At 53.9% G+C, this 57224-nt stretch carries 55 protein-coding genes and 2 pseudogenes (2 of these 57 cut by a window edge); 24 read left to right on the top strand and 33 right to left on the bottom strand.

The genetic code is table 11. The annotated features are described in order from the left end of the window. Positions 1-665 carry the 5' portion of a LysR substrate-binding domain-containing protein gene (locus I2123_RS22455; protein ID WP_213052821.1) on the bottom strand. It extends 253 nt beyond the left edge of the window, so 665 of the gene's 918 nt are visible here — the first part of the coding sequence; the start codon lies at positions 663-665; its stop codon lies beyond the left edge, outside the window. A gap of 133 nt (positions 666-798) precedes the next feature. Between I2123_RS22455 and I2123_RS22450 the strand changes: the two genes are divergently transcribed. Then, positions 799-1383 (top strand): hypothetical protein, encoded by a 585-nt coding sequence (locus I2123_RS22450; protein WP_213052820.1) that lies wholly within the window; start codon positions 799-801, stop codon positions 1381-1383. 193 nt (positions 1384-1576) lie between these two features. Continuing rightward, positions 1577-2818, top strand: a complete 1242-nt coding sequence (locus I2123_RS22445; protein WP_112167894.1) for a diguanylate phosphodiesterase — start codon at positions 1577-1579, stop codon at positions 2816-2818. A gap of 87 nt (positions 2819-2905) precedes the next feature. On the opposite strand, the gene I2123_RS22440 is transcribed toward I2123_RS22445, so the two are convergent. The 4 genes from I2123_RS22440 to ycgZ all read right to left on the bottom strand — a co-directional run bounded on the left by I2123_RS22440 (position 2906) and on the right by ycgZ (position 4304). Next, positions 2906-3160, bottom strand: coding sequence for a biofilm development regulator YmgB/AriR family protein (locus I2123_RS22440; RefSeq protein WP_112167893.1), 255 nt, complete (start codon positions 3158-3160; stop codon positions 2906-2908). A gap of 110 nt (positions 3161-3270) precedes the next feature. Further along, entirely contained in the window at positions 3271-3606 is a 336-nt protein-coding gene (locus tag I2123_RS22435; RefSeq protein WP_414060403.1) for a biofilm/acid-resistance regulator YmgB/AriR, read from the bottom strand. Then, positions 3587-3880 (bottom strand): hypothetical protein, encoded by a 294-nt coding sequence (locus I2123_RS22430; RefSeq protein ID WP_112167891.1) that lies wholly within the window; start codon positions 3878-3880, stop codon positions 3587-3589. The genes I2123_RS22435 and I2123_RS22430 overlap by 20 nt, the downstream gene beginning before the upstream one ends. 184 nt (positions 3881-4064) lie before the next feature. Then, the gene (ycgZ, locus tag I2123_RS22425; RefSeq protein WP_213052819.1) at positions 4065-4304 is read right to left on the bottom strand and encodes a regulatory protein YcgZ; all 240 of its coding nucleotides are present in this window, start codon (positions 4302-4304) and stop codon (positions 4065-4067) included. Between the two features lie 363 nt (positions 4305-4667). Here ycgZ and frmR point away from each other — a divergent pair, with 363 nt between their 5' ends. Both frmR and I2123_RS22415 read left to right on the top strand, forming a co-directional pair. Further along, complete coding sequence (frmR, locus tag I2123_RS22420; protein ID WP_213052818.1) at positions 4668-4943, top strand: formaldehyde-responsive transcriptional repressor FrmR; 276 nt, start codon at positions 4668-4670, stop codon at positions 4941-4943. A 63-nt stretch (positions 4944-5006) separates the two neighbouring features. Continuing rightward, complete coding sequence (locus I2123_RS22415) at positions 5007-6116, top strand: S-(hydroxymethyl)glutathione dehydrogenase/class III alcohol dehydrogenase (RefSeq protein ID WP_213052817.1); 1110 nt, start codon at positions 5007-5009, stop codon at positions 6114-6116. A 267-nt stretch (positions 6117-6383) separates the two neighbouring features. On the opposite strand, the gene I2123_RS22410 is transcribed toward I2123_RS22415, so the two are convergent. After that, positions 6384-6761, bottom strand: coding sequence for a hypothetical protein (locus tag I2123_RS22410; protein WP_213052816.1), 378 nt, complete (start codon positions 6759-6761; stop codon positions 6384-6386). A 116-nt stretch (positions 6762-6877) separates the two neighbouring features. Between I2123_RS22410 and I2123_RS22405 the strand changes: the two genes are divergently transcribed. Next, positions 6878-7123, top strand: coding sequence for a DUF1272 domain-containing protein (locus I2123_RS22405; protein ID WP_112167886.1), 246 nt, complete (start codon positions 6878-6880; stop codon positions 7121-7123). A 2-nt stretch (positions 7124-7125) separates the two neighbouring features. Here I2123_RS22405 and I2123_RS22400 read toward each other — a convergent pair whose 3' ends face one another. Continuing rightward, positions 7126-7779 carry a DUF1028 domain-containing protein gene (locus I2123_RS22400; protein WP_213052815.1) on the bottom strand — a complete coding sequence of 218 codons (654 nt, stop codon included), beginning with the start codon at positions 7777-7779 and terminating at the stop codon, positions 7126-7128. Between the two features lie 144 nt (positions 7780-7923). Here I2123_RS22400 and I2123_RS22395 point away from each other — a divergent pair, with 144 nt between their 5' ends. From I2123_RS22395 to I2123_RS22375, 5 genes are read left to right on the top strand one after another with little or no spacing between them, the layout of a single operon-like run. After that, a complete protein-coding gene (locus I2123_RS22395) occupies positions 7924-9498 on the top strand; it encodes an ABC transporter substrate-binding protein (RefSeq protein ID WP_213052814.1) in 1575 nt (524 codons plus the stop codon). Between the two features lie 12 nt (positions 9499-9510). Then, the gene (locus I2123_RS22390) at positions 9511-10458 is read left to right on the top strand and encodes an ABC transporter permease (protein ID WP_112167883.1); all 948 of its coding nucleotides are present in this window, start codon (positions 9511-9513) and stop codon (positions 10456-10458) included. Further along, positions 10455-12251: a dipeptide/oligopeptide/nickel ABC transporter permease/ATP-binding protein gene (locus I2123_RS22385; RefSeq protein WP_213052813.1), complete on the top strand. Its 1797-nt coding sequence runs from the start codon at positions 10455-10457 to the stop codon at positions 12249-12251. Before I2123_RS22390 ends, I2123_RS22385 begins: the two co-directional genes overlap by 4 nt. Continuing rightward, positions 12248-13033 carry an ATP-binding cassette domain-containing protein gene (locus I2123_RS22380; protein WP_112167881.1) on the top strand — a complete coding sequence of 262 codons (786 nt, stop codon included), beginning with the start codon at positions 12248-12250 and terminating at the stop codon, positions 13031-13033. The genes I2123_RS22385 and I2123_RS22380 overlap by 4 nt, the downstream gene beginning before the upstream one ends. Before the next feature lie 16 nt (positions 13034-13049). Further along, entirely contained in the window at positions 13050-13817 is a 768-nt protein-coding gene (locus I2123_RS22375; protein WP_213052812.1) for a FadR/GntR family transcriptional regulator, read from the top strand. 116 nt (positions 13818-13933) lie between these two features. Here I2123_RS22375 and I2123_RS22370 read toward each other — a convergent pair whose 3' ends face one another. From I2123_RS22370 to I2123_RS22360, 3 genes are all read right to left on the bottom strand, one after another. Continuing rightward, positions 13934-15406, bottom strand: a complete 1473-nt coding sequence (locus I2123_RS22370) for a pyridoxal phosphate-dependent decarboxylase family protein (RefSeq protein WP_213052923.1) — start codon at positions 15404-15406, stop codon at positions 13934-13936. An 18-nt stretch (positions 15407-15424) separates the two neighbouring features. Further along, the gene (locus I2123_RS22365; protein WP_112167879.1) at positions 15425-16810 is read right to left on the bottom strand and encodes a diaminobutyrate--2-oxoglutarate transaminase; all 1386 of its coding nucleotides are present in this window, start codon (positions 16808-16810) and stop codon (positions 15425-15427) included. A gap of 418 nt (positions 16811-17228) precedes the next feature. Continuing rightward, positions 17229-17483 (bottom strand): hypothetical protein, encoded by a 255-nt coding sequence (locus I2123_RS22360; RefSeq protein WP_213052811.1) that lies wholly within the window; start codon positions 17481-17483, stop codon positions 17229-17231. A 573-nt stretch (positions 17484-18056) separates the two neighbouring features. On the opposite strand from I2123_RS22360, the gene I2123_RS22355 reads away from it, so the two are divergent. Then, entirely contained in the window at positions 18057-18692 is a 636-nt protein-coding gene (locus I2123_RS22355) for a helix-turn-helix domain-containing protein (protein ID WP_213052810.1), read from the top strand. A gap of 162 nt (positions 18693-18854) precedes the next feature. Here the strand turns inward: I2123_RS22355 and I2123_RS22350 are convergent, their stop codons facing one another. Further along, positions 18855-19079 (bottom strand): type 2 periplasmic-binding domain-containing protein, encoded by a 225-nt coding sequence (locus I2123_RS22350; protein WP_244879947.1) that lies wholly within the window; start codon positions 19077-19079, stop codon positions 18855-18857. Between the two features lie 36 nt (positions 19080-19115). On the opposite strand from I2123_RS22350, the pseudogene I2123_RS22345 reads away from it, so the two are divergent. Continuing rightward, positions 19116-19298: pseudogene (locus I2123_RS22345) on the top strand (SDR family oxidoreductase); the annotation flags it as partial. Between the two features lie 119 nt (positions 19299-19417). On the opposite strand, the gene I2123_RS22340 reads toward I2123_RS22345, so the two are convergent. The 7 genes from I2123_RS22340 to I2123_RS22310 form a co-directional block, all read right to left on the bottom strand. Beyond that, positions 19418-20110 (bottom strand): amino acid ABC transporter permease, encoded by a 693-nt coding sequence (locus I2123_RS22340; RefSeq protein ID WP_112167876.1) that lies wholly within the window; start codon positions 20108-20110, stop codon positions 19418-19420. A gap of 20 nt (positions 20111-20130) precedes the next feature. Beyond that, positions 20131-20838, bottom strand: coding sequence for an amino acid ABC transporter permease (locus I2123_RS22335; protein ID WP_112167875.1), 708 nt, complete (start codon positions 20836-20838; stop codon positions 20131-20133). 67 nt (positions 20839-20905) lie between these two features. Further along, positions 20906-21733 (bottom strand): transporter substrate-binding domain-containing protein, encoded by an 828-nt coding sequence (locus tag I2123_RS22330; protein ID WP_213052809.1) that lies wholly within the window; start codon positions 21731-21733, stop codon positions 20906-20908. 18 nt (positions 21734-21751) lie between these two features. Then, complete coding sequence (locus tag I2123_RS22325) at positions 21752-22489, bottom strand: amino acid ABC transporter ATP-binding protein (protein WP_213052808.1); 738 nt, start codon at positions 22487-22489, stop codon at positions 21752-21754. Positions 22490-22520: 31 nt separating this feature from the next. Beyond that, positions 22521-23087, bottom strand: coding sequence for a peroxidase-related enzyme (locus I2123_RS22320; protein WP_112167872.1), 567 nt, complete (start codon positions 23085-23087; stop codon positions 22521-22523). Then, the gene (locus tag I2123_RS22315; protein WP_213052807.1) at positions 23084-23566 is read right to left on the bottom strand and encodes a carboxymuconolactone decarboxylase family protein; all 483 of its coding nucleotides are present in this window, start codon (positions 23564-23566) and stop codon (positions 23084-23086) included. Before I2123_RS22315 ends, I2123_RS22320 begins: the two co-directional genes overlap by 4 nt. After that, positions 23563-25026 carry an NAD(P)-binding domain-containing protein gene (locus I2123_RS22310; RefSeq protein WP_213052806.1) on the bottom strand — a complete coding sequence of 488 codons (1464 nt, stop codon included), beginning with the start codon at positions 25024-25026 and terminating at the stop codon, positions 23563-23565. The genes I2123_RS22315 and I2123_RS22310 overlap by 4 nt, the downstream gene beginning before the upstream one ends. A gap of 174 nt (positions 25027-25200) precedes the next feature. Here I2123_RS22310 and I2123_RS22305 point away from each other — a divergent pair, with 174 nt between their 5' ends. Further along, positions 25201-26163 (top strand): LysR family transcriptional regulator, encoded by a 963-nt coding sequence (locus I2123_RS22305; protein WP_213052805.1) that lies wholly within the window; start codon positions 25201-25203, stop codon positions 26161-26163. A gap of 12 nt (positions 26164-26175) precedes the next feature. Here I2123_RS22305 and I2123_RS22300 read toward each other — a convergent pair whose 3' ends face one another. Beyond that, positions 26176-27045, bottom strand: coding sequence for a LysR family transcriptional regulator (locus tag I2123_RS22300; protein ID WP_213052804.1), 870 nt, complete (start codon positions 27043-27045; stop codon positions 26176-26178). Between the two features lie 112 nt (positions 27046-27157). On the opposite strand from I2123_RS22300, the gene I2123_RS22295 reads away from it, so the two are divergent. Beyond that, positions 27158-28138 (top strand): nitrilase family protein, encoded by a 981-nt coding sequence (locus I2123_RS22295; protein ID WP_213052803.1) that lies wholly within the window; start codon positions 27158-27160, stop codon positions 28136-28138. A 170-nt stretch (positions 28139-28308) separates the two neighbouring features. Here I2123_RS22295 and I2123_RS22290 read toward each other — a convergent pair whose 3' ends face one another. Then, entirely contained in the window at positions 28309-28707 is a 399-nt protein-coding gene (locus tag I2123_RS22290; RefSeq protein ID WP_112167866.1) for a YybH family protein, read from the bottom strand. Positions 28708-28964: 257 nt separating this feature from the next. Between I2123_RS22290 and eitA the strand changes: the two genes are divergently transcribed. From eitA to I2123_RS22270, 4 genes are read left to right on the top strand one after another with little or no spacing between them, the layout of a single operon-like run. Further along, the gene (eitA, locus tag I2123_RS22285) at positions 28965-29963 is read left to right on the top strand and encodes a siderophore ABC transporter substrate-binding protein EitA (protein ID WP_213052802.1); all 999 of its coding nucleotides are present in this window, start codon (positions 28965-28967) and stop codon (positions 29961-29963) included. Continuing rightward, complete coding sequence (locus tag I2123_RS22280; RefSeq protein ID WP_213052801.1) at positions 29963-31000, top strand: FecCD family ABC transporter permease; 1038 nt, start codon at positions 29963-29965, stop codon at positions 30998-31000. Before eitA ends, I2123_RS22280 begins: the two co-directional genes overlap by 1 nt. Then, positions 31000-31761: a siderophore ABC transporter ATP-binding protein EitC gene (gene eitC / locus I2123_RS22275; RefSeq protein WP_213052800.1), complete on the top strand. Its 762-nt coding sequence runs from the start codon at positions 31000-31002 to the stop codon at positions 31759-31761. The genes I2123_RS22280 and eitC overlap by 1 nt, the downstream gene beginning before the upstream one ends. A gap of 52 nt (positions 31762-31813) precedes the next feature. Continuing rightward, positions 31814-32170: an MmcQ/YjbR family DNA-binding protein gene (locus tag I2123_RS22270; protein WP_112167862.1), complete on the top strand. Its 357-nt coding sequence runs from the start codon at positions 31814-31816 to the stop codon at positions 32168-32170. A gap of 256 nt (positions 32171-32426) precedes the next feature. Here I2123_RS22270 and I2123_RS22265 read toward each other — a convergent pair whose 3' ends face one another. The 12 genes and pseudogenes from I2123_RS22265 to I2123_RS22210 all read right to left on the bottom strand — a co-directional run bounded on the left by I2123_RS22265 (position 32427) and on the right by I2123_RS22210 (position 49631). Beyond that, a complete protein-coding gene (locus tag I2123_RS22265) occupies positions 32427-34082 on the bottom strand; it encodes an alpha,alpha-trehalase (RefSeq protein ID WP_112167861.1) in 1656 nt (551 codons plus the stop codon). A gap of 80 nt (positions 34083-34162) precedes the next feature. Next, entirely contained in the window at positions 34163-35569 is a 1407-nt protein-coding gene (gene otsA, locus I2123_RS22260; protein WP_213052799.1) for an alpha,alpha-trehalose-phosphate synthase, read from the bottom strand. Then, on the bottom strand, positions 35566-36399 hold the full coding sequence (gene otsB, locus I2123_RS22255; protein ID WP_414062082.1) for a trehalose-phosphatase: 834 nt from the start codon (positions 36397-36399) through the stop codon (positions 35566-35568). The genes otsA and otsB overlap by 4 nt, the downstream gene beginning before the upstream one ends. Positions 36400-36570: 171 nt before the next feature. Then, positions 36571-36936: a DUF2493 domain-containing protein gene (locus I2123_RS22250; protein ID WP_213052798.1), complete on the bottom strand. Its 366-nt coding sequence runs from the start codon at positions 36934-36936 to the stop codon at positions 36571-36573. Positions 36937-36966: 30 nt separating this feature from the next. Next, positions 36967-38628, bottom strand: a complete 1662-nt coding sequence (locus I2123_RS22245) for a Na/Pi cotransporter family protein (protein ID WP_244879946.1) — start codon at positions 38626-38628, stop codon at positions 36967-36969. Positions 38629-38758: 130 nt separating this feature from the next. Further along, a complete protein-coding gene (mgtA, locus tag I2123_RS22240; RefSeq protein WP_213052797.1) occupies positions 38759-41473 on the bottom strand; it encodes a magnesium-translocating P-type ATPase in 2715 nt (904 codons plus the stop codon). A gap of 309 nt (positions 41474-41782) precedes the next feature. Beyond that, complete coding sequence (locus tag I2123_RS22235; RefSeq protein WP_112167857.1) at positions 41783-42028, bottom strand: hypothetical protein; 246 nt, start codon at positions 42026-42028, stop codon at positions 41783-41785. Positions 42029-42408: 380 nt separating this feature from the next. Beyond that, on the bottom strand, positions 42409-43089 hold the full coding sequence (locus I2123_RS22230) for an oligogalacturonate-specific porin KdgM family protein (RefSeq protein ID WP_112167856.1): 681 nt from the start codon (positions 43087-43089) through the stop codon (positions 42409-42411). A gap of 75 nt (positions 43090-43164) precedes the next feature. Beyond that, positions 43165-45333: a right-handed parallel beta-helix repeat-containing protein gene (locus I2123_RS22225; RefSeq protein ID WP_213052796.1), complete on the bottom strand. Its 2169-nt coding sequence runs from the start codon at positions 45331-45333 to the stop codon at positions 43165-43167. Positions 45334-45422: 89 nt separating this feature from the next. Further along, a pseudogene (locus I2123_RS22220) lies at positions 45423-46989 on the bottom strand (MFS transporter). Positions 46990-47395: 406 nt separating this feature from the next. Continuing rightward, complete coding sequence (locus I2123_RS22215) at positions 47396-48379, bottom strand: VirK/YbjX family protein (protein WP_112167853.1); 984 nt, start codon at positions 48377-48379, stop codon at positions 47396-47398. A 169-nt stretch (positions 48380-48548) separates the two neighbouring features. Beyond that, the gene (locus tag I2123_RS22210) at positions 48549-49631 is read right to left on the bottom strand and encodes an oxidoreductase (protein WP_213052795.1); all 1083 of its coding nucleotides are present in this window, start codon (positions 49629-49631) and stop codon (positions 48549-48551) included. Between the two features lie 220 nt (positions 49632-49851). Here I2123_RS22210 and I2123_RS22205 point away from each other — a divergent pair, with 220 nt between their 5' ends. Both I2123_RS22205 and I2123_RS22200 read left to right on the top strand, forming a co-directional pair. Continuing rightward, positions 49852-50916 carry a sugar ABC transporter substrate-binding protein gene (locus I2123_RS22205; protein ID WP_213052794.1) on the top strand — a complete coding sequence of 355 codons (1065 nt, stop codon included), beginning with the start codon at positions 49852-49854 and terminating at the stop codon, positions 50914-50916. 11 nt (positions 50917-50927) lie between these two features. After that, entirely contained in the window at positions 50928-52175 is a 1248-nt protein-coding gene (locus I2123_RS22200; RefSeq protein ID WP_213052793.1) for an LVIVD repeat-containing protein, read from the top strand. A 20-nt stretch (positions 52176-52195) separates the two neighbouring features. Here the strand turns inward: I2123_RS22200 and I2123_RS22195 are convergent, their stop codons facing one another. Next, positions 52196-53116: a DMT family transporter gene (locus I2123_RS22195; RefSeq protein WP_213052792.1), complete on the bottom strand. Its 921-nt coding sequence runs from the start codon at positions 53114-53116 to the stop codon at positions 52196-52198. Positions 53117-53418: 302 nt separating this feature from the next. On the opposite strand from I2123_RS22195, the gene I2123_RS22190 reads away from it, so the two are divergent. The 4 genes from I2123_RS22190 to I2123_RS22175 all read left to right on the top strand — a co-directional run. Continuing rightward, a complete protein-coding gene (locus tag I2123_RS22190; protein WP_213052791.1) occupies positions 53419-54864 on the top strand; it encodes an MFS transporter in 1446 nt (481 codons plus the stop codon). 267 nt (positions 54865-55131) lie between these two features. Beyond that, positions 55132-55539 (top strand): hypothetical protein, encoded by a 408-nt coding sequence (locus tag I2123_RS22185; RefSeq protein ID WP_112167847.1) that lies wholly within the window; start codon positions 55132-55134, stop codon positions 55537-55539. Positions 55540-55744: 205 nt separating this feature from the next. Beyond that, positions 55745-57106, top strand: a complete 1362-nt coding sequence (locus I2123_RS22180; protein ID WP_213052920.1) for an SrfA family protein — start codon at positions 55745-55747, stop codon at positions 57104-57106. Positions 57107-57109: 3 nt separating this feature from the next. Continuing rightward, positions 57110-57224, top strand: partial view of a virulence factor SrfB gene (locus I2123_RS22175; protein ID WP_213052790.1) — the 5' portion only. It continues 2858 nt past the right edge of the window; only the first 115 of its 2973 coding nucleotides appear in the window; its start codon is at positions 57110-57112; the stop codon falls past the right edge of the window.

Raw genomic sequence — 57224 nt, 5'->3', positions numbered from 1 at the left:
AAATGCAGCCCTTTAGAGAGATCGAGCTTTTGGGGCCCGAAGCAGCGCTGCCAGTGTTTCCAGTCAGGTGAATCTGCCGGAACATGGCGATTCTCGATATGAAACAGCGTGGCGTTATTGAGGTCATTCACGGTTTTCAGTTTCAGTGAAGGGCTGGCGACAGCGATAAACCTGTCTTCATACAGCAACGTGCTGTGCAAATGCGCGTCCGGAATTTCGCGGTAGCGGATCGCCACATCCACGGTGTGCAGGGTGAGATCCACCCTTTCAATGCCGGTGTGCAGGCGTAAATCAATATGAGGAAACTGAAGTTTAAAATCGGCCAGACGCGGGACCAGCCAGTTAGTCAGAAAATTGGACGTTGTGGTGATGGTAAGCGCCGGAGGTCGTCTGAAGGCATCGATTTTTACAACGGCGTCTTCAAGCGCCGCAAAGGCGGTTTGCGTTCCTGAATAGAGCATCTGTCCCATCTCAGTCAGATTAACGCCCTGTGCATTTCGCTCAAAAACACGACACTCCAGCATGGATTCAATCAAACGGATCTGATGACTGATGGCCGTGGCGCTAACGCTGAGGTGTTCCGCCGCTCGCTTGAAACTCAGACACTCTGCGACAGCATGGAACGCACGCAGCGCGCCCAGCGGGGGCAACCGGTTTTTATTCATGATGAGTTATTTTCATCCATACCTGAAATCTATGACTTTGATCGTGGGATTCTATAAAGGATAAGCTCACCTCACTTCCCGATCAAGGATGAAGAAAACGTTATCTCCCGGAATCAATAGAGTGAGGTCTGAAATGAAAGTCTCTGCTATTAATGAGTTTCCCCTGCCGCTGGAGGAGGCACGCATCAACGCGAGCGTGATCCTGTGTAGCGGATTTTTTGCTCAGGTTGTAATGCTGATAAAACTGACTGGCCTGCTAAGCTTTCCGTTCAGCATGATCCCGCAGCCCGTTTTACTTTGCACAGTATCCGCGGGCTTTTTTGCCGGCCAGATGAAAATGGTAATACAAAAAACGCCCCTGAAACGCACCTGTCTGGGGTTTATTATCACCGCCACCGGCCTTTTGCTGCTTCTCACCGTTAACAACAGGCTTGACGGATTAGCGCTGTTGCCGGGACTCGCGCTGTCGGGCATCGGACAGGGGATTGTTTTATCAGCGGTTCTCAGAAAAGGAGAACAAACAAAACCGGTGTGGTATTCACGGGGAGTGATGATCGGCGCACTCATTACAGCCACCGCCCTCACGATGACTTCATGCCTGCTTCTGCAATCGGGGTTTACCAGCCATGAGGGATATCCCTATGCTTTTGCCCTGTTAATGGATTTATCATTGTTCGGCGCAATCTACGTGCGGATGATAGAGCGGGAGAACGCTTAGTACTAAAAGGATAATCGTGACAGATGCGTGTGCGATTGCCTTGCACGCCGGGGAGTTGAGATCATCTGATCTATAAGAAGAGACAGTTATTCATCTTAATATGTAAGTAAAACTGATCAATTAAGACTTTTCCATAAAAAAAATATATCTGATATTGTATGGGTAATTACAAGTTTCCACTCTGGAAGATTCAATGCTTTTAACCCTCGTTTATCGCAGTCATGTCAGCGAACATGTTCAGTCAGCCTCTCTGGAAGGGCTGGTTGCGCAAGCCAGCATTAAGAACGAAATATCCGGCATTACCGGCATCCTGCTGTTTGACGGAACGCATTTCTTCCAGCTGCTGGAAGGTCCTGAAGATGCCGTCGATGCCCTTTACAGCACCATCTGCCGCGATCGTCGTCATCATAACGTGGTGGAACTGATGCGCGATTACGCGCCCTCCCGCCGGTTCGGCAATGTGGGCATGGAACTGTTTGATTTGCGTAAGCATCATGAAGATGTAGTGCTTCAGGCCGTCCTCGATAAAGGGACGTCAAAGTACCGCCTCACCTATGATGACCGGGCATTACAATTCTTATGCACCTTTGTGCAGGCCCGCGAAAAAGAAAACTATCTTGAAATCCTGCCAAGCGGTTCCTGGTCTTTCATTGCCGATGAAGCGCTTAAACCTGAAGTAGAATTTATCTTTCCCGAAATGCAGGATTATAGCTTCGCTTTCCAGCCGATTGTCGATCCGCTGAGTAAGGAAATTGTCTCCTATGAGGCCACACTGCGCGGTCCGGACGGCGGTTCGCCGATGGGCTATTTCTCGCAGCTGTCCCGCACCACCATTTACGAAGCCGATCTCAAGTCTAAAAAACTGGCCTTTGCGCTCGCCAATAAGATGGGCATCAGCAATAAAACGCTGTGCATTAAGCTACTGCCGATGACGCTGGTGATGGTGCCGGATGCCGTCGAGTTTTTGGTGCAAGAAATCACCGCTAATGGCCTGGTGCCGGAGCAGATTGTGGTGGCGATCACCGAGAACGGCGTTATTACTCGTGAAGATAAATTTACCGCGGCCATGAAGCAGTTAAAAGCATCGGGAATGCGGCTGGCGATTGATGATTTCGGGGCAGGATCGGCCGGGCTGTTGCTGCTGACGCAATGTCAGCCGGACAAGATCATGATTGATCGCAACATCATTTGTGATGTGCACACCAGCGGGCCGAAACAGGCCGTGGTGCAGGCGATCATCAGATTCTGTTCTTCACTGGAGGTCTCGGTTATCGCCACGGGCGTGGAAAAACCAGAAGAATGGATGTGGCTCGATGCGGCGGGGATTTGTAACTTCCAGGGCGAACTGTTTGCCACGCCAAGGCTTAATGGCGCGCCGGTTGTCGCCTGGCCGGAAGTTAAGCAGGAATATCAGTTAAGAGATCAAACCCTCTGACAGCCTGAGTATGGCTTCTTAAGAAAAGTATAAGCCCGGTAACAACGGTAGTTACCGGGCTCACTTCAAAATTCTGCCCCGCCGGTATTAGTCGTTATCGTCCGACGTGCGGTAAACCACATATTCCAGCGCTTCTAAGTAGACGTCCTGCTTACTCAATTCGCTTTCCTGCTCAATTTTCTGAATCAGACAAAGAATAATATCTTTGTGGGTCACATTATCTTTCTGATTCTTCAAATTGTTATAGATACGGATGACGGTTTCATTTCCAACCAGAAGCTCAGGATCTTCTGTCAGAATATAATCGGCCAATTTCACATGAGTATAAGACACATCTTGCATTTTAATACCCTCCGCGACCTGCTGTTGTTAACGTTTAATGAGACATTGCGCTCAGGTGCTGAAACCTGAGCGCAATGTTATTTAAGATGGAAACGTGAAATCTGTCGAATTCAGAAACCGGAATCATCCGGCGTCATACCCACGACCATTTCGAGGGCATTGCGCAGAACATCCAGTTGCACGACGTCTGACGTGCATTCCAGCTGATTAATAAGGTGTAAAATGATGGCCTTGTTGGTCACCGTTCCCTTCTCAGCCATAATAAGGCGGATCGCCGCACCCAGTACTTCTGTTTCGCTGGAGTACAACTCACCTGCTTTAGCAAAATGCTTATAAATTTCTGTACCGCTTACAGAGCCTGTCATCGGTCGGGACTGGTTTGATGTCATCGCGTCGCTGAAATGAGGGGTGCCAGCGCGGGAGGAATCAGTGTTTTTTCTGGTCATCGGACGGCCCTTGAGCATTGAAAAAGTGTCGTACATTGTCGACGTCCCGAACTTCGTAGCTGATCTGCGCACGCTTTTCAGCCAGATTATGACGGATCTCGTTAATGACCCGTTCGCAGGCGCTTTTTCGATTAATGTTATCCGCGTTTACAGCCATAAACTGTAATTGCGCAATGAGTCTGTCGGTGGATATTGGATTCTTTGATTTCAACAAGGAAACCACCGCCTCACCAATCAGCTTATCAGTTAATTTTTCTTCGGTACTTCTATACATATTAGCAGCCTCTGAATATACGCTGGCCAAAGGTCTTGGGCAGATGAGCTTCAGGTTCAGAGTTATTATTTTACGCCAAAAGCAGTAAAACGTTGTTAGGCTATGAATGAATCAAGCCCGCGTAATATGTCATACTGAAATGCTTTGAAGCCAATCTTTAACTCTATAACTCACTCACTGTTGATTAGGAATCACGCTCCAGCACCAGACGGATCAGCTTCAAATAATGCCTTTCCTCTTCTTCACTGCCAGCCGCTTCAACACGATTTAACAGCTTAGAACACAGGGCTTTGCGATTGAGGTTCTTGCCTGCCTCCAGAATTTCGACTACCACCCGCCCCATTGTCTCTTCCTCAGAAAATACCTGACTGTACAGTGAAGGGTATGTGTCCGAAGACAATCCATTGTATCTATTCTGTCGCATGATTAACCCTTATGTTAATACGTGTGTGAATAATAATTTAGTGTGTGACCATAAAGTTATACAAGATATAAGAAGTTGTACAGGTATTTTAGGAAAAAAAAGCTAGCAATGTTTTAATTCGCAGGGGAATTAACTGTAAGCCAATGAATTTAAAGCATTCAGCGCCTCAGGTCAAAACCGATACAACGGTGTAATTCGGGGGCAAGAACTTGTACAGGCAAGGATGCTGGTTTTACCGTGAATTGAGTTTGATTACCCGATGTGGAGAAATACCTTCTACAATCTGACTAATGATCAAATTACACTATACTCCCCCACAGTATAATCATATACTCCCTCCCACTATACTAGGAGTTGCCATCGATGCCACATACACCCGCTGAAAAGAAAAAGGTTTTATCACGCGTCAAACGCGTGCGCGGCCAGCTTGAAGCGCTTGAATTAGCGCTTGAACGTGGAGATGACTGCAGCCCGGTATTACAGCAAATCTCTGCCATCCGCGGCGCCGTCAATGGCCTGATGGCTGGCGTGCTGGAAAGTCATCTGCGCGAAGAACTGAAAAGTGCAGATGCCACAGAAGAATCACGAGACGCATCTATTGATGATGCCGTTGCTTTAATACGTACCTATCTTCGTTAACCCCGCTCTTTATGGCGATTTGAAAAACTCAAATCGCCCTATACCTTACCAAAAGGAAAGATCATGAAATCACGTGCAGCAGTCGCTTTCGGCCCCGGCAAACCGCTTGAAATTGTCGAAATTGACGTCGAGCCACCACGCGCCGGTGAAGTACTGGTAAAAATTACCCATACGGGTGTCTGCCATACCGATGCTTTTACCCTTTCAGGTGAGGATCCTGAAGGTGTGTTCCCGGCCGTGCTGGGACACGAAGGTGCCGGCATAGTGGTAGAAGTGGGCGAAGGTGTGACCAGCGTTGTGCCAGGCGATCACGTTATTCCGCTTTACACTGCAGAATGTGGCGAATGCCTGTTCTGTAAATCAGGTAAAACCAATCTGTGTGTCGCCGTTCGCGCCACGCAGGGCAAAGGGGTTATGCCTGATGGGACAACGCGTTTTTCCTACAACGGCCAGCCAATCTTCCACTACATGGGCTGTTCAACCTTTAGCGAATACACCGTGGTAGCTGAAGTATCACTGGCAAAAATCAACCCTGAAGCCAACCATGAACACGTTTGCCTGTTAGGCTGCGGCGTCACCACCGGCATCGGCGCGGTTCACAACACAGCGAAAGTTCAGGAAGGTGATTCCGTTGCCATCTTTGGGCTGGGCGGCATTGGCCTTGCAGCACTTCAGGGTGCACGTCAGGCCAAAGCGGGTCGCATTATTGCCATTGATACCAATCCGGCGAAATTCGAACTGGCGAAGAAATTCGGCGCGACAGAATGTCTTAATCCGAATGATTTTGATAAGCCGATTCAGGAAGTCATTATCGAAATGACCGGATGGGGTGTCGACCATTCCTTCGAATGTATCGGTAACGTCAATGTGATGCGTGCCGCGCTGGAGAGTTCACACCGTGGCTGGGGACAGTCCGTCATTATCGGCGTCGCCGGTGCAGGGAAAGAGATCTCTACCCGTCCTTTCCAGCTCGTCACAGGCCGTCAGTGGAAAGGTTCTGCTTTCGGTGGTGTGAAGGGTCGAAGCGAGCTGCCGGGCATGGTGGAAGATGCCATGAAGGGTAAAATTGAGCTCGAGCCGTTTGTCACACACACCATGGAACTGGAGAAGATTAACGACGCTTTCGACCTGATGCACGAAGGTAAATCTATCCGTACGGTGATCCATTTTTAAGCGTACTTCGCTGAAAGTGTAAAGCAGGTTTAACGAGTGAGGCGCGGGGGAAGAATTTTGGTTTCCCGCCCTCCTTCTCCCCCAAAAAGAGCATTCGCTTATGCTCACCCCGCTTTTCCCCGCACGCAGGCAATAATAGCAGGCAGGCTTGATGGCCTGGAATAGAAAAGGCCTGACGTTAAACATCAGACCTTTCATATCATCCCCCTCAAATAATGAGAGGGGAAAACGACCAGGAGCGGGCGATCGTTTAATCGACCCGGCGCTTTAGATGTCGTTAATCATACGCGCGCGCTTCGTTACATCTTTAAATACGGCACTTTTGACGCGGGCACATATAAGGGTTTTCTTATCGCTCAACTCCAGAGCCAGCATCTCTTTGGAGTCTTTGTTCATCATATCTCCCTCTTTCTTGAAGATATAAAAACTCTCATTGAGTTTTTTAAACTGTTGTTCATAAATTTTAAACTCTTCCGGATTGAGTTTTTTCAAAGCAGTGTATTCTTTGAGGCAGGCATCATTGTTGCCGGAGGTATTTTGAACAGCAGCCTCTTTGCCAGGTTGCGCACAAGCGCTGAGAAGTACGGTTGCGCAAAGCATTGCGGTAGAGGAAAACATTTTAGTCATAGTAGTTTCAATCATCATGATGAATTATGTTGTGAAGTTACATCAGTTTAATCTATATGTGAAAGTAAAAATCGCAAATATTGACTGTTGTCATACAGATTTTTTATAAGCTATCCATCAGAGGATAATTAATCATGCTCGAACTCAGACCCGGCTGTGAATGTTGCGATAAAGATCTCCCGCCCGATGCGAAGGACGCCAAGATTTGTTCATTCGAATGCACATTCTGCGCGGCGTGCGCAGACAGTAAATTGAAGGGGATCTGTCCCAACTGCGGCGGGGAACTGGTCAGCCGTCCTCGCCGTCCGGCCGGTAAATTAGCTAATAACCCGCCGTCGACGACCCGCGTACACAATCCGGCGGGATGCGAGGCAAAGTAATTTCATCCGCCTGGTCGCCCTTTGGGCAGCGCGGCAAAAAAATCAGCGTGAGCGGGCGCGCGGGTCTGTTGCAGAATGTCTGCTAACATTTGCAGCGGTGCATCCGACCAGTCGGCACGCAAATCGACACTGGCGTATTGCCGGTCGTTCCAGATTTTAAGCGCCGCGGATTTCAGCCCGCGCCGGTCGCCTCCGGCCTCTGCTCCGGCGTTCATCGCTGCCAGCAGACGGTCGGTGAACGGCAGAGAGTCGCGCTCGTCATAGGTTTTTAGCATCGCCTCCAGCGTTTCGCCGCCGGTCAGCAGGTTTCCGCCCACCACGCACTGTCGCCCAGTCAGGCTTCCCGCCCAAATGCCGCACGCGCCACCGCTCCACTGCGCGGTATTGCCCTGACTGTCCACAATCAGCACCTGTCTTCGGTCTGCGTCCGCATCGTTCTGAAGTATCTTTTTCAGCGCTGCGGCAGCGTCGTATCCTTCCTTTAACAGCGCCAGACCCTGTTCACCATACAGCGGATTGGTCATCGCCTGAGTGGCGATCGCACCGGTCTGCGCGTGGCCATGAACCACCAGCGCACCGACGGCAGGGCCTGCGGTGGCAGTCGCGACGCCCAGCGCCCCGGAATGGGGATCCCGCGCGACAATCGAAAAGGTCATAAGCACTCCGTGACAGTCTGGTTAAATTTATGCGTATGAATTATTGCAATTACGTTTATTTATACGCATAAATAATAGACAGGACAACGCCTGATTTTTCTCCTGAGGTGTTCATCACAGGTTTTACTTAGCGACGAGGTCGATATGCTGCCAGCTTTGCGAAAGTGTGTTATCCCGCTCTGTCTTTGCCTTGGCGCGCTGTCGTGGCAGGTGCCGGTGCAGGCAAAAACCCCGGCGGATGCGCTGTTAATTGGCCAGGTGGCGGAGCCGCAATCGCTCGATCCGCAGGTTGCCACAGCGGCCAACGACTCACGCATTCTGGTGAATATCTTCGACGGACTGGTGCGTAACGGCGAAGGAAAGCTGGATATCGAACCGGCGCTCGCCACACGCTGGGAAATCAGCCCGGACGGACTGACCTACCGTTTTCATCTGCGCGAAGGGGTGAAATTTCAGGACGGCACGCCGTTCAATGCCGAAGCGGTTAAATTCACCTTTGACCGGATGCTGGATGATAAAAATCCGTGGCACAACACCGGCCCGTTCCCGCTGTCGTTCTTCTTCTCGTCGATAAAAACTATCGAAACGCCAGATGAAAACACGCTGGTATTTACCCTGAAAGAGCCCTTCTCACCGTTCCTTTCCAATCTCGCGACGCCCACCGGGCTTATTGTCTCGCCCGCCGCCGTGAAAAAATATGGCAAAGACTTTGGACGACATCCGGTCGGCACCGGCGCATTCACCTTTGCCGAATGGAAAGCCAATCAGCGCGTGGTGGTAACCGCCAATGACAGTTACTGGGACGGCAAACCGGCGGTCAAAAACGTGGTGTTCAGGCCGATCACCGACGGCAATACGCGGGTGGCTGAAATGCTGTCCGGCGGGATTGATGCCATGGTGGAAGTCCCGCCCGACACGGTCAAATTGTTCGCGGAGAAAAGCAATCGCTTCCGTCTCTATCAGACCACCGGCCCGCACGTCTGGTACGTGATGCTCAATACGCAGGTACCGCCGTTCAACGACGTGCGCGTACGGCAGGCGGTCAACTACGCCGTCAACAAACAGTCGCTGGCTGACAATATTTTGCAAGGATCGGCGGACGTTGCCGACGGACCTGTTCCGCGCGCCTTTAACTGGGCGGCCAACAAAGACGTGACGCCTTATCCGTATGACCCTGCCAAAGCCCGTGCGCTGCTGAAAGCTGCCGGCGCCGAAGGTGCGACGCTGACCTTTTACGTCACCGAGGGGGGATCCGGGATGTTGGATCCTGTCCCGATGGCGACCGCGATTCAGGCGGATCTCAAAGCCGTCGGGCTGAACGTCTCGATCCAAACCTACGAGTGGAACACCTATCTGTCGAAGGTTAATGCCGGTCTGGACAATCGCACTCACATGGCCGAAATGGCGTGGATGACTAACGATCCGGATACCCTGCCGTTCCTGACGCTGCGCACTGACGCCTGGCCGAAAAAAGGCGGCTTCAATTCCGGCTATTACAGTAATCCGCAGGTCGATACCCTGCTGCAAAAAGCACGCATGACCACCGATACCGCCGCCCGCGGCGCGCTTTATCGTCAGGTACAGCAGCTTGTACACGACGACGCCCCGTGGATTTTTGTTGCTAACTGGAAGCAGAACGCGGTGACATCCACGCGTATTCAGCACTTCGCGCTGCAACCTAACTTCAACCTGTTGCTCAACCGGGTGACCAAACAGTAATCGGAGATATTTATGGGGAGTTACGTGCTTAAAAGGCTGTTCTCGACCATTCCGGTGTTTATCGGGTTGTCGCTGATTGTCTTTTTGATTATGGCGATGATCCCAGGAAATCCGGCTCAGGCGCTGCTGGGTGCCTGGGCGACGCCGGAAAACGTCGCGCGAATAAATCAGGAGCTGGGGCTGAACAAGCCGCTGTATCAGCAGTATCTGATCTGGGCGGGAAATATTCTGCATGGCGATTTTGGCCGCTCTTATGTGCTCAACCGGCCAGTGATTGATGAAGTGATGGAGCGCTTCGGGGCGACGCTGCTGCTCGGCGGCTGCGCACTGTTGCTCAGCACCGTACTGGGTCTGCTGGCGGGAATTTTCTCGGCGGTGAGACAGTTTGGCTGGGGCGATCGCATCATCACGCTGCTGGTTTTGCTGGGGATTTCCATGCCTTCGTTCTGGATAGGGCTGCTGCTGATCATGCTGTTCGCCGTCCAGTTGCAATGGTTCCCGGCGTCAGGGATGTACGCCGTATGGGGAGGCGGAGACTGGTGGGATCTGCTGCACCATCTGACCCTGCCTGCGATCACGCTGGCGATTGTAGCGACCGGCGTGATCGCCCGTCTGACCCGCACGGCGATGCTAGAAGTTCTGCGCCAGGACTTTATCCGCACCGCCCGCGCCAAAGGGCTGTCTGAACGCAAAGTGATTTATAAACACGCCTTTCGCATGGCGCTGGTGTCGGTGATCCCCGTCATCGGCATTCAGGCCGGTTTTGTACTCGGCGGCGCGGTGTATATCGAGACCGTTTTCCAGTGGCCGGGACTGGGCGCGATGATGGTGAAAGCCGTTGCCACCCGAGACCTTCTACTGGTTCAGGGCGGCGTGCTGGTTGCCGCTGCGGCCTACGTATTAATCAACCTGTGCGCGGACATTTTGCAGGCACTTCTCGATCCGAGGTTAAAATCATGAGTCAGGTTATTGCTCCCCCGACGTCGCGTCATCGTCAGCCTTTGTGGTCGCTGCTGCTGGCTAACCGGCTGGCAACGCTCGGCCTGACGCTGCTGGTACTGGCTTTCGCCGCCGCCCTCGCCGCGCCGCTGCTGCCAATCCCCGATCCGGACACCACCGATCTGCTCAACCGCCTGCTGCCCCCTTTTTCTCCCGGCCACCTGCTGGGCACCGATCCGCTGGGCCGCGACATGCTCTCCCGCCTGTTGTGGGGAACGCGCGTGTCGCTGGCGGTGGGGATTTGCGCCACGCTGCTGGCGGCGTTTTTCGGCACGCTGATTGGTCTGGTCGCCGGCTACGCCGGGGGTAAAACCGACAGCCTGTTGATGCGGTTGATCGATATGCTGATGGCCTTCCCTTATATTCTGCTGGCGCTGGTGATCGTCGCGGTGCTGGGCCCCGGCCTGCTCAACGCGCTTTACGCCATCGCGGTGGTCAATATTCCGTTCTTTGCCCGTAATATTCGCGGCCTGACCGTCGGCCTGCGCCAGCGCGATTTTATTCAGGCGGCGCGGCTATCGGGTAAAAATCATCTGCAAATTTTGCTCACCGAAGTGCTGCCTAACGTCATGCCTGTTGTGGTCGTCACCATGTCTACCACCGTCGGCTGGATGATTTTAGAAACCGCCGGACTGTCGTTCCTCGGGCTGGGCACGCAGCCGCCTGATGCGGATCTTGGTTCGATGCTCGGTCAGGGGCGCGCGCAGATGTTCAGCGCACCGCATGTTTCAGTGGTGCCGGGACTGATGATTTTCTTATTGGTGATGAGTTTTAATCTGCTCGGCGACGGTATCCGCGATCTGCTGGATCCGCGCCTGAAATCCGGCATTCTTCTGCGCGCCCGTGCGGTAACGGCGGTCAACCGCGCCAGCGTTCCGCCTGCCGTAAAAGGCAGTGATGCACTGCTGGAAGTGGTGGATTTACAGGTGAATTTCCGTTCGGGTAATCAGTCGGTCGCCGCAGTCAAAGGCGTCAGTTTTCACGTTGCTAAGGGCGAATGTCTGGGGCTTATCGGCGAAAGCGGATCGGGGAAAAGCGTCACGGCGCTCTCGGTGATGGGGCTGGTGTCATCCCCACCGGGAGAAATCACCGGCGGCGCGATTTATGTCGGCGGCGAAGAGATGCTGTCGCTGGCGCAAAACCAGCTGCAACAGCAGCGCGGCGCACGCGTAGCCTATATTTTCCAGGATCCGCTCACTACCCTGCATCCGCAATTCAGCATTGGTGCGCAGATAATCGAAGCCATTCAGGCGCATCAGGCGCTTTCCGCCCACGCCGCTAAAGAGAAAGCGCTGGCGCTGCTGGCAAACGTTGGCATTCAGGATGCCGCTTCGCGTTTCAACGCCTTCCCGCATCAGCTTTCTGGCGGGCAACGGCAGCGCGTCGGAATTGCCATGGCGCTGTCGAATGACCCGGAAATCATCATTGCCGATGAGCCCACCACCGCACTGGACGTCACCGTGCAGGCGCGCATTCTCGAGCTGCTGCAACAACTGCGGCGCGAGCGCGGCCTGACGCTGCTGTTCATCACCCATGATTTTGGCGTCATCGCCCAGATCTGTGACCGCGTGGCGGTGATGCGTCACGGTGAAATCGTCGAAACCGGAGAGACCAGCGCGGTGCTGCACTGTCCGCAACACGACTACACCCGCAGGCTGATTGCCAGCGTGCCGAAACTCGGTCAGGGCCGCGGTTTCCTCGAACAAATCGGTAAGCTTTATGCCACAGAAAACAGACAGCCGGAGGCACGATGAGCAATGTGATTGAAGTCAGCGGATTAGTGAAAACGTTCCGCAGCACCTCCGGCTGGTTTTCCGGCAAACAGCATCAGGTCAATGCGGTCAAAGGCGTGTCGTTCAGCCTTGCGAAAGGCGAGACGCTGGCGGTAGTCGGCGAAAGTGGCTCCGGGAAAAGTACACTGGCGCGGATGCTGGTCGGGCTGGAACGCCCGACGTCCGGCACCATCAAACTGATGGGCGAAGAGATGTCCGCGCACGTCCGGCGCGGCGATAAAGCGTTCGGCAAGATGATCCAGTACGTGTTTCAGGATCCGGTGGCGTCGCTTAATCCGCGCAAAACTATCGCCGCTACGCTCGACGTTCCGCTGCGGTATCTGTGCGACTACCCTGCCGCGCGACGTAAAGCGCGGATGCTGGAACTGATGGAGGCGGTGCAAATGCCCGCCGATGCGCTGACGGGTTTTCCGCATGAGTTCTCCGGCGGACAGGCACAGCGGTTGGCGATTGCCCGCGCACTGGCCGCCGAGGCGCGCATTCTGGTGCTCGACGAACCAGTCAGTGCGCTCGATGTCTCGGTGCAGGCGCAGGTGCTGTTGCTGCTCGACCAGCTCAAACGCGACTTCGGCCTCTCCTATCTGTTCATCAGCCATGATCTGGCGGTGGTAGAGTCGATTGCCGATCGCGTGGCGGTGATGTATCACGGGGATTTGGTAGAATGCGCCGATAATGACATGCTGTTCAACGCGCCGCAGCACGACTACACGCAACGTCTGCTGGCCAGCGCGCCAAGGGTTTGAACCGATGAAGGGATTTATGAGCACTGAAACGTCACACCAGCCGGAACCGGTACGCCGTAAACGCACCGACGAAATCGTCGACGCCATCAAAGAAAGTATCATCAGTGAAAACCTGCTGCCGGGCGACCGCCTGCCGCAGGAAAAAGACCTGATCACCCGCTACGCCGCCGGCAAAGGCACGGTGCGCGAAGCGCTGAAATCGCTCGAGGTTCAGGGGCTTATCCGTACCAAAACCGGCCCCGGCGGCGGCGCGTTTATCGATTCCATGACCGAATCTCGCGCCATGAGTTTGCTGTCGAATTACCTTTTTACCCGCCAGCTTTCGATCAGTAATATCTACGCGCTGCGCAAAGCACTGGAGCCGCTGGTGGCGGTCAGCGCCATCGGGAATATCGACGCCAAAGGGTTTGAGCAGTTGCATCAGCTGATCGCCGTATACGATCACGAGCCCGCTGACGAAACCGAGCGCTGGGAACAGCGCATGGCCGAACTGGATTTCCACGGCGTGGTCGCCAGTTATTCTGATAATGTCCTGCTGGCGTTTATCTGCCACTTCCTGCAACGTCTGCTGAAAGATCTGGCCGTCTGCAAAGACATCTACCAGCGCCCGGAACCGGTGGAGCGCAGCGCGGGAATTGATTATCAATTTAAGCTGATCGACGCCATGCGCCGTCAGGACGCCGAGGCCGTACAGCAAATCATGACCGAACACATGCAGCACGCCGAAGACGCCATGCTTGGGTTAGAGGCGACGCTTGAGGACAGGTTTTTAAGTGAGCGATAACCTGACTAAAGACGCGTTGTTTCGCTGAGATTCAGACACAAAAAAGCCGGTCACATTTTCATGTCACCGGCTTTTTAATGCGTACTGATTAATGCGTGCTAACGCAAAACCCTGTCTTACGCGTTCAGCAGTTGCTGAGCGGTTTTATCCACCAGCGCCAGCAGGACTTTCACATCATCCAGCGTCACGGTCGGGTTCAGCAGGGTCAGCTTCAGACAGGTCACGCCGTTGTGCTCGGTAACACCCACGTTAGCGCGCCCTGAGTCCAGCAGTGCATCGCCGATCTTCTGGTTCAGCAGTGCGATAGCCGCATCGCTGCTGTTGCCCAGTTGCTCAGGACGGTAGCGGAACAGCACGCTTGCCAGCTGTGGCTGCATGACCAGTTCCAGCGACGACTCAGCGGTGACGAACTTCGCCACATCTTGTGCCAGCATCACGCCGTGGTCGATAATTTCGGCATACTGCTTCTGCCCTAATGCTTCCAGACCCATCCACAATTTCAGCGCATCGAAACGGCGGGTGGTTTGCAACGATTTGGACACCAGATTCGGCACGCCCGCTTCTTCGTCAAACTCGGAATTCAGGTAAGCCGCCTGGTAGCGCATCAGCTCATAGTGACGCGCTTCTTTAAGCAGGAACGCGCCGCAGCTGATGGTCTGGAAGAACTGCTTGTGGAAGTCCAGCGTGATCGAATCCACTAACTCGATGCCATCCAGATAGTCGCGATATTTTTCAGACAGCAACAGCGCACCGCCCCATGCCGCATCCACATGCACCCAGATCTGATGCTGTGCCGCAAGTTCAGCAATCTCACGCAACGGATCAATCGCACCTGCGTCGGTGGTACCTGCAGTCGCCACAATCGCCAGAATCTGCTCGCCGTTGGCCTGCGCCGTAGCAAGTTTCTCTTTCAGATCGTTAACGTCCATGCGGGCAAACGCATCGGTTTTCACCAGAGTGACCGACTGATAGCCCAGACCCAGCAACGCCATATTCTTCTGCACCGAGAAATGGGCATTTTCAGAACAGAACACTTTGATCTTTTTCAGGTTACCGACCAGACCGTCTTGCTGAACAGAGTGCCCCTGACAGGCGAAGAAGGCGTCACGCGCCAGCATCAGCCCCATCAGGTTACTCTGGGTGCCACCGCTGGTGAACACACCCGCATCGCCAGCCTGATAGCCGACCTGAGTTCGCAGCCATTCAATCAGCTTCATCTCAATGATGGTGGCTGACGGGCTTTGGTCCCAGGAGTCCATGCTCTGGTTAGTGGCATTAATCAACACTTCAGCGGCCTGGCTGATCACCAGGCTCGGGCAATGTAAATGCGCGACGCACTGCGGGTGATGCACCGACAGGCTGTCTTTTAAAAAGTACTCAATCGCACGTTCAATGGCGGCCTGATTGCCCAGGCCGTTTGGATTGAAATCAAGCGTAATGCGCTCACGCAGTTCGGCAACGGATTTCCCCTGATACATCTCAGGTTGTTGCAGCCACTGCACAACAGCTGCGCTGCTCTGTGCAATCGCCTGCTGGTACGCTTCAGTGCTTTGCGCTGAAGCCGCCAGAATCGGGTTTAACTCGGACATCGCGGTCATTCACTCCACTCAGACAGGTTTGACGCCAGCCGCTAACAGGGCCTGTTCAAATTTATCCAGGAAAATACCCAGTTCATCATTGGTGATTAGCAGGGATGGCAGCAGACGCAGAACGCAGCCGTTACGGCCACCGCGTTCAAGGATCAGGCCTGCTTCGAAGCATTTTTTCTGCAACAGCGCAGACAAATCGCCGTCAGCCGGGTAGCAACCCATGTGATCCTGCGCTTCATTCGGTTTCACGATCTCAATGCCGATCATCAGTCCCAGACCGCGCACGTTGCCCATCACCGGGTAACGTTTTTGCATATCAGCCAGTTTGCCTTTCAGCCACTCGCCCTGTGCCGCTACTTTTTCGGCAATCTTCTCTTCTTTGAGAATTCTCAGCGTGGTCAGGCCGGTCGCCATTGCCAGCTGGTTGCCGCGGAATGTACCGGTGTGATGACCCGGAGACCAGGCGTCGAACTGTTTTTTGATCCCCAGAACGGCCAGTGGCAAACCACCGCCGACAGCTTTAGACATCACGATGATGTCCGGCTCAATCCCTGCGTGTTCGAAGGCGAACTGTTTGCCGGTACGGCAGAAGCCAGCCTGAACTTCGTCGAGGATCAGCAGAATGCCGTGTTCCTGAGTCACTTTACGGATGCGCTGCAACCATTCGGCAGGCGCCGGGTTCACGCCGCCTTCACCCTGAACGGCTTCCAGAATGACCGCAGCAGGCTTACGCACGCCGCTTTCAACGTCATTGATCAGGTTATCGAAGTAGTACGTCAATGCTTTAACACCGGCGTCACCGCCAATGCCCAGCGGGCAACGGTACTGGTGCGGGTAAGGCATAAACTGAACTTCAGGCATCATGCCGTTAACGGCTTCTTTCGGAGACAGGTTACCTGTGACCGCCAGCGCGCCATGAGTCATGCCATGATAGCCGCCGGAGAAGCTGATCACGCCAGAACGGCCTGTATACTTTTTGGCCAGTTTCAGCGCGGCTTCAACCGCATCGGCGCCAGACGGGCCGGTGAACTGCAGGCAATACTCTTTGCCCTGTTGCGGCAATAAAGAAAGCAGATATTCAGAGAACTGGTCTTTCAACGGCGTTGTCAGATCCAGTGTATGTAACGGCAAGCCGCTGGTAATGACAGTTTGGATGCTTTGCAGCACGTCAGGATGGTTATGTCCAAGGGCTAACGTTCCTGCGCCCGCCAGGCAGTCAAGATATTGATTATCTTCAACATCTGTAATCCACACGCCGTTTGCTTTAGCAATCGCTAACGGCAATTTACGTGGATAGCTCCTGACGTTCGATTCAAATTCAGCTTGTCTCGCCAAATAGGTTTCATTGTTTCCATGTAATGAATTCGCACCTAAATTATCAATACGGACTTTATCCGTCATCATATCTCTCCTACAACCGAGTGTTATCGCTAACGACTAAGTTGAATAAATGAATTAAAAAGGTAACTACCGTGAAAAATCGCGGCCAATATATGGCTTTTTTGCCCCCGGCTCAATAATTTATTTTGTATAGAATTGTTTATTCTTTTGCATACGAATCAATAAGATGCTGATTTTATGACCGATAATGCTGTCATGGCACACATATAGGGGCAATATTAAGGCACAAAATTGCGGTTAAAGGTGCGCACAGAGGGGCTAAACGAGGGGAATGTGACGGTGCCGACGGGGGAGGATTGATGGCATTTTGTGGCCTAAAAGGATCAGTGATGGGCAGTCGAACTCTTTATCGCAGTGAGGCTTATGCCCAATCCTTAGCCACTGATCCTCTGTATTATAAAACCTTGATATTTATGAAATCCTAATGTTCTTCAGTTGATTTCATTATTTCTAACCAGTGTTGTAATTCCTCACGGGACATAAATGCAGGAACTTCTGGTTCTAAGGCATTCCTGCCCGAGACACTGTAAGCCAGACAGGGAAAAGAATCCGGCATACCCAATTCGAGTTCACTTTCCGCATCAATATAATCCAACGGATACCATTCACTTTTTATTTTAATAAAATCTTTCATCATCCACTCCCTGAAATCCGATTTATTTCTTAGCAATTTCATGAGCATGTTCCTTAAGTTATATTCCTTACGAATTTACTCACAAGCAGAGTGATCAATTACTAACTGCCTGAGGCAATTACACTTTATAGCATGAAAAACGGATCGTGTAATAATAGTGAGAAAGTACAATAATGGTACTTTTAACCGCTACCCTCACAAAAAAAAGGATCTATAATTAGCGTAAGTGTTTAGTTCATTGGATTAATAACATAAAATTGAGACTTTCATCTCAATATACAAACAATAAAAAACAGCAATGTATTCATAATACAATAACACCCTTTTACATCACTTTAAATATCCCGTAAATCCAAATGGCGGGAATGTATTTTCCGCTGCATTAAAATAATTAATTGAGTTTAGTCCTCATTGTACAGGGCCCCGGCACGACAATTATCTGACCCTGTTGAATTTCCGCAGATTACCCCACTCCGTTACTGGCGGAGCATTCATTGAAGTAAAAAATAATCAGAGCATTATCTGTTACCTTATACGAGAAATTGAAAACTACGCACACCTTAACCCTGAGGCTAAGGCTTGAAGATATATGCTTTATGATTTTTAGGTGAGGCAATGAAATCGATCAATGAGCCCGTCAAAAATGAAGCTGCAATCGTTAAATTAATAAACATTTTTAAGCAGAACGCTAAAGATGTACATATTGAACCTGAGGGCAAAGACTTTGAATTTGTGGAAAATGGTGAGTTGCTCGTCTTGTTGCTGTGTGAGGGAAAGATGGATATCTATAAAACCTCTGACAATTTACTCTATGGTTCTGCTATGGCGCCATTCATCTTAGGCATTGAGGGCTCTCTTTACCGATATAATCACTACCGCTTCCGATTACATCACCAATGCGTTGTAAAAACACTGCCATTAAAGCAGTGCGTGGAGTTGATCAGCGCACATAATTTGATAAAAACAGTTCTCGATTATCAGGCTTACCTCAATGATTATACTGCCAGCAGAATTGAGCTATTAGTCAATAGAACTGCCTATGAAATGGTTCGCGGATTATTGTATGAACTCGAAAAATTACCTTATGAAATCAGAATAAAAACCAGCATAATTAATTATATAAAATATCGTAGCAATCTTTCAAAAAGCGGCATTGTCAGTATTATCTCTACCCTCCGCAAAGGCGGATACATCGAGGTCTGCAGAGGGAAAATGATTTCAATTTCCCGAAAACTGCCTAAGAAATACTAGCCCTGTACCCGCGCCGGAAAACTCCTCCGGTGCGGAAAATAACAAAAAAAGCAGTTTTGTCATGTTGATTAACAAAGCAGAGTCTGAAGGTATATAAAATGGCCGCTGACGGTGCTGCCTGCGGCGATGAGTCGGGTGATGGATAAGCGCTGAACTGCCGTCCTATTTTGATTCCCGAAACAGGTCTTTGAGGATCTGCGTCAGCAGATCAAAGACCAGACGGGTGCGGGCAGGCAGTAAAGGCTGGTGCGGGCGGAAAATATACAGTTGCCAGGCTTTAAAATTAAGTTCTGGTAACACATTCACCAGCTCTCCGCGTTGTAAATACAGACGCACAGAAATATCCGCCATCTGACTGTAGGTTCTGCCAGCCAGTGCGGCAGACATTTCGCTGGCAATATCAGAAGCAACAAATGCAGGCTGCGTGGGGAATTTTATAAAAATATGCTCGCTAAATCCCCCGCCGGTCGCGGCGGCACCCCTGATGAAATCGGTGCATTGGCAGAGTTTCTCTTCGGGCCAAATGGCACCTACATCAGCGGCAGCGATATCTTAATAGATGGCGGAGTAACGGCATCGTATAAGTATGGCGAGCTGAAGCCTTAAGAAGGCCTGATGTGGCTTAGGCCCGATAATGTCAACGTCACCGCAACCCTTTTCGCAATCCGGCCCGCTGAATTTTGTGCTCAGCGGACCGGAGATCTAAAAACGTTGCTCCCCCTCTCTCAGGTGCGGATCCTGAGCCTTGCCTCAAGCTTGTCGGCGATTTTGGTGACCACGTAGGCGATCACCATGTAGAACACTACCGCGACCAGAAATGCCTCAAGATAATAGTAATTCAGCGCGGCGGTAAGCTGCGCCTGGGCGAAAATGTCCACCACTTCAATGGCGAAAGCCAGTGACAGCGCCTTCATAATCACCATAAACGAGTTCGCCAGATCGGGGATCGCCGCGATGATCACCTGCGGGAACATTACACGCCGGAACAGCTGGCTATTTTTATACCCCAGCGAATGGGCCGCGTCGGACTGACCGGTATCAAACGAATTGAGCGCCCCTTTGATCACCTCCGCCTGAAACGCAGCCACACAGGCCGTCAGCGCGACAATCACAATCGTCCAGTTCGGCAGCGAGTGCGCGTTGTAGCTGACGCCAAACAGCGAGGCGATGAAGTGCAGCGCCGGTGGCAGGCCGTAGTATGCGAGAAAAATCATCACCACCATCGGAATGCCTTTGAAGGCAATTTTGTACGCCACCACCAGTTCGCGCAGCACCGGGATTTTCCGGTATTCGATCAGCGCAAACAGGCCCCCCACCAGCGTTGAGAAGATAAATATCGTCAACGCCATGGCCAGTGTGACCGGCACGGCGTCAAGAATACTCAGGAAATCCGGCAGCAAAACATCAATATCAAACATAGTTAAAACCCTTCTCTGCGTCAGATGCTCGCCGTGAGTTTAATTTTCGCCGGTGCCGTTTTGGAATGGTAACGGGCAAAACGCAGCTCAAAGAAACGAATAATCAGCCACGAAATCAGGCACAGCATGGAGTAGATCACCCCCAGCACCAGATAGGTGCCGAACTGATACTGGTTATACGAACGTTCCATGATCAGGTGCGCTGTCGCCATCACATCCGCCGCACCGATGTACATCACCAGCGCCACGTTGTGGATCATATAAATGACCGCATTGCCGTAGCCGGGTAAGCCGATGTGCAGCGCCTGCGGGCCTGCGATGCGGGTTATTTTCTGACGGAAGGTGTAGCCCAGACTGTCCGCCGCATCGTGCTGACCTCGCTCAACCGCCAGATAGGCCGGGCGAATCACTTCTGACAAATATCCGCCGTGATACAGGCTCAGCCCGACCATCGAGGCCAGCGTCGGCGTAATAAAATCCTTCATGCCGAACAGCCCCACGACCACCGGCAGCCCGTAGAATGCGACGAAAAGTTGCAGTACCACCGGCACGCTGCGGGCGTACGAGACGTACAGATCCGCCAGCTGGCTGAGTACCGGGATCCTGCGAACCCGTAAAACGGTCGCCATTATTGCCAGCACGAAACCGGCGACGAGCGCCACAAACATAATCGCGAGCGTCAACGGCAAAGCCGAAAGCAGCTCAGGGATCATTGATGAGAGTTCCACGTTCAATTCTCCTGGTTGTAAATTCGGCTATCACCGTTGCAGAAAGCAGTCATATGCGCCTCGCGCCTTACTTCATGTATTGCACAACGTCTTCGCCGAACCACTTCTGCGAGAGCTTGTCCATGGTGCCGTCGGCTTTCAGTTCTTTCAGCGCTTTGTTCACGTCATCTGCCAGCGGCTGGTTTTCGTCCGAGCGATGGATAAGCACATAGGTATTGTTGATAGAAACCGGTTCGCTGGCCTGAATGTTCAGTTTCTGGTTGTCGATGACGGTTTGTTCACCGAGATTCGACGGCAGGATCAGCGCGTCATATTTGCCGCTCTGGACTTCTTTCAGGCGGTCCGGATAAGGCACACCGGCGCTGGAGGCAGTGATGGTCACTTTATAATCCGGGTTTTCCTGCTGCCACTGGTTCACAAACTTGTAGACCCCGCCGCCTGCCGTCACCGGCACAATTTTCTTACCGACCAGGGATTTAATGTCATTAAGGTTGCTGTCTTTACGGCTGTAGATCTTCATCAGGCTGGCACCCATCGGTGTAGCCGGGATCAGGAACTGCTTACTGCGCGCCGGTGCGATGTAAAAACCGCCGGTCGCCATATCGTATTTACCGGTTGCCAGCCCGGTTTCCTGGGCGATATCCGCCGCACCTTCCAGCACAAATTTGTACTGCGGCAGCTTCGCGTTGATGGCGCGCAACAGATCCGGCTCATAGCCTTGTGGCTCAACGCCGATAGCGCCCCATGACAGCGGTTTGGACTCCGCCGCCGTGGCAATCTTGATGGTTCGAACGGTCTCGGCATAGCCAGTGCTCATAGCAGAGACAGCGATAGCCACGGTGCCCAGAACGCTCAGGCTGAGGCGGCGACGGAAAGTGGTGTTGTTTGCAGGCATTGTTTGGATCCTTTTTTATTAGAGTGAGTGTTCAGAATTCAGGAACTGTGCAAGTCGCGGATTGGATGGTGTATCGAAAATGTCGGCCGGACTCCCTTCGGAGGCGACGACGCCTTTATCCATAAACACGATGCGGTTGGAGACGCTTTTCGCAAACTGCATCTCATGGGTGACCAGCAGCGAGGTGATGCCGGATGAAGTGACGTCTTTGATGACTTTCAGCACTTCGCCAACGAGTTCCGGATCCAGCGATGAAGTCGGTTCGTCGAAGAGGATGACATCCGGGCGCACCGCCAGCGCGCGGGCGATACCCGTGCGTTGCAGCTGCCCGCCGGAAAGCTGTGACGGATAGTGATCGCGCTTCGCTGAGAGGCCAACACGATCCAGTTCTTCCAGCGCGATTTTACGCGCCTCATCCTCTGACTTGCGTTGCACTACCATCAGCGGATCCATGACGTTCTGAATGACCGTCATGTTTTTGAACACGTTGAATTGCTGGAAGACCATCGCCGTGCGCAGGCGGATCGCCTGAACGGCGGCCTTGTTCACAGACTGATAATCCATGCGGATCTGATCGAACGTGATGTTGCCGGACGACGGTTTGGCCAGATAGTTGATACAACGCAGCAGCGTGGTTTTACCGGTGCCACTCGGCCCGATAATGGACACCACGTCTCCGCGTTTTACCGACAGGTTCACGCCGTTGAGGATTTGTGAGCTGCCGTAAGAGAGCTTTATATTGTCGAGTTCAAGCATTTAGGGTGAATTCCTTCAGGCTGCGTTGACGTTATTTGCCGCTATCGGCGTGGCCGAGAACGTGCATCAGACGGTTGGCCCAGCCAAAGATAGAAATGGCGTGGATGAGATCTACGATTTCTTTGTCATCCATGCCGGCGGATCGCAAAGCGGCGATATCTTCCTTGGTCGCCTGCGAAGGAACCGCCGACAGGCGACGGGCAAAGCGTTCAATGGCCGCGTCGCGCGGGGCGAGCAGTGCCGGTTTATCAAAGTACAGCGCGCTGACCACGTCATCACTTTGAGTCAGGTGGGCGTGCCGCCTGGCATGCACTACCGCACAGAACTTGCAGCCGTTGGCGATCGACGCCCCCAGCGCACCCAGCTCGCGATCGGCATGTTGAAGCCCGCCTTCGACATACATAATGGCGTTGAACAGCACGGTACGCGCCACGTAACTCTCCGGGTCATGCGCGAGCGTGCGCACATATTCCGAGATTTTCTTGTTCGATGGCGTGACCTTCATGGCCTCAATCTGCTCCGGCGTGGCATCAGAGACATCGACCGGGGCGATATGCGGATGCCACACCAGCGGCTTCAGTTTTACCGAGGGGATCATGACAACTCCATCAGGCGCAATCCGGCGGCCACTTTGGTCTGGAAATTGACGAAGGCAATCAGTTCGGAAAGCGCGACAATCTGCGGACTGGTCAGCCCGGCGGCTTCCAAACGGCGAATGTCCCCGGCTTCGGCGCTCGCCGGTGTCAGCGTGACGAAATCCACGTGACGGGCGAGGGTCGCGAGCGGTTCAGCAAGACGGGTTTCCCCGGCGGCTAACGCCAGCACCGTCGGCGTCGGCTGACCTTGCGCCAGTTGGGCGGCATAGTCCTGCACCAGCGTGTGGTCGGCATTCAGCGCGGCGATGCGCTGAGCCAGCGCCAGCCGTAAATCCGCCGCCAGACCCTGATCGTTTGCAGGTTTTAACACCGAGAGGCGGCACAGCTCTGCGCCGTCTACAAATTCCGGGCGAAAGCGCCGCGTGGCGTAGAGCGCATCCTCAGGCGAGAGCCCCGCCGCCTTGTCTATTGCATCAGTCACAATGCGTTGTCCTTATTAAGTAAGGGAGTGGAATCGAGCCATTCATCTCCCTGAAGTTCGGGAATGTCATAAGCGATAAGGCTGGCGAAATGTGTTTCAACATCTTCGGCGAACAGTGAGGCGGTAATACCGCGCACCAGACGGTCGGCACCGGCGCTGACCGCCGGAATATCGCCGGACACTTTGCCGTGCGTCAGCATGGCCGCATCGTTGAAACAGTGGATGTGTGCCAGCATCGGGCACGCACCGGGAATTTTTTCACGAAACTCAAAGGCAGGGCCAAGATCGGGAGACGCCAGCATGTCCTCACGCGGCGCGCCCATCTCTGGCGTATAGCGGCCATCCGACCAGCTGCGAATATGGGGTGCCAGCGCGGCAAACTCGGGGCGACCGCTGAAATCATTTTTGAAACCGGTCGCGGCGATCAGAAAGTCGTAACGCATCGGTTGCTGTGTGGTCTCAATCAACAGGTTTTCCGCCTCTTGTGTCACTGCGCGGATGCCGCAATCGAGCAAAAAGCGGGCATTCGGATGGCGGGAAACACGCAGGGTTGATGCTCGCGGTGGCGGCGTCTGGGACGCGGCGGTGTAATCCACGAATTTCCATTTCCACGCATCGGGCAACTGATGCATACCGTGCACCACGCCCTGACTGCCAATACCGGTCATTTTGTTGATACGCGGCATTTCTTTGCGGCGGATCAGCAGGTCAACGGAAGCGGCACCCGATTCCAGAGCCGTCGCGGCGTTGTCCATTGAAGATGCGCCTGCGCCGATCACCGCAATACGTTTGCCTTGCAGCGCGGTAAAATCAATGTCGTCAGCCGAGTGCGCCCAGAAGCGGCGGTCGATCCCGTCGAGAAAATCGGGAACGGCAAAACCGCCCAGACCTGAGCGGCCGGTGGCCAGCACCAGATGCCGCGTGTACACCCTGCCCGTTTCGGCACCCTCGAGATCGAGCGCAATCAAATCACCTGCTTCTGCAATACCGGTCATACGTACATTGTTACGCACCGGCAAATCCAGCACGTTGCGATACCAGACCAGATACTCCATCCACTGCTGTTTAGGAATTTTATCCAACGATTCCCAGGCTTCACTGCCCCACTGCGCGGTAAACCATGCGCGGAAGGTCAGCTGCGGCAGACCGAGCGCAGGACCGTGCAGGGTTTTAGGCGAACGCAAGGTTTCCATACGGGCAAACGTCACCCACGGCCCTTCTAGTCCGGCGGGCGCAGCATCGTAAGCGACGACGTTATTAATCCCTGTCAGGATCAGTTTTGCCGTTACTGCCAGACCACACATCCCCGCGCCGATCACCACCACGTCACGCACCCGTTCACCGTCATGCGTACGTTCCGCTACCCAGGGCTTGGCGGGCAGCTCAAGTAAAGACAGATCCTCAGCCAGGCGCTGTTCCAGTGCGTCTAAACCGGTTTGGCGGTCAACCTGTGCGGACATAATTTCACCCCTGAGCGACGAATAATTAAGCGAAGCAACGCATAATCAATTATACGAAAAACACATTATGAATTAATCTGTATGCACATTCTTAATACTAATTAATAATTAGCTTATTCAAAAAATGCAATTGATAATCGTGGTCGATGAAAATAGGATCCCCGGATGCAGAAAATGACTTCACTCAACGATCTTGATCTTCGCCAGCTGGAAGCCTTCTCGGCGGTGATTTCCTCCGGCAGCGTGACCGCAGCCGCGAAGGTATTACAGCGCTCGCAGCCCGCCGTGACCCGGCTGATTCAGGATTTAGAAAACGCCATTGGCTATCCGTTATTTTTACGTAACGGTCCGCGTATTTATCCGACCGAACAGGCATTGCGGCTGCACGAATATGTCGAAACGGCGCTAAGTTCACTCCAGCAGATACGCCTGCGGGCGAATGAAATCTGGAAAGAAGAAAAAACGCCGCTGCTGATCGCCGCGACACCGTCCATGTCATCAGGGCTGCTGCCCACGGCGCTGGCGAGGATCAGCCTCGACGACGCGGTGCAAATTCTCAGTGATTCCGCCGAGCAGACGGCACATGCGATCATTACCGGTCAGGCGGAGCTGGGGGTCAGCAGTCTGCCGCTGGAGCATCAGGGCGTTCAGGTGCACTGGATTGGTCAATCGCGCTGCGTACTGGCGCTCCGAGAAGACGATCCGCTGGCGCAAAAAAGTCAGGTATCGCTCGGCGATCTGGCCGCGCGTAAGATGATTACGCCGTATAACCCGTATCGCCTGCGCAGGCGTTATGAGCAGGTTTTACGCAAAGCGAAGGTCAAACCGGCCGGTGTCATTGAGACCAACTCGTCGGTGAATATTCTGTCGTGTATTCGTTCAGGACTGGGCGTGGCGATTATGGAGCCGGTGACAGCCTACGGTTTACCGGTGGCGGGCGTGGTGCTCAGGGAGCTGGACGTTGAAATCCCCTATTATTTTGGTGTGACTACGCCGCAATCGAAGCCGCCGCGCCCGAGCGTCGTGGCCTTGATCGATGCGCTGAAACAGGCCGCCGCCAGCCTGCTGCCGGAATTTGTCTGCCTCGATGCCAGCGAACATGCGCGCGTTATGCAGTCGCTGCATCAGGAAAGTTAGTCATCTAAGTTCTCAACCGACCGCGTGGCCGTAGCCGGCCACCATCTTCACAAAGTTATCGCGGACTGGATCAGTGGTCTGCGGATCCCACGCGATACCTACCTGCCAGCGCGTGCCGTCGCCGGTCAGCGGAATAATCTTCAGCCCCGGCGGTGCGATGTAGGTAACGCTTTGCGGCAACAGCGCCACACCCACTCCGGCGATCACCAGCGCGACGATGGTCTGGATATCTTCCGCCTGCTGGGTGGATGACGCAAAACAACGGTTCCCCTCCAGAAAGCGGTCAGTTTGCGCATTCAGGCCGCGACCCCGCTCAGCGTATAAGCGCAACAGGGGCAATTTCTTAAGCCAGTCGCTCAAGCTCAACCCGTTATCTTCCGGCGCAACCAGCACCAGATTATCTTCAAACAGCACCTGATAACTGAGCGGCGCGGGCGGCGGCACGCGGACAAATCCCACCTGCAGTTCCCCGCGGTGCAACATGTCGTATTGCTGCGCAGACGGTAAATCCTCCAGCCGGAATTCCACCCCCGGATATTCCGCTCTGAATCGCGCAATACACTGCGGCGCGAAGATAAAACCCGATAACCCGAACCCGGCGGCAATCACCCCTTCACCGCCTTTTGCCACCTGCGCCGCGTGTTGCAGAAACACCGCGTTTTGCTTCAATACCTTTTTCGCCTCGGGCAGTAACAGCTGGCCGCCGGTGGTCAGGCGCGTGCCCTGCCGCCCGCGCGAAAACAGAGCAACATTCAGCAGTGATTCGAGCAGATTGATCTGTTTGGTCAGCGCGGGCTGGGATATCGCCAGCGCGTCAGCGGCGTCGGCATAATTCTCTTTTTCGGCCAGCATCACAAAAGCGTGCAGTAAACGCAGGTTCATTTTGCATTCCAAAGGGTTATCAGGATTGGAAAAATCTTCATTATAAAGTTATCAGCCCGCTTGCTGTAATACCAGCGTCAACAGTCCCCCTGAAAACGTCCGGAGAACAGCAATGCAAAACACTCAGTCAATCAAAGCGGCAGTGATTCAGTTTCAGCATCAGGCAGGTGATAAGAAATATAACCTGCTGATGATGGAGAAATTCATCGGGCAAGCCGCTGTCGAAGGCGTGAAGATCCTCGCTTTTCCTGAAATGTGTATCACCGGCTACTGGCATGTGCCGAAGCTCAGCGTTGCAGGCGTTGAAGCGCTGGCGGAACCGGTGGAAACCGGCCCGTCGATAGCCCTAATCCGCGCGCTGGCGATCAAACATCAGATGCTGATTGGTGCGGGGTTGATCGAACGTGCCGCAGATGGCCGGCTCTATAACGCCTACGTGGCCTGCATGCCGGACGGTTCGCTGCATATCCATCGCAAGTTGCACGCCTTTGAGCATCCGGCGATCAGCAGCGGCGAAGGCTTTACGGTGTTTGATACCCCCTGGGGGGTGAAGGTCGGTATTCTGATCTGCTGGGATAATAATCTGGTGGAAAACGTGCGCGTAACCGCGCTGCTCGGCGCCGATATCCTGCTGGCACCGCATCAGACCGGCGGCACGAATTCCCGCAGTCCGCACGGAATGAAGCCAATCCCGCTGGAACTCTGGGAGCAACGCGCAGAACGCAAAGCAGAAATCACCGCCGCGTTCAAAGGCCCCGATGGCCGCGAGTGGCTGATGCGCTGGCTGCCCGCCCGCGCCCACGATAATGGTCTGTTTATTTTGTTCAGTAACGGCGTGGGCGCTGACGATGACGAAGTACGCACCGGCAACGCGATGATCCTTGATCCCTATGGTCGCATCGTAGAAGAAACCTGGGCCGCCGGTGACGCGATGGTACGCGCCGTACTGGATCTGTCGCTAATCCCGATGAGCACCGGCCGCCGCTGGATATCAGGCCGTCGGCCTGAGCTGTATCAGATCCTGACCGAACGTCAGGGATATGAACGCGATGCGATTACTGTGCGGTTTTCTGAGGAATTGCCGAAGCGGTAGTGGTGGAGTCGATCAACAGGAAACGTCACAGGCTTCATCAGGAGCCTGTGACGTTTCTCTTTGTATAAGTCTTTATTACGCGTTTGCGTACCCGCAGGGATCCACTATTGGTAACAGGATCAAACCCTAAAGTTATTTTAAGAGTCGGTTGCAGCAGATAACCCTGCAACTCACTGTGCGTTCAGCAAATCCGTCCCGTAGGAGTTATCGATGGTGCATACCCAGCGCCCGTCGGCTTCATGGCGAAAAACGTAGGTGGCTCGGCGTGACATTGTCACGAAAACACCTTCTTCGTCCGGATAATGTAATACGGTTTCCATAATGACCAGCGCATTGCCTGCGCCTTCGATCACCTGCATCTCGCCCTGTTCCACGACCAGTTGCCCCTGAAAATAATCAGAGATGGCCACGAAGGCTTTGCGGATATTCTCTTTGCCGGTGGCGATCAAGCCCGGTTTCACCACCAATGCGGCGTCTTCAGCGTAGTAGGTCATCAGCAGATCAAAATCGCGGGCGGTGATCGCTTTGTCGCAGGCTTCGATTATCTGTCTTAACGCGTGTGTACTCATGTGTTTCTCATTGAATAAAGAGTGGCTTCAGGGAATACATAAGATGATAAAGCATGTACACCTAAGATGATGTTGAGATTGACCTTATGAGGAAAAGCCTTCGCTAAGGCTATTTTTTACACTAAGGAGCCGCCTGTCAAACAGTCATCACTTCACTGAACTCAAATAAGTATCGCTTCAATAATAATTTTCATTATCATTGCGAGCGGTAACTATCACACAATAGAAATAAATAATTTCAGTGAAGGAAGATGTGCATGAAAAGAATCCTCTGCGCGGCAGGAATGCTGTGTGCCTCGGTCAGTTCCGCTTTCGCGACCACCTACCCGGTTACGATTGATAACTGCGGTTTTAAACTCACTTTTACTAAACCCCCTGAGCGCGTTGTCGCTTTAGGTCAAAACACCGTCGAAATTCTGCTGCTGTTAGGTTTACAGGATAAGGTTATCGCGAGCGCATTTTGGCCATCGAAAGTCCTGCCGGAACTGGCGGAAAAAAACGCCAAAGTTAAAACCCTGACGGTAGAAATTCCAACGCTTGAATCTATCCTGGCGCAGGATCCTGATTTTGTCCCCGCGCAGTTACCCCTGTTGCTCGGGCCGGAAAGTAAAGTCGCGAAAAGAGCAGACTTCGATGCCGTCGGCGTAAACAGCTACATGTCTCCGGGGATGTGTGCGACCAAAAAAGACGTTGGTGATATGTATGGCAGTCGCCAGAAGCTGTGGGACATGACCTATCTGTATAAAGAAATCGAGGATCTGGCTACTATTTTCAACGTTGAGGATCGCGGGCAGGTACTCATCACCGACTTCAAAAATCGGGAAGAAAAACTGCGTCAGGAATTCAGTAAAAACCATAAAGATCTCTCTTTTGTCTTCTGGTTTTCCAGCGCCTCGCCGGCCGCTGATGCGTACGTTGGCGGTAAAAACAGTGCATCAGGATTTATCGCTAATGTTTTGGGCGGCCATAACGGCATTACCTCTGAAACTGAATGGCCCACCGTCGGCTGGGAAAGCATTATTGCTGTAAACCCGGATGTTATTGTCGTTTCGAGCCTTGACCGTAACCGCTGGGCGCTGGATAACGCACAGGAAAAAATAAAATTCCTCAAAAGCGATCCTGCCGTCAGCCAGCTCGACGCCGTGCGGAAAAATCATATTGTCGTGATGGACGGACAGGCAATGAACCCGACTATCCGCACGCTTTACGGCGCTGAGCAAGTTGGTGAGCAGCTTAAAAAAATGGGGCTGAATTAATGACCTCAGCAGTCCACTCCACACGACAAGGGGTCATTCTGACCACGTCGTGTGTTCTCTCCGTGCTGCTTTTAGTGTTGGTGATTGCCTTCGGGGTCAGCGTCGGCGAGCTGTCGATCCCGATGGCGAGCGTGTTCCAGGCTATCGGTAATAAAACCGGGCTCACCCATGTTCCGCTGAGTCGCATTTATGAAAGCGTAATCTGGGATTTTCGTTTGAGCAGAGCGCTGGTGGCTGCCTGCTGCGGCGCCGGGCTGGCAATCTGCGGTGCGGTGCTGCAAAGCCTTTTGAAAAATGCGCTGGCAGAACCCTACGTGCTGGGTGTTTCAGCCGGAGGCTCAACCGGCGCGGTGTCGGTGGTAGTACTCGGCATCGGCACCGGTTCAATATCCCTTTCTATGGGCGCATTTGCCGGGGCTTTCGCGGCCTTTGCCTTTGTGACCTTTCTGAGTAACGGCGCGCGCGGTGGCAACGATCGCACCATTCTGGCTGGGGTCGCAGCTTCGCAGCTGTTTAACGCGATTACTGCTTACACCATCAGCACTTCCGCCAGCGCTCAGCAGGCACGCGACGTGATGTTTTGGTTGCTGGGCAGCTTTAGCGGAGTGAGGTGGCCAGAGTTTCAGTTAGTGCTGGTGATCATCATGCTGGGTCTGGCTGTCTGCCTCTACTATTCCCGCGCTCTGGACGCGTTTACATTTGGCGACGATGCTGCGGCCTCGCTGGGTATCTCAGTCCCAAAGGTTCGGCTTATCCTGTTCACCACGACCGCGCTTATCACCGCAACCATTGTCAGCATGGCGGGTTCGATTGGCTTTGTCGGCCTGGTTGTCCCCCACGTGATGCGCTTCTTCTTTGGTCCGCTGCATAGAATATTGCTGATTGCGAGCGCGTTAGCGGGCGCCATCCTGATGGTGCTGGCGGACATCGCCTCCCGACTCCTGATTGCTCCGCAAAGCCTGCCCGTCGGCGTCGTCACGGCACTGGTTGGCGTGCCGTTCTTTGCCATTATCATCTACCGTTCAAGGAGCCAGTGATGAGTATCAGCGCTGATAAAGTGACCTGGAAGGTGGGGGAAAAGATTATCGTCAACAATGTTTCACTCAACGTTAACCGTGGTGAAACCGTTGGTTTGCTGGGTCCCAATGGTTCGGGGAAATCATCCCTGTTGCGCCTGCTGGCAGGATTAAGACGCCCCCATTCTGGCGTGGTAGCGCTGGACGCAAAGGACATCAGCCAGATGGCCAAAAAGCAGCTGGCTCGCCGGATTGCCTTCGTAGAGCAACACGGCATGACGGAGTCGAATATGCGCGTCCGGGATGTCGTAAAACTGGGCCGTATTCCCCACCACTCACCCTTTTCTAACTGGAGCACCCACGATGATGAAACCGTCAATGGTGCGCTGGAAAGAGTGGGTATGCTTGATCACAGCGATCAGGGTTGGCAGAGTCTGTCCGGGGGCGAACGCCAGCGCGTGCACATCGCCAGAGCGCTGGCGCAGTCACCAACAGAAATCTTGCTGGATGAGCCAACAAATCATCTGGATATTCACCATCAGATCCAGTTGATGAAATTGATCAGCGAATTGCCAGTGACCAGCCTTGTAGCTATCCACGATCTCAACCATGCCTCAATGTTTTGCGATGCACTGATTGTTATGCAACAAGGCGAGATCGTTGCCAGGGGAACACCGGAGGAAATACTGACAGAATCCCTTCTGTGGGATGTTTTTCGGGTTGAAACCAGAATCGAAATTTCTCCCTATCATGGTAAAAAACACATTCACTACATTGTGTAAAAGCACCGTATCAGTCTGGAAAAGTCAGCACCGGTGATACATTGGAGTATTTATGAAACGAGAGACGCTATTCAGTTACGCTCAGGAACATTTTAACGCAGAGCCGGAATATCTCTGGCGTAACCTGCCGGATTACGCAGTACTTCGTCATCATAATGGCGATAAATGGTTCGGTATCGTGATGAATGTACCTGGCACAAAACTGGGGCTGGAAACGGATGATAAAATCGACATTCTCGAAGTGAAGGTCAGGCCGGAGCACATCGGCTCATTACGTCAGAAAGAAGGCATTTTGCCTGGGTACCATATGAATAAAGAACATTGGGTCAGCGTGATCCTTTCCGGATCGCTATCTGCAAAGGAAATTCTTGAGCTGCTTGCTGACAGCCATGAGCTGACCACAGGATAAATGTCCCCTTACAGAAGGGCTAGATAGGCAGATTCACACAATTGCAAAAGGACGCGCGGCGCCAACTCAAGCCCTAAGTGACTTGCCTCTTTGGTCTGAGTGCGCGCTGCCGCGTGAAATAACCCTCTGATTTGTATAACCCCGGGCTTTTATTTGGCTGTGTTATCAGATAATAAATAAAGGTGACCAGCAATAGTCCTGAGCAAAAGGCAGGGGAATCGTTGTTGTATCCCCTGACCTTTTTGCCCATCAGCCGTTATTCATAATTCTCGCCATACAACCCGATCAGCCTGCGCACCACACCGTTGGTCCAGCCGAAACCGTCCTGAAGCGGATACTCCCCGCCGCCACCGCCGCGCGATGCATCGCCGGAGATGTGGTATTTTTCGATCAGTTTATGATGCTGCTGATAATACTGATTTACGGTTTTCAGCCAGCTGCGGGCGATGAGATCCCCCAGCGCGTCGTTGCCGTACAGCTTAAAGCCCTGGATCGCCATCCATTGCAGCGGCGCCCAGCCGTTGGGTTTATCCCACTGTTCGCCGGTGTCATATTCAGTCGCCATGATGCCGCCCGGTGTGAGCAGGCGGTTTTTCACTGCGTCGGCCAGCCGTTCAGCCTGCGCATGCGTAGCCAGCCCGACGTACAGCGGTACCACGCTGGCGGCAGAGAACAGTGACATTTGTTGCTGGTGCCAGTCGTAATCGCGGAAGCACCCCTGCTCTTCATCCCACAGATAGCGGTTAACAGCCTCGCGGCGCAGGTCGGCTTTTTCCCGGAACTGTGCAGCGGTGACCTTGTCGCCTTTCAGGCCGGATATGTTGGAGATAGCGCTTTCCAGCTTGTAAAGGAACGCGTTGAGATCCACCGGGATAAACTGCGTGGTGCGGATACTGGCGAGACGGTCGGCGTCACGCAGCCAGCGCGAGGAATAATCCCAGCCGGATTCGGCTCCCGCACGTAAATCGCGGTAAACCTCATTGTCCGGGCGGCTGGAAAGCTTCGCGGTTTCCACATCTTCCCGCCAGGATTCATCGCGCGGTGTATCACGGTCATCCCAGTAACGGTTGAGCAGTGTGCCATCCGGCAGGCAGACCACATGACGATAGGCCTGATTGGGCGTCAATGATTCCGCGCCGTCCATCCAGAAGTCGTACTCCATCAGCAGGTGATCGAGATACCGTTTCGCGCCACGCACGCCATCTTCCTCGAACAGTTCAACCATCAGCGCGAAAATAGGCGGCTGCGAGCGGCTGAGGTAATAAGTGCGGTTGCCGTTGGGAATGTGACCGTAGATTTCGATCATCCACGCGAAATTGTCTGCCATGGTGCGCAGCAGATCGTTACGGCCACTCTCCGCCAGCCCCAGCATGGTGAAGTAGGAATCCCAGTAGTAAGTCTCGCTGAAACGGCCACCCGGCACCACATAAGCCTGCGGGAGCGGTAACAGAGAAGACCACGGCACGTGATCTTCCGGCTGGCGGGTCAGGACAGGCCAGAGCTTGTCGATGTGCTCTTTCAGCGAATCGCCCGGATCGGAAACGTACTCATCACCGTGGTGTGCCGGAAGCGAAAAATGGGCGTCCACAAACCGTTGTAAGTTGAAACCGGGGTGATTTTTGATGCGGCGGTAGCGCAGGAGAATATCCAGCGGATCCATTTTCGGCGGGCAATCGGGAAAAGTTTTGCTGTCTTCAAACAGGTGCGAGGACTGCACGGCGGTAAACAGTTCCAGATAACGGTCGGCGGGCGTCAGCGCATCGGAATGCGGCAGGCCTTCGATCATCTCCGGCTCTGGCTCGGCGTCCATCATTCTTTCGAGGATCAGTTCAATAGGTTCAAGTTCAGTCAGGCGATCGTCTTCCACGTCGAACTCAGTCGGATCCTTCATCTGAATTTTGGTGTTTTCCATATGATACAAGCCTCTGTATTGCTGAAAGAGCGCAACCCGGACTCAGGGCTGCGCCAGAAAGTGGAATGTGACGATGTTATTTACGCCACGGCGTCATGGTCGATGCTGTGGGTAGAGATGGCGTTCAGATCTTTCAGGTAGGTATCGCCCCAGTTGGCGATATCGTTTTTATGCAGGACATTCATCATGTCGTTGTAGCGCTCAATACGCTCTTCCAGCGGCATGGTCAGCGCTTTATCCAGCGCGGCGGCGACGTCATCGCGGTCATACGGGTTGACGATCAGCGCAGCGGTCAGCTCATTAGCAGCACCGGCAAACTGAGAAAGCACCAGCACGCCCGGATCTTTCGGATCCTGCGCGGCCACATACTCTTTCGCCACCAGATTCATACCATCGCGCAGCGGCGTGACCAGCCCGACGTCGGTCAGGCGGAACAGCTTCATCAGCAAACTGCGCTGGAAATGCTGATTGAGGTAAAACAATGGCGTCTGGTTCAGGCTGCCGTATTTACCGTTGATGCGCCCGACTTCGGTCTCAAGCTGATGGCGCAAATCCTGATACGCCTGCACATCACCGCGCGACGTCGGTGCGATTTGTGAATAACGCACTTTGCCGCGATGTTGCGGGAATTTTTCCAGCAGCGCTTCGAACGCCAGAAAACGCTCCGGAAGCCCTTTGGTGTAATCCAGACGTTCACAGGAAATAATGTTTTGCGCTTCACGCAGCTCCTGCTCCATCGCTGCCAGTTTGGACGGCAGTGGCCCTTCAGCCATCTCTTTGATGCTGTCCGGCGCGATGCTGATCGGGTAAACACCAGTGCTGAAGGTGTTACCGAAAGCCTGATGCATATAAGTGCCGGTCGGCTGCAAGGTGGTCAGCTCGCCCAGATTATCGAGAAACGCCAAACGGTCGCCTTCGGTCTGGAAGCCCAGCAAATCGTAATGCGACATCATTTCCAGCAGCTCGTTATGAGGCGGCACTGCGTTGAAGATTTCAGGTGTCGGGAACGGAATGTGCAGGAAGAAGCCGATGCGGTTAGTCACGCCCAATTTACGCAGTGACGCGGCAAAAGGCAGCAGATGATAATCGTGGATCCACAGAATATCGTCAGGTTTAAGCAGCGGCAGCAATCTTCTCGCCAGCAGGTCATTGACACGGCAGTAGCCTTCCCAGGCTTCGCGCTGGTAATCCACCAGGTCGATGCGGTAATGAAGCGCTGGCCAGAGGACGGCGTTGGAGAACTGACAATAATAGAGATCGTAATCGTTCTGATTGAGCGGTACCGAAGCATAAGTAATGCCGTCGTCTTCCACCACGCTCATATCATCATCTTCGTTCTCTGAAATTTCGCTGATTTCACCGTTCCAGCCAAACCACAAGCCGGAAGTATTTTTCAGTGCATCAACGATACCGACGGCAAGACCGCCGGCGGATTTGGTGCCATCAGGGATAGCAATACGGTTTGAGACTACAACGAGGCGACTCATAAACTGGACTCCTTTTCTTCTACATTTTTGTTATTTAGGTGACGTTGTAACATCGCTTGCTCAAGCATTTGTTCAATCCAGCTGTAGACGTCGGTGACTTTCCCGAGCCGGTAGCGCGCATGGCTTGAACCCTCTCCGACTTTCACGGTGATCCCGTGCAGTGCGTTGACGGCCTGAAACCCTTTTTCATCGGTCAGATCGTCACCCACAAATACCGGCGTACGGCCTGCGAACGGCGCTTGCTGCATAAATTCAGTGATGGCCGCGCCTTTATCATTGCCACGCGGTTTGATTTCGGCCACGCATTTCCCGCGTTGTAACATCAGTTGCGGAAACTTCGCCACAGCGGCTTCAGCCAGCGCTAACACCTGCTGCTGAAAATCTGTCGCCTGACGGTAATGCAATGCAAACGCCATTCCCTTGGCCTCAAGCAGCGTGCCGGGCAGTTCGGCCATGCCCTTTTCCAGCATCTGCTGTAAAGGGACCGCGACCTCGTCCGGCAGGCTGACGCGATGCAGATTGCCCGCGCTGTCGCGCAGTTCTGCGCCGTGAACACCGGCGGCCGGGAAGACAAACGGCGTGGCCAGCTGATCCAGCTGCTCAATCGGGCGGCCTGAAATCAGCGCCAAGGCGCCGTTGCTGGCTAAAGATAAGGTTTGCAGATTGTTACGGACATTAACGGGGATACTGACGGCGTCCGGTTCGGGGCAAATTTCTGCCAGCGTGCCATCGACGTCGAAGAAGAAAGCATAATCCCCGCCGTGAATGGCGGGATTCGGGGGTGTTTCCGGGGTAGTATCCTGCGTGCTGTTGGTCAAATTGCTGTTCAAAATGATGCTCCTGTTTGTGAGGCTGAGCACAATCACATGCTGTGCTTCTTGCTTTTACAATCGATTAACTATAGCCCCAATTAAAGGGGCTAAAGGGATTATCGGATTATTCCAGACAGGAGGGTTGGGGCTGCTGATGAAAAAAAGCCCGGCTGACACGCATTTTTCGCGCTAACGCGAGACATCCATTTCCATCACTTTTATGCCCACACGACGGGCAAATTTTATACAATCTGCCGTATCCTCTCCACCGGCAAATGCCAAAATCACATCCGGCTGGCTGTCTTCTATCATGAAAAGGTTACGGCGGATTTCTGCATATTTGCCGTGCAGCGCCCAGTTGGCGGGGTAACGCACGACATGCACATCGGCCTCGCGCGCCCAGCGTTCAATCATTGCGCCAAGCGTCTGATGCCCGCCATGAATCAACACCCGCACCGGCTGAGACTGGGAATGCTGCTGCGAAAATAGTTCCAGCACCCGCTCAACGGTGCGGATATCGGCATAAAAACGCCCGGCGCAAATAAGTACTCTCATCACTGAACTCCCTGATTTTTATTGTTGTTATTACGCTTGGGTCAGCAAGCCGTCATCACTCAGGCGGTCAATTACCGGATAGGCCACGGCGGCAATGTGATGATGTACGCGGCGGTAATCGCGCAGTACGCGCTGAAAAATATCGCCGGATTCCGCCCAGGCATTTTTATCCTCACGCAGCTTTTTAAAATGCTCGCGGCTGGCGGTGGCTTCGATCTGGCGGATCACTTCTTTGCGCGCCACCAGCTGATGCGCGGCGTCCAGGTCTTCGCCAAGGAACGAGGTGACCGCCAGACGCAGGCTGGTCAGGATTTCCGCATGCAGCAGGCCGATGTTATGCAACTCGAATTCGCTGAACAGCTCACCCCGTTGCGCACGACGTGTCGCCAGCTGCGCGAGACTGCTGGAAAGAATGTCTCCGGCGTGCTCGGTGTTTATCACAAACATCAGGATCTCCTGCGCGCGGTCGGCGTCGGAATCGCTCAGCCCGTCCTGTCCCAGATCGGCCAGATAGGCGCGGATCGCCGCACTGAGTCCGTCAAGCTGATGATCCAGCTGGCGAATTTCTGCCGCTGAACGCTTTTCAGGTGCGTGAAACAGCGCGCGAAGCCGGTCGAGCATCATGTTCAGCATGTCGGCGGCGCGCAGCGATTCACGCACCGAGTTGGACAGCCCGATATACGCGATATCCAGTCCGGCTTCGTCGAGATACATCGGCATTCCGCCGTCAACAGCGTGTGCGGCTTCCGGCAAGATTCGCTCAAGCATGCGGGCCATCGGCGCAGTCAGCCCGATGAAGACCACCGCCAGCACGGCGCTGAATGCAGTGTGAAACCCCACCACCAGCTGTGGCGTAGTCAGCGCCAGCCTGTCGGCGAGCGTACTGAGCAGCGGCATCAGCGCCAGTGCCAGCACGCAGCCTGCCCCACGAATAAGCAGATTTCCCACCGGCAGACGGCGTGCGGCGGCGGAACCGGCATTGAGCACCGGCGGCAATGCACCGCCGATATTAGCCCCCAGCACCAGCACCATCGCGGTGACCGGTGTCATCACGCCGGTCGCGGCCAGCGAAGCAATCAGCAAAATCACTGCAACGCTCGAGTGACAAATCAGCGTAAGGACGATCGCCACCAGCAGCGCGATCAGCGTATCGCCCTCAAGCCCCTGCATTACCGCGTGGAAAACCGGGGTCGTTTCGATATGGCCGAGCGTCGCGCCAAGCAGGCTGAGCGACATCAGCATCAGACCGAGGCCAATCAGCGCGCAACCGGCGCTTTCGAAACCGGAATGATCGCGGATTTTAAACACCACGAAGCCGCTCAGCACCAGCAGCGGGACGGCAATCCCGGTGTTGAAACTCATCAGTTGCACGACGAGCGTGGAGCCCACGTTCGCGCCGAGCATCACCGCCAGCGCCGGTGCCAGGCTGAGCGTACCGGCGGCGGTAAAAGACGTCGCCATCAGGCTGACCGCCGTACTGCTTTGCAACAGGCCGGTGATGCCGACGCCAGCCAGCAGCGCCATCCAGCGGTTGGTCAGATGCCGCCCCATCCAGTTGCGCAGTGGTGTGCCAAAACCGCGTTGCAGTGCGGTCGAAATCATATGGGAACCCCATAGCAGCAGCGCGATCGCGCCCGCCAGATGGATCAGCAGCTGGGTTCCGGATGGGTGGGTCATAGTCATAACAGTCATTGGATTGCTCCCCTTTTTCAGGGTTGTCGTTGTTATTCTTTTATGATCAAAAAATGATGGTCAAAAGCTAACAGCTAAATAAAGCGTCAAAGCAGGTGCCGCGATGGGCTGCGGCACCTTGTTCAGCGGATCAGAACCACTGTTTGAAGCGGCGGATATAGAAGGTTTTCATACCCTGCGCGACGCAGCAGTACGCCAGCAGCGTACCGGCCAGCCACGGGAAGTATTCCCACGGCAGCGCCTGCAAGCCGACGATCGGACCCAACGGCGAGAACGGCACATAAATCCCGAACGCCATCACCAGACCGGTCATCATCATCACCGGCCAGGCAGCAGTGCTCTGAATAAACGGGATTTTCTGGGTACGCAGCATGTGCACCACCAGCGTCTGCGACAGCAAGCCTTCCACAAACCAGCCGGACTGGAACAGCGTCTGCATATGTTCACTGTTGGCGCTGAACACGTACCACATCACCGCAAAGGTGGTCATATCGAAAATCGACGAGGTCGGCCCGATCCACACCATAAAGCGGCCAATGTTTTTGGCATCCCACTTACGCGGTTTTTTCAGGAACTCTTTGTCGATTTTGTCCCACGGCAGCGCCAGCTGGGAGATGTCGTACATCAGGTTTTGTAACAACAACTGAATGGCCAGCATTGGCAGGAAAGGAATAAACGCACTGGCGACCAGCACCGAGAACACGTTGCCGAAGTTGGAACTGGCGGTCATGTTCAGGTACTTCATGATATTGCCGAACGTCTCGCGCCCTTTTAGTACGCCCTCTTCCAGCACCATCAGGCTCTTTTCCAGCAGGATGATATCAGCCGATTCTTTGGCAATATCGGTGCCGCTGTCGACTGAAATCCCGACGTCCGCATCCCGCAGCGCAGGCGCATCGTTGATGCCGTCGCCGAGGAAGCCAACCGTATGGCCGTTAGCCTGTAACGCTTTCAGCACCCGCGATTTCTGCAACGGCGTCAGTTTGGCAAACACCGTGCGCTCTTCCACCAGTTGTTGCAGCGCAGCATCGTCCAGCCGCTCGACCTGCGGCCCGAGTACCGGCTCGCCTGGCTCCAGCCCGACCTGACGGCAAATCCGCATCGTCACCACGGCGTTATCGCCGGTCAGCACTTTCACCGCCACGCCAATGTCACGCAGTGCGGCAATCGCCGGGCCTGCGGACTCTTTCGGTGGATCGAGGAAGGTCAGGAAACCGCTGATAATCAGATCATGCTCATCGACGGTACCGTACTGTTTTTTCGCCTCTGCTTTCGCAATGCTGCGCGTCGCTACCACCAGCACGCGGAAACCGTCTTTGTTGTAGTCATTCGCCATCGCCAGCAGCGCATCACGGCGCGAGTCGTTCAGCTCGACCACTTTGCCGTTTTCCTGCATATGGGTGGAAATGCTCAGCATCTCCTCCACGGCGCCCTTACACACCAGCAGGTGATTTTGCTGTTTGTCCTTCACCACAATAGACAGACGACGGCGGATAAAGTCGAACGGCATCTCATCCACTTTGCTGTAACCCTGCGGTTTGACGAAGCCCGGCGTGTTATCGAAGAAGTAGATAACGGCCTGATCCATCAGGTTTTTGATACCGCTCTGGTGATAGCTGTTCAGCCACGCCAGTTGCAGCACGGCGTCATTTTTCTGCCCGTGCGTATCGATATGGTGCTCAAGAATGATTTTATCCTGCGTCAGCGTGCCGGTTTTATCGGTACACAGCACGTCCATCGCGCCCAGATTCTGGATGGCGTTCAGACGCTTCACCACCACTTTGCGCTTCGCCATCGCCATCGCGCCTTTTGCCAGGTTGGCGCTGACAATCATCGGCAGCATTTCCGGCGTCAGGCCCACGGCAACCGCGACGGCAAACAGCATCGCGTCCCACCACTCGCCCTTCATGATGCCGTTAATCAGGAACACCACCGGCACCATCACCAGCATGAAACGGATCAACAGCCAGCTGACGCTGTTCACGCCGCGATCAAACGCCGTTTGCGCGCGGGTGCCGACAATGGCTTTCGCCAGCGAGCCAAAGTAAGTCCGCGGCCCCGTGGCTACCACCACCGCCTGCGCTGTGCCGCTCACCACGTTGGTTCCCATAAAGCAGATGTTCGGGATATCCAGCAGATTTTCGTTTTCAGCCGCCACGTCGCTGGCAGATTTCTGCGCCACGTCGCCGAGGGTGTCGTATTTCTCCACCGGCAAAGCTTCACCGGTCAGCACCGCCTGACTGATAAACAGATCCCGAGATTCAATCAGCCGCACATCAGCCGGGATCATGTCCCCGGCGTAGAGCTGCACGATGTCGCCGACCACCAGTTCGCGCATCGGGATTTCACGCAGTTTACCCGGCTGCCCCGCCGCATCGCGACGCAGCACGCTGGCAGTGGTGCGCACCATGGCTTTCAGCGCTTCGGCAGATTTTGCCGAACGATGTTCCTGCCAGAAACGCACCAGCCCGCTGATGGCCACCATCGCGCTGATGATGTACACCGAGACCAGATCCGTTTCTTCACCGGCACGCAGCGGGAACCAGAAATCAGTGAAGAAGCTGATGACCGCCAATACTGTGAGTACATAAATGAACGGGTTGTTGAACGCTTTCAGTAACTGGATCAGTGCATGAGGCGGCTTGTCGTGCGCCACTTCGTTATAACCTTGTTTCTCCAGACGCTGAGCGGCGCTGGATTGTGTCAATCCTTCACGGGTGGCGTTGACGTTAATCAGCGTCACGGCCACGCCGTTTCTGGCTTCCATCGCAGCACGCATGGAGAGCGCCTGCTTCTTTTTATCCTGGTGTTTAGGATCGAGCGTATTGTTGTTTTGTACAGTCATGGTGGTGCTCCTGTCGCCTTCACGCGTCCGTTTTCGCCGGTTTGCCTTATTACGGGCAGCCGAAAACATTCGCGTTAATTAAGCGATCGGTATTTATCAATTTTTATGCGCAGGACTTCCCGCCGTTTATTATTTCCCTTTCAAAGAGAGAGAAATAAAAACAGAGTGAAATCGATTGTTTGTCTTTTATTTCAGCATGGCTTCGCCGCTCTCTTTATTATTCCGGTAAATTGGTAATAATAAAAAAGACGATGACGGTCAGGCGTCAATAAAGACGAGGTTCAGCGCGGCAAAATGCCACAGGCCGAATCAGGCGGGGGAAAACCGACTTTGTGGTTCTTCGCTGTCAGAAACGATACAACGCTGCTCCAGCTGGCCGGTGACAGGACTGACACGCCAGGTGGTCACAGAGTGATTCATTCTGTTGATTTTAGAAGAAAAAAGGGATGAGGAATCTTTCTTGCGCGCAGCCAGCGTCCTGTCGCGGGACGGGCGGACACGCAAAGTGGATGTCAGCGCTTTGACATCGGCAAAAAGGGTAGATTTGAACTTCATAACACACCTCGGGACCGTGACATTCAGGTTGAGGTGAGGTAACACAAGAGCATCAGGCTCTGGCGAGGCACACCCAAACGATGAAATGACCACAATCGATTTCATGTTTAATATTCCGGCGCGCTATGTCAGCGTCGTCCGGTGAGTTACTAAATACTGTGTCCATTAGTCTCTTATGTATTAGTGGATAAAGGCCGCAACTTCCGGCTCGTGCAATTTACCCATACTGTATATTATTGTCAACCCGCAAAAGCAGTTTAAAATCGTTCGTTTATATTTGAGTGAGGTTTCATGGAAATATAAACGAACTTAAACAACCTTATAACGCCGGTAAGTGTGAACCGACCGGCGTGTCTGTCAGAGGTGTTGACGTTTAACTATCAGAAATTGTATTGCACGCCAAGACGGAACCGCGTCTGGCGTTCGTCGGTGGTTTTACGCACCGAGACATCGCCGATTTGGGCATACGGCGTCCATTGTTTATTAATGTTATAGGCGACTTTTAAATCCTGTTCGTAATCCCATTTATCATTGTCGTATAACACCTGGTCGCTGTGTTTATAAATGTAGTTATATTCGAAGCGCCAGTCGGCAAGACGATATCCCAGCCAGATTTCACCACGATTGGTTTTTCGGTCTTCGGTATTCTCTTTGGTATATCGGGTATATTCATAACGATAACGGGCATTAAAATAGATGCCGCTGTCGAAAGTATATCCGGCGGTTAAAAATGGCTTATAGATGCTGTTATCCGAACTCGATTCCAGCGTAAAACCGGGTTGCAGGAAAAACGCCGGCGTCACTTTATACTGATAGCTGATGGTGCTTTCCGTTCCGTTATCTATAAGATTATTAAACGGTTTATTTGGATTGTCGCCACCGGATTTCCACTTCGCTTCCAGCGAGAAACCAAAGCCGTTGGCAAAGCGGTGTGACACCATCGCCCGGTCTTTATTTTGCTTACTGTCGTCGAGCCATTCATGGCGAAGATCAATAGTGACAGCCTGACTACCGGCGCTGGCCAGCAGCAGACCGCAGAGCAGCAGTCTATTATTTTTCATGTTGTAATAATCCCAGAGATATTGAGTAGTGTTTTTATGTTTGTATTTAAGACTTCAGTCTTATTTTGACTTCATTTATTTCTTTTTAAGAAAATCTTGATAATTAAACGTACCGTCAGGATTACGCGTGACAGGCTCCGGCAATGTCAGGGAGAGATAATCCTGCGGCTGTATTTCTTTTCCGGCGTTATTCACGCTTTTCTGGCTGATGTAAAAATAATTGCTGTCATCAACGTTGCCGCTGACCGCATCGTCGTACCTGCCCGCCGTGGTACGCAGTGAGAAATTGTCTTTGAACACGCCCTGTTTGTCGGCGGTGGTGTAAGGCGACGGGCGGAACAGGAAGTTGAAGCGTTTGTTGTCCAGCGCGCGGTTGTTTTCAATCACCAGTGCGCCCGGATTGAAGTTGTCGGTGAAGCCGTCCATGCCGTTTTCCACCGCCACGTTATGACGGGCGACGTGCGCGACCGGTAATCCTTCGCCACCGAGTTTGAAACCGTTGCTGCCGTTGTGAACCGACAGACTGTTTTCGATAGTGACGCTGCCGTTCGGGCCGTCTTCAATCTTATTGAACAGATCGAAACCGTCGTCGACGTTGTCGTGGGAATAGCAGTTCACCAGACGGTTGCCCTCGCCGACGCGCATTTTCACCGCAAAGCCGTCGGCGTTTTTCCGCCCCGGATCCTGATTCCCCCAGGATTCTGAATTGCTGATCAGATTGTGGCTCGCCCACAATGCGCGACCGATGCCGTCCGGCGAAGCCACCCAAATGCCGGTATCGTCGGCGTGATGTGCTTTAACGCGGTCGATATGATTGTAACTTCCGGCAATATGGAAACTTTTCTTCGTCACAGTAATGCCCTGCACGTTCCAGTAGCTTGCGTCGAGTTTCAGGCCGTTGAACACTACCTTATCGCCCTGCGTTTTGAGGTTTTTCATCGCCTTGTCCGTGCCGCTGGCGGTCGCCGGGATGACGCTGGCCGGATATTCGCCCTCCTCCAGCAAAAGCGTACCGCCCGGTGCCAGCAGATTGACTGCGCTGGCGAAATCCAGCGGATGCGCGCGGGAGCCGTCATTGCCCGCAACGCCCTGCGCGGAGACGTACAATTCATCCGGATTGCTCACCAGCGCCATGCTGACCGGAAATTCCTGCGTCAGCGGCTGGCCGTTCTGTGGCGTGAAGGTTACGCGCAGCGCCGTCGCGGGGCTTTCGGCATGGAAAGGCACGGCGACCACTTCGCCGCCGCGCACGGATTGCTGGCGCAGCAGCGGTTTGCCGCCCTGTTCAATCTGCAACTGCCCGTCACCGTTGGTGCGCAACTGGAAAACACTCTCGCGGCGGGCGATCACCGCCGAGGACATCACCTCAATGCGCGGCTTAAGTGACGGCGTCACGTAGGCTGCGGAGGGCTGCGTATGGGCTTCGCTGAGCGTCAGCTTCGCGTGATTGACGGTAATGCTGGCGTTGCGCGAGGCGAAGAACCCGACGTAATAACCTGTTTTATCGAGCATTGTGATGCGGTCAGCGCCTTCGACGGTTTTCGTCGTCCACTGTTCGCTGCCCTGAGGCGCATACGCGACATCAAATCCGGTGTCCGTGCGTGTCAGGCGCAGGGAGAAATGCGCGGGCGTGGTCAGCGGGTGATAACTTGCGCGCATAATGCCGATGCCTGTATTTCCCCACGGCTGCTGCACGCCCTGTCTGGCGATCAGCGCAACCACCGGCGGATTATCGCCTGTCGCCATCACGCTGTTCATGAGCATATTGGACGCCGCAGGTAATTCCTCGATACCCGGTTTGGTCACCGGTTGGCGCGGCGTACCGAGAATATCGCGCACCAGTAAACCCGCCCCTTCCTGGCCCGCCGGTTTGGCGCCATTTTCCGGGCCAAACTGATTGAGCGTGATGTCGGCTTCCAGCTGGAAATTCACGTCTGCCGGTAAGCGCGTGTAGAAATAGGTTAATCCATCGTGGCTGTTACCCACTTTTCCGCCGCGGCTTTCGAGGGTAAACGGCGTAGTCAGCGGCGTTCCGGCGGCAGGGATCGTTTTACCGTCCGCCAGCCGGGTTTCATTCATGCCGATTTTTTCCGGCAAAACGTTGGTCGCAAAATTTATGTCTGTGGACTGGCCAAAGGTGATGCTGTGCCAGACCAGACTGCCAGTGGCAGGCAATGCGGCGGCCATGCCCTGTGCGCTTGCTCCGAGAGACAGCGCGACAATAAACAGGTGTCGTTCCCACATAGTCGTTTTCATCCTGAATGCGTAAGGCGTCGCTGGCCGGTTTCCCGGCCAGTCGGTTAAGTCATCATGAGTGAGGTAAAACTCAGGGATTACGGGTGCTGCGTGGTGCTCACCATCGGTTTAGGATCGGTTAGCTCAACGGCGGGCGTATCGAAGATTTTGCGACAGACTTCACTATTGCCCCAGCACTGTTCGTACGGATAGCCAATCAGGTTTTCCATGACCGCACGTACGTCCGGTTGGATCTGGCTGATTTCGCCGCCCGCTTTGATACGCGCCACTTCGCCCAGTACCACCAGGTGAGTTTTGCGGTTCAGCTTCATCTGATTGCTGAACACCATCGCCATCAGCGCAAGCGCAATCACCCCGATACAGAACACCATCGCAATGGCAGTAACAGCGCTTTCAGGCTGAGTGTGAGATTTGGACTGGAAGCCGTAGAAACTGAGGATAGCGCCCATCACGAAGACGATGACCGAGCGCATCAGCTTGCCGGAGAAGGTCATAGCACCGGCATAGATGCCTTCACGACGACGGCCAGTGAAGGCTTCGTCAATGTCCGCCAGGAAGGTGTAAACCGTCCACGGAATGTAATACACGCCGCCGGTACCGATACCGAAGATGACGGTGATGGTCAGCATCGCAACCGTCGCGTACTGCTGCGGCAGATGCAGGAAATGCAGCAGGCTGTAGCAGGCGACCGAGAACACCACGATGCCCAGCGCCAGAATGTAAGGTTTGCTGAAACCGTGTTTCACGCAAATCCCGATGAAGATCGCGGTGGAGAACAGTTGCAGAATCGAGTTCAGACTGCTGAGCCCGGCGACCATTGTCGGGTCATATTGCAGAACGAAAATGATGAAGTAAGTGAAGACCGAGGCGAACAGCCATTCCGCACCAAATCCGCACAGGTACATGCCCAGATGTTTGCGGAAAACGCGCAGATGGAAGGTAGATTTCATGTCACGCAGCAGCGTAAGCATGGTTTTGCCCAGGGTCATTTTCTTCTCATCAACGGGCGTGGTTTCTTCTGTCGGACGTTCCCAGGAAGAGAGATAGAGCATGCCAATCGCGACGCATAAGATCACGCCGTAAGTCAGCGCCGTGAAGAAAAACGGTTCGGCGGAGTCTTTTCCGTAGATCAGAATGAACTGACCGGGAATAAACGCGGCGAGGAAATTGGCCACTTTACCGAAAATCGCTTTGTAGCCAGTCAGCTTTGAGCGCGCGGAGAAGTCGGTGGTCATTTCAGTCGCGAGGGTTTCGTACGGCACCATCACCGATGGTGTAAATCAGTTCAAACACCACGTAAGTGGACAAGTAATACCAGAAGCCGAAGCCCTCCACCCACAGCAGCGGGTAGAACATCATCAGCGGAATGCCGAGGAGGATAAAGAAGCGGCGGCGGCCAAAACGTTTGCCGAGGCGGGTTTTGCCGAAGTTATCGGAAAGGTAGCCCATCAGCGGGTTGCTGATCGCATCAATGATGCTGGCGACAGAAAAGATCGCCGAAGCCTGTAACAGCGTCAGCCCACAGAATGTGGTGTAGAAATAGAGCAGCCAGATACCGGCAATGGCCAGCGCACCGCTGCCCAGTAAATTGCCGCCGCCGTACGCCAGCTGATGCCTGAATAAAATCGGTTTTTCTGCGTTCATTGCGTTTCCCGCCCAGAGAGTTTGAATTTATGAACCGGTGTTTCGTTTTTATAGATATTGCGTTTTATATAGGCGGAGTGAATGAATAGATGTGAATTAACTCACATTTAGCGCAGCGGGAGGATTTTTGTCAGATGGAATTGCGATACGTGTAACATTCTCATTCATAAAAAAAACACAATTCACGAGATTATTCATAATCTATTAGTTAAGAATTGAATTATTACCGTACTAATGCTTTACGAAACCGTGACTTAAAATGCACGAAATTCTGAGGGAGAGAAAAGAGAGGTGCACTGACCTGCCATACAAGTCAGACAAAAACGGGAGGAAAGGCCAATCCCTGGCCCTGGTGCTTGCTACAGCGAGTCAATCTCAGACGTGTTGAACCACAAAAAACGCCGGTTCAGGCTTTCAGTAATGACGCTGTACTTTCGTTTAATTCATCCAGCAAGGTATAGCGTTTACGGTATTCCGAACGCTTTTTGCTCGGCAACTCTTCCATGGTTTTACGCGGCAGCGTCAACGGCACGTCATATAACGCAGAAGAATACGGGGTCGCGCTGATGGAATCCCAGAATTCGTTATAGCTGGCGACAAACACGTTTTTCTTGCGGTGACGGTAACGCAGGCTGCGGAACACATGGCCGGTATCGCTGACCGCCAGAATACGCTGCACGCCGGTTTGCGCGGCGATGCGCTGCAGGCTTTCCAGCAGCAGACGTTTCGGAAACAGTCCGTAGCAGGATTTAGTCGCCTGTTTAATCACTTCATGCGGCGTTGAGCGATGCGCACCCTGGAATCCGCCAACGATCATCGTCAGCCCTTCCGGGCGTTGCACCACGCTAAACGTCAGCGCCGCCAGCAGCGTCTCTTCCATGTACAGGAACATATTGGCTTCGCCTTCGCGCTCGGATTTACCAATTGACCCCAGCACCACGCTAAAGGTTTCGCCATCTTTGCCGCTGAACTGATTCACAGTGCGGCCATCTGCGCTCAGAAATGCGTTACGCAGTTGCACGTTTTCCAGGTTTCTGACGAACTCATAGTGATCAAGAAGTGCCCCGGCACGACCGGCGGACGGCAGCCCGAGGTGCAGATAAGGTTTGTGGATTTTGCTCGGCAGTTTGGTCTGCACGGTGAACGCTTCCTGCCATACCGGCTCGGCGGCCATTTTGTTCAGGACGTTGAGCGTATCCAGCGGGTGCAATAAGGTGCGGACAGCGTATTTCACGCGGAACATCCGGTCACGCCAGAGGTTGTCCGGCACGCACGCGCCGCTCAGCAAATCCATAAACAAACTGAATCCGCTGGCTTTTTGGCTGTTGGAAGTGTCAGCAGACGAGGTGCCGCTGAGGGATTCGATGTCGTTAAGGGATGAGTGTTCCATGAATGATTTCCGCTGCCTGAAATATTCACGGTATCACCCGATTTTTAAACAACTTTACAACGCTCTGTTAAAGAAAACGGCAGTCCATGACTGGATGGATCCTGTTGAACTGCCGTTTACATTATCCTGACAAAACGGCGGAATTTTTGATCAGCGCGCCGGTTTTACTTCATTTATTTTCGACAAATTCCAGCGCCAGACGCAGCTGTTCCGCGTTTGGATTGCCCGGCAACAGATGGATAGATTCCCCTTTCTGTAGCGTGCGTTCAATGAGGCGCGCAATCTGCTTTTCGTCGTGAATATCGACATTCAGTTCCGCCAGGCTCACTGGCAGATCCAGCACGCGGTAAAGCGCTGTCAGCTGTCTCACGACCTCCGGCTGATTGAGCAACGCGCTTTGCACCAGAATGCCGTACGCCACTTTGGTGCCATGCAGGAAGGCATCGGTCTGCGGCAGTGCCGTCAGGCCGTTATGCACCGAGTGCGCGGCGGCGATGCGCGTATAGCGATCCCCCAGTCCGCCGACCAGACCGCCACCGGCGATAATCGCGTCAAGCACGTTGAGGAACGTCTGCGTCAGTTGTTTATCCACCTGCGCCTGCAACGCGTCTTCACTTTGATTGAGCAGCACGTCGCGAATGGTCAGCGCGGTATTCAGACCGAGCTGAACGGTCAGCGGCAGCGTTTCCGGCTGCGGGCTGAGCACCACCGCTTCATACCATTTCGCCAGCGTGTCGCCGATCCCGGCCAGCAGATATTCCTTCGGCGCGGCCAGAATAATGCGCGGCTCGACCAGCACCAGATGATTGGCGTCGTTGAAAATTTCGTAACGCAGCGCCTGCCCTTCATCGTTGTACCAGACCGACAGCGGCGTCCACGCGGCGCAGGTGGCCGCGATGGTCGGCACTGCCACTACCGGTAATCCCAGACGGCGCGCCACCACTTTCGCCGTATCCAGCACTGCGCCGCCGCCGATGCCGATCACCACCTGACGATCGCGCCCGCCGATGTCGGCAATGCGCTGCACTTCAGTTTCGCTGCAATGCGCCTTGAACAGCACACGCTTTGCCTGCGAGGCGGTAAACGCTTCCGGCAGATAATCCTTAGCGGCGACTAACGCCCGCTCACCGTAAATCCACAACGCCTTATCCAGTTGCTCGGGCGTGTAAAAATCGCCCAGACGGTCAATCGCACCGGGGAAAGAAAAATAGTTGGCGGGGCCGGTTACCACACGGATATCAGTATCACTCATCGGGAATTCCTTAATATAGAAGCTGTTACCATCCTACGCCCGGACATCCGGATGGCTAATACTCTTTGGCATTAACTTATACGTTTTAGTTCGTTGCCAAGCGTGACGCCGTCATCAAAACTCGGGCAATCAATTCATTAACCCACAAAAAAGCTTGCTCAAAAGCTCAGATGAATTGTCTTCCCGCTTTAATGATGATTAACCACACAGGGTAATAGAAATGAAACTGCTCTCCACCTCACTGCTGGCGTTAAGTTTGCTCTCCGTCTTCCCGTCTTTTGCTGCTGATTCAGCAGCCGTGCCGAAAGCGATTGCCGATCATAAAGGGCCGATTCGTATTGCGGTGATCCGCAATCTGGGCTCGGATGACAACACCACGCAGTTTATCTCCGGTGCCATTTCAGAAGGTCGCAAGCTGGGCTTTCAGGTCAGCACTTTCCTCAGTAACGGCGACGATGCAAAGTTTCAGGATTTCGTGAATCAGGCCATCAGCCAGAAATACGACGGCATTATTTTGTCTCAGGGACGTGACCCTTATTCCACCGAGCTGGTTAAACGCATCACCGCCAGCGGCATCGCAGTGTCGGTGTTTGATACCGCCGTTAACGGTGAAATCCCCGGCGTGACCGTCACCCAGCAGGATGACGCGTCGCTGACCGATCTCTCATTCGGCCAACTGGTGAAAGATTTCAACGGCAAAGCCAATATCGTCAAATTATGGGTCGCCGGTTTCCCGCCGATGGAACGCCGCCAGACGCAGTACAAAAAACTGTTGCAGGATCAACCGGGCATTCATGAACTGGAATCTATCGGCGCGGTCTCTTCGGATGTGCAGGGCGATACGGCGAATAAAGTCGGCGCGATCCTTGCGAAGTATCCGAAAGGCAAAATCGACGCTATCTGGGGAACCTGGGACGCCTTCAGTCAGGGCGCATACAAAGCCTTGCAGGAAAATGGCCGTACTGAGATCAAACTCTACAGCATTGATATTTCCAATCAGGATCTGGCGCTGATGCGCGCGCCGCAAAGCCCATGGAAAGTCAGCGTGGCGGTGGATCCGAAACTTATCGGCGCTGTAAACCTGCGTCTGGTCGCTAACAAAATTGCCGGTGAGAAAACGCCTGCTACTTATGAATTCAAAGCGGCAGCCATCCCGCAAGCCCTGCTGGCCAGCAATCCGGATGCCGTTAACGTGGCTTCACTGGCTAAAGTCATTCCTGGCTGGGGCAAATCCGATGACTTTATCGCACCGTGGTTCGCCACGCTTGAAGCCAAACACAAATAACAGGCCACGCCATGACAACCCATTCTCTTCCCCAACCGGAGTACAGCCGCAATATGCGGCTGATTGGCCACAGCGATCAGGGCGGCAAACCTGACGGCGTGCAGGTTATGGTTCATCGCGGCTACGCGTATATCGGCCATATGGTGTCGCAGGGGTTTTCTATCGTGGATGTGCGCGATCCGAAAAACCCGCGCCCTGCCGGTTTCGTCGCCGCCCCGCCGGGCACCTGGAACGTGCATTTGCAGGCGCACGATGATCTGCTGCTGGTGATTAACGCCCGTGATTTGTTCGCCGACGTACGTTTCGCCGATGAAAAGGTCTATTACACCCGCTCGGTCAGCGAGACGGTACAAGGCTCACAACAGCGCGGCTGGAGCGCCGGGGTGCGCATTTTCGATATTTCTACGCCCGATCACCCGAAGGAGATAGGTTTCCTTGGGTTGGAAGGCATCGGCGTTCACCGCATCTGGTACGTCGGCGGGCGCTGGGCGTATGTTTCAGCGCTGATTGACGGTTACAGTGATTATATCTTCCTCACCATTGATCTGGCCGACCCGCGCAATCCGCAGGTCGCCGGACGCTGGTGGCTGCCGGGCATGCATACCGCAGGAGGCGAAACGCCGGACTGGCCGGAAGGCAAACGCTACGCGCTGCATCACGCGATCATCAGCGGTGACACCGCCTACGCCAGCTGGCGTGACGGTGGCCTGACGTTGCTGGATATCAAGGACCGCACCTCGCCGCAGCTGATTTCGCACCGCAACTGGAGCCCGCCTTTTGGTGGCGGCACGCACACCGCGCTGCCGTTACCGGACCGGGATTTGCTGGTAGTGCTGGACGAAGCAGTGCTCGACAATCAGGAAGACGGCGAAAAGCTGATCTGGCTGTTCGACGTGCGGGAGCCGTCGAATCCGGTGAGTATTTCCACCTTCCCGCAGCCGGATGAGCGGGATTACGTCAGTAAAGGCGCGCACTTCGGCCCGCACAATCTGCACGAAAACCGGCCAGGCAGCTTCATCAGCTCAACGCTGATTTTCGCCACCTACCAGAATGCAGGCGTGCGAGCCTACGACATCAGCAACCCGTATCAGCCAAAAGAAACCGGCGCGCTGGTGCCCGCCGCGCCAGAAAAAATGGTCGATAAACGCCCTGGCCGCCCGCAGGTGATCCAGTCCTGCGACGTGTTTGTCGATGCACAGGGCATTATCTACAGCACCGATTACAACGGCGGTCTGTCGATTATTGAGTATCTGGGTTAGTGCTGAGACTGCGCCTGAGTTTATTTTGTTTCAGGCGCAATTTTGCTCTCCCTTACTATTTTCCTCCCCGGACTCAGCACCAGCCATACCGCCAGACAGATCAGCACCCCACTGGCAAAAAATCCTTCCGACAGCGTTTCGTTCAGCAGCAGATATCCCCACAAAATACCGAACGGCGGAATGAGAAACGTGACGGTCATGGTGCGCAGCGGGCCGATATCGGCTATCAGCCGGAAATACAGAATGTACGCCCATGCCGTACAGACGAAACCCACCGCCAGCACGCAAAGCCAGATCAGCGGTTGCGCCCACATCACCGGGGCTTCAGTCGCCGAGGTATAGAGGAAGAACGGCAGCAGGAACAGTGTCGCGCCAAGCTGGCTGCCGGTCGCCACCAGTTTGGGATCCAGACCGCCGCGTTCGGTTATCCAGCGGCGGGTCAGAAATCCGGCAATCGCATAACACCCGGTCGCCACCAGACAGGCGATCACACCCGCCAGTAAATGTGTCAGCGACCCGGCGCTGCCAGTGGTGGTCAACAGCGTAATCCCCAGCAGCCCGAGCAGGACGCCAAGCGCTTTTTTAAGCGTCACCGCTTCCTGGAAAAACAGACCGCCGATAACCACGCCCATCAGTGGCGTAGTGGCGTTAAGGATCGCCGAGTATCCGGCGGGTAACCAGCGCGCCGCCAGACAATACATCAGAAAAGGCAGACCGGAGTTGATCACTCCGAGCAGCAGCGAACTGCCGAATTTTTGCTGATAATCACGCGGCGTTCTGAGCACGGTCAGGATCACCGCCAGGCCGATAAACCCGAACAGTACCCGCAGAAACGCCGTATTAATCGCCCCGAAAGCCGGTGCGGCGATGCGCATAAATAAAAAACTGCCGCCCCAGATCGCCGCCAGCAATAACAAACGGCCATAATCACCACTTTTCATTCTGTTCCCCTGTTAAAAATTGGCTGAAGCATTATTTTTTTGACGGCATGATGACAGCATTCACGGTTCTCAATCCCGCAAATCAGTGTAGTTAAACCCGATGATTCAGAACCCTCTTTTTCTTGCTTTGTTATTCAGGAAAACCCCAAAGGCTGAGCAGCTCTGTCCAGCGTCCTGAGAAGCAATTTTTGGCAAACCGCTCTTTTTGCCCCTCCCCTGATCTATAACCCGGCCAAAGGTGTGTGATAGGTTGACTACTTATCATCTAACTTTTCATTTTGCTGTTTTTCAGGACAGACACCATGAGCCAGAGTAAACCGGATGTCGCAGAACATCCGTCGAAGGAAAGTGCCGCACATTCAGGGATCTCCGTTATTGCCTTACTGGTCGCCGCCGCTTTCTTTATGGAGTTTATTGATGGCACGGTGATCGCCACCGCGCTGCCGCAGATGGCGTTGTCGTTTGGCGTTTCGGCGGTAGATCTTAACGCCGGGATGAGTGCTTACATGCTGACACTGGCGGTGCTGATCCCAGCCAGCGGCTGGGCGGCGGAGCGGTTCGGAGCGCGTAACGTGTTTACCTTCGCGCTCGGCGTGTTCACGCTGGCCTCCCTGTTCTGTGCGATGGCGTCAAGCGTCAGCGAATTTATCATTTTACGCATTATTCAGGGGATCGGCGGCGCACTGATGGTGCCCGTCGGGCGTCTGACCGTGCTGAAAACCACGCCCAAACCTCAGCTGATCAAAGCCATCGCCACACTCACCTGGCCCGCGCTGGTCGCACCGATCCTCGGGCCGCCGCTGGGCGGATTTATCACGCATTACGCATCGTGGCACTGGATTTTCTACATCAACGTTCCGCTGGGAATTATTGCGATGATCCTGGCGTGGCGGCTTTTCCCGCAGGCACGTCCGGCGGAGCCAAAGCATTTTGATAAGCGGGGATTTGTGCTGACCGGCGTAGCGATGCTGTCGCTGGTTACAGGTCTTGAGTTGTTAAGTCAGGACCACATTCTGTGGGTGACGGCCACGCTGTTGCTGGTGCTGGGTGTGGTGGTCTCCGTGCTGGCGATAAGACACCTGTACCGCGCTTCTGCGCCGATGGTGCATCTGGGATCGCTGGTCATTCCGACCTTTCGGGTCAGCATGGGCGGCGGTTCGCTGTTTCGCGTCACCATCAGCGCCGTGCCATTTTTGCTGCCGCTGATGTTACAGGTCGGGTTCGGAATGGATCCGTTCCACGCCGGGTTGCTGGTGCTGGCGGTCTTCGCCGGGAATCTGGCAATGAAACCGGCGACTACGCCGTTGATCCGGCGCTTTGGATTCCGGCCTGTGCTGGTGGTAAATGGATTGTTAAGCGTGTTTTCACTGCTGTTCTGCGCCTTCCTGACGCCCGGCACGCCGGACTGGCTGGTGATGCTGTTGCTGTTCCTCGGCGGTCTGAGCCGTTCGATGCAGTTTACCGGCATCAGCACACTGGCCTTCTCTGACGTTCCTGCAAAACAGATGGCCGACGCCAACACCTTGTTCAGCACGGTTCTGCAACTCTCAGTGGGGCTGGGTATTACGGTGGGCGCGTTAGGTACGCGGCTCGGGGAGCAACTGGTGAATTATATGCAATGGCAGGCCGTGCCAGGCATGAGTTTTAAAATCGCGTTTGTGGTGATCGCCCTGCTGACGTTGATCGGCTGGCTGGATATGTTGCGATTAAAACCGGATGCGGGGGCAACCGTGTCGGGTAAATACTAAAAGGGGTAAAGGATGAACCTAATATGAACTGAGGTTGAATTATTGATTAGAGTTATATAAACCTCTAAGATTCATTCTTCGCGCAAATAATCCTATATTTCAATGGGTTAATAATCATAAATATTGTGTGTGCCTTCTCGTTTTTTGATTTTTCTTCGCTGCGTAAATTCTCCTGCGATTATCATGGATTGATGTTGAGTCATTTACCTCAACATCAATAAATGTTTTAAATTTGATTTAAAATAATTCTACAAGGAGTGGATAATTATGCCATACGGTGACCAACGTCAGGGACTTCTGCGCAGAGTCGAGCTGGAACAAAAAATACTGCAAAGTAATCGGTTCTCAATTTACGCTCAGGCAGTTTACTGTGTTAATAGAATGTTGCGTGAAGCTAACGTGGGGATCTCTGAGCAAGCCTATCGGAGTATTTCGCAAAACATTAATGCAGTTGCGGAAGGCAGACTTTTTGAAACCTCGGCATCCCTTTCAGAAGCCAGGGTTTTCTCACGTGATACCGTGAGTGCGATAAAAGCCGGTGATTATAAATCTGCAGCAATCACGGCCAGCGGCGTCGTGGTAAATGCGCTCGGTGGTCCGCTATTTTTCGGCAATTATGATCGTAATAAATTGACCGACATTGAACGCCATCTCTACGATAGTTTTCATTTTTAATATGACGCGCAGGCGTTTCTGATCCAACTCTGGATGACGGTATTGATTCCGTCATCCTGTATTCCCTTCCCCACGCCACAAACAGCCACCCTTTTAACCGCTTATTCCGCCGTTTGATTTCCCTTAAATCACTCAGAATGCTCGCATCATGCACCTTTTCTATGTGCACTTTTTGCAGACCAAAACCAACAAGGGTTACTCAGGCGTGGCAAAATCATTTTTACGCAGTGGCAGTCTCAACGACATCCTTGCGCTGGGCGAAAACGGGCAACCGGTTTATGCATCGGCCCTGCAATTACGGGAAACCTTACGCCTGCGTAAACAACCGTCGATTGCCGATTGTCTGGCTATTCCACAACTTAATGAATCGGGCGATCGTCTCGACTGGTACTCTCCCCGCGAAGGCAAAGTGATTTCCTGGGCAGCAGCGACGGATGCGGCGCGTGCGTCGGCACTGCGTCATCTGGAAAACTGCCTCGACGGCGTCGCGCAAATTAGCAGCGCGGCCAAAGCCTCGGAAAAATCGGCCTTACAGTTTTTCGGCGCGTTACTCGAAAAAGCCTTTCGCTTCCCGGATCAAAATCATGTCTATCTGGTCGGCGGCCAGCCTGTACTGACGTTCTGGGGCTTTGTCAGCCTGGATAACAGCAGCAATACCGATGCGTTCGCCTGCCTGCGCGAGACCCTGAAAGCCGAAGAACCGCTGCCAGCGTTCACCATGACCGCAGAACCCGTGCCGGTGGAAACGCCGGTTACACCGCCAGCCGAGCCGGTTCGCGTGGTGAAAACCATCGAAGCCCGCGCCGCTGAGCAGGACATCCCTGAACCGAAGCCAGCCGTCGTTCGCCGTAAAGTCTCGCCGCTGCTGTGGGCGTTACCGGTGGTCGCGCTGGTGTTAGCCGGTTCTGCCGCTGCCTGGATGTATTCGCGCACACCTGCGCCGCAGCCTGTCGTCGCGAAGGCTCTGCCGAAACCGGAGCCGGAAGTTATCGCACCGAAAGCGATTGCAGCCGAGCCTGAAGTCAAAACACCAGCAACACTCTCGCCGGTGGTGGAAGCCCCGAAAGCAGCTCCGCTGCCGGTTGCGCCTGCGGCCGTGGTCGTGCCTTCGCCAGAACCGGTCGCCGAAGCCGAGAAAAATCCGGTTGTTGCAGAACCGGCTCCCGTACCGGCACCTGTCAGCAAAAACGCGCTGGTCATGCCACCGGACGCCGTGAAAATCGGCTCGACGAAATTCCTCAACGGTAACTGGAATGTGATCGTGGATATCAAAGATCCGGTGACCGGCAAGCCACCGGTGCTGCGTTATCAAATTAAAGAAGGTCAGGGTACGGTGAAAATCAGCTATGGCGCAGGAATTACCTGTCGAGCAGCGATCAATGCCGGGCTGATGCAGTCGGGCAATCTGGTGATCAACAGCCGTTACCGCGCGAAATGCAGCGACGGTTCCCGCTATCAGATGCCGGAAATCAGCTGTACCCAGGGCGCGACCGGCGCTGCCGTGTGTCAGGGCCGCTACAACGGCGACACGGTGTATCCCATGACGATAAAGCGCGAAGGTAAATAACCCATGCTGGCATCCATTACTGATTTTAAACAAAAGATTACCCTGATTCAGGACAGCGGGATCCAGTTCCTCGATTTCGCGCTAAAACCGGTCTGGGACGACGCGCTGCCCGCGAAGT

Source organism: Rahnella inusitata, assembly GCF_018288855.1.
GTDB classification, from domain to species: domain Bacteria; phylum Pseudomonadota; class Gammaproteobacteria; order Enterobacterales; family Enterobacteriaceae; genus Rahnella; species Rahnella inusitata.
The sequence above is the reverse complement of the archived record's forward strand: the minus strand, read 5'-3'. Positions and strand labels throughout refer to the sequence as shown.

Coding starts and splice junctions, on each gene's coding strand:
- I2123_RS22450 (WP_213052820.1), top strand. CDS start 799: ATGAAAGTCTCTGCTATTAATGAGTTTCCCCTGCCGCTGGAGGAGGCA.
- I2123_RS22445 (WP_112167894.1), top strand. CDS start 1,577: ATGCTTTTAACCCTCGTTTATCGCAGTCATGTCAGCGAACATGTTCAG.
- I2123_RS22440 (WP_112167893.1), bottom strand. CDS start 3,160: ATGCAAGATGTGTCTTATACTCATGTGAAATTGGCCGATTATATTCTG.
- I2123_RS22435 (WP_414060403.1), bottom strand. CDS start 3,606: ATGACCAGAAAAAACACTGATTCCTCCCGCGCTGGCACCCCTCATTTC.
- I2123_RS22430 (WP_112167891.1), bottom strand. CDS start 3,880: ATGTATAGAAGTACCGAAGAAAAATTAACTGATAAGCTGATTGGTGAG.
- ycgZ (WP_213052819.1), bottom strand. CDS start 4,304: ATGCGACAGAATAGATACAATGGATTGTCTTCGGACACATACCCTTCA.
- frmR (WP_213052818.1), top strand. CDS start 4,668: ATGCCACATACACCCGCTGAAAAGAAAAAGGTTTTATCACGCGTCAAA.
- I2123_RS22415 (WP_213052817.1), top strand. CDS start 5,007: ATGAAATCACGTGCAGCAGTCGCTTTCGGCCCCGGCAAACCGCTTGAA.
- I2123_RS22410 (WP_213052816.1), bottom strand. CDS start 6,761: ATGATGATTGAAACTACTATGACTAAAATGTTTTCCTCTACCGCAATG.
- I2123_RS22405 (WP_112167886.1), top strand. CDS start 6,878: ATGCTCGAACTCAGACCCGGCTGTGAATGTTGCGATAAAGATCTCCCG.
- I2123_RS22400 (WP_213052815.1), bottom strand. CDS start 7,779: ATGACCTTTTCGATTGTCGCGCGGGATCCCCATTCCGGGGCGCTGGGC.
- I2123_RS22395 (WP_213052814.1), top strand. CDS start 7,924: ATGCTGCCAGCTTTGCGAAAGTGTGTTATCCCGCTCTGTCTTTGCCTT.
- I2123_RS22390 (WP_112167883.1), top strand. CDS start 9,511: ATGGGGAGTTACGTGCTTAAAAGGCTGTTCTCGACCATTCCGGTGTTT.
- I2123_RS22385 (WP_213052813.1), top strand. CDS start 10,455: ATGAGTCAGGTTATTGCTCCCCCGACGTCGCGTCATCGTCAGCCTTTG.
- I2123_RS22380 (WP_112167881.1), top strand. CDS start 12,248: ATGAGCAATGTGATTGAAGTCAGCGGATTAGTGAAAACGTTCCGCAGC.
- I2123_RS22375 (WP_213052812.1), top strand. CDS start 13,050: ATGAGCACTGAAACGTCACACCAGCCGGAACCGGTACGCCGTAAACGC.
- I2123_RS22370 (WP_213052923.1), bottom strand. CDS start 15,406: ATGTCCGAGTTAAACCCGATTCTGGCGGCTTCAGCGCAAAGCACTGAA.
- I2123_RS22365 (WP_112167879.1), bottom strand. CDS start 16,810: ATGATGACGGATAAAGTCCGTATTGATAATTTAGGTGCGAATTCATTA.
- I2123_RS22360 (WP_213052811.1), bottom strand. CDS start 17,483: ATGAAATTGCTAAGAAATAAATCGGATTTCAGGGAGTGGATGATGAAA.
- I2123_RS22355 (WP_213052810.1), top strand. CDS start 18,057: ATGAAATCGATCAATGAGCCCGTCAAAAATGAAGCTGCAATCGTTAAA.
- I2123_RS22350 (WP_244879947.1), bottom strand. CDS start 19,079: ATGTCTGCCGCACTGGCTGGCAGAACCTACAGTCAGATGGCGGATATT.
- I2123_RS22340 (WP_112167876.1), bottom strand. CDS start 20,110: ATGTTTGATATTGATGTTTTGCTGCCGGATTTCCTGAGTATTCTTGAC.
- I2123_RS22330 (WP_213052809.1), bottom strand. CDS start 21,733: ATGCCTGCAAACAACACCACTTTCCGTCGCCGCCTCAGCCTGAGCGTT.
- I2123_RS22325 (WP_213052808.1), bottom strand. CDS start 22,489: ATGCTTGAACTCGACAATATAAAGCTCTCTTACGGCAGCTCACAAATC.
- I2123_RS22320 (WP_112167872.1), bottom strand. CDS start 23,087: ATGATCCCCTCGGTAAAACTGAAGCCGCTGGTGTGGCATCCGCATATC.
- I2123_RS22310 (WP_213052806.1), bottom strand. CDS start 25,026: ATGTCCGCACAGGTTGACCGCCAAACCGGTTTAGACGCACTGGAACAG.
- I2123_RS22305 (WP_213052805.1), top strand. CDS start 25,201: ATGACTTCACTCAACGATCTTGATCTTCGCCAGCTGGAAGCCTTCTCG.
- I2123_RS22300 (WP_213052804.1), bottom strand. CDS start 27,045: ATGAACCTGCGTTTACTGCACGCTTTTGTGATGCTGGCCGAAAAAGAG.
- I2123_RS22295 (WP_213052803.1), top strand. CDS start 27,158: ATGCAAAACACTCAGTCAATCAAAGCGGCAGTGATTCAGTTTCAGCAT.
- I2123_RS22290 (WP_112167866.1), bottom strand. CDS start 28,707: ATGAGTACACACGCGTTAAGACAGATAATCGAAGCCTGCGACAAAGCG.
- eitA (WP_213052802.1), top strand. CDS start 28,965: ATGAAAAGAATCCTCTGCGCGGCAGGAATGCTGTGTGCCTCGGTCAGT.
- I2123_RS22280 (WP_213052801.1), top strand. CDS start 29,963: ATGACCTCAGCAGTCCACTCCACACGACAAGGGGTCATTCTGACCACG.
- eitC (WP_213052800.1), top strand. CDS start 31,000: ATGAGTATCAGCGCTGATAAAGTGACCTGGAAGGTGGGGGAAAAGATT.
- I2123_RS22270 (WP_112167862.1), top strand. CDS start 31,814: ATGAAACGAGAGACGCTATTCAGTTACGCTCAGGAACATTTTAACGCA.
- I2123_RS22265 (WP_112167861.1), bottom strand. CDS start 34,082: ATGGAAAACACCAAAATTCAGATGAAGGATCCGACTGAGTTCGACGTG.
- otsA (WP_213052799.1), bottom strand. CDS start 35,569: ATGAGTCGCCTCGTTGTAGTCTCAAACCGTATTGCTATCCCTGATGGC.
- I2123_RS22250 (WP_213052798.1), bottom strand. CDS start 36,936: ATGAGAGTACTTATTTGCGCCGGGCGTTTTTATGCCGATATCCGCACC.
- I2123_RS22245 (WP_244879946.1), bottom strand. CDS start 38,628: ATGACTGTTATGACTATGACCCACCCATCCGGAACCCAGCTGCTGATC.
- mgtA (WP_213052797.1), bottom strand. CDS start 41,473: ATGACTGTACAAAACAACAATACGCTCGATCCTAAACACCAGGATAAA.
- I2123_RS22235 (WP_112167857.1), bottom strand. CDS start 42,028: ATGAAGTTCAAATCTACCCTTTTTGCCGATGTCAAAGCGCTGACATCC.
- I2123_RS22230 (WP_112167856.1), bottom strand. CDS start 43,089: ATGAAAAATAATAGACTGCTGCTCTGCGGTCTGCTGCTGGCCAGCGCC.
- I2123_RS22225 (WP_213052796.1), bottom strand. CDS start 45,333: ATGTGGGAACGACACCTGTTTATTGTCGCGCTGTCTCTCGGAGCAAGC.
- I2123_RS22215 (WP_112167853.1), bottom strand. CDS start 48,379: ATGGAACACTCATCCCTTAACGACATCGAATCCCTCAGCGGCACCTCG.
- I2123_RS22210 (WP_213052795.1), bottom strand. CDS start 49,631: ATGAGTGATACTGATATCCGTGTGGTAACCGGCCCCGCCAACTATTTT.
- I2123_RS22205 (WP_213052794.1), top strand. CDS start 49,852: ATGAAACTGCTCTCCACCTCACTGCTGGCGTTAAGTTTGCTCTCCGTC.
- I2123_RS22200 (WP_213052793.1), top strand. CDS start 50,928: ATGACAACCCATTCTCTTCCCCAACCGGAGTACAGCCGCAATATGCGG.
- I2123_RS22195 (WP_213052792.1), bottom strand. CDS start 53,116: ATGAAAAGTGGTGATTATGGCCGTTTGTTATTGCTGGCGGCGATCTGG.
- I2123_RS22190 (WP_213052791.1), top strand. CDS start 53,419: ATGAGCCAGAGTAAACCGGATGTCGCAGAACATCCGTCGAAGGAAAGT.
- I2123_RS22185 (WP_112167847.1), top strand. CDS start 55,132: ATGCCATACGGTGACCAACGTCAGGGACTTCTGCGCAGAGTCGAGCTG.